We start from the raw sequence: 57,671 nt of genomic DNA on the forward strand, positions 1-57,671 counted from the left end.
CAAGGCATAGTATCCTCTATGTCCAATGTTTATGTCCATTTCTCGCAAATTTCTTTTCCTGCACGATATTCAGTTGTCAATTTTCGCTTGGAATCTCATTCATTGAGATTCCGAGAAGTTATCTTTTTCTTTTGTACAAATTATTATATTCTGGCTTTTCATTCTATATAATATGCCGGATTCCTTCGCAGATCTTTCCTGCAACCACCGGATTATTCATAGTATACAGATGAATTCCATCAATATCACTGGTCAGAAGATCAATAATCTGGCTCAATGCATAAGACATTCCTGCATCAAATAATGCTTCTTTATTATCTGCATATTTATCAATAATCTTCTGGAAACGTTCCGGGAAAGACGCTCCGCACATTGTCACCATTCTCTGAATCTGTGCCGCATTGATCACCGGCATGATTCCCGGAATCACAGGCACATCTATTCCGGCTATCCTACAGTCCTCTTCGAATCGAAAGAAACGGTCATTATCAAAAAACAACTGAGATAAAAGCACTTCTGCTCCGGCATCTACCTTTTTCTTTAGATTGCGCATCTCAATGACCCTGTTTTCTGATTCCGGATGACACTCTGGATAACATGCCCCTGCAATGCAGAAATCGCCTTTTTCCTTCAGATAAGCAATCAGATCAGACGCATGCTTGAATTCATCTTTTTCAGGGACATTCGGATTCCGATCTCCCCGAAGTGCAAGAATATTCTGCATTCCTTCCTGCATCAATACTCTCGAAAATTCATCAATCTCTGCCTTATCATAGCAAAGACAAGTCAGATGGACCACCGGCTCCACATGATACTCATATTTGATTTTCTTCGCTAATTCAATGGTCCGATTACAGTTAGAACTGCCGCCCGCACCAAATGTCACACTGATAAAATCTGGTTTTAATTCGCACAAGATGGACAGGGTCTCATCAATATTTTTTAGTTCTGCATCTTTTTTCGGCGGAAATATCTCAAAAGATAAGCTTCTCTTTTTATTTTTATATATATCTGAAATCATCATATTCCCACTCCCCTTTCTGACTTTATAATCTCAATCCCTTCCACTTCAAAGCAGGTAAGCCACGGATATTCCATACGTTTTACTACTATTTTATCTGATACAATAATTCCTTCCTCTGGATAGAACACATTGCCCAGTTCGCTTTGTTCACACACATAGCCCTCTTCCTGCATCTCTTCCTTCGCCTTATCAGTAACTCCTACTGACATCTCCTTGCGCGGAGGAGCGCATCAACTGGTAATCTCTTCTATATCCAGCGTCAGGTTTTTCCATCCGAACCGCAGCATATACTGTTTCATTTCTTCATTTAATTCCACCATCACATTTCCTCCTGACATTAATTGAACTCTTTTTTTTATGTTCTGTCAAGAGATACTACAATAACGCTGCTGAATCTCTGAAAAGAAATGATCCCGATTTATTGACACTTTCTGTCAATTATGTTAATAATGAAATTGTTTTTGGATTGGAATATGCAGGAAACACTGCAAACTATTATATATGAACGATTGAATCAGGAAGAAGGAATATATATGGATGCCTCTATAGGTAAAGAAAATAATACAAAAAAGGAACCGATCAATTACAATGGATCGAAGCTTGCTGTCTTCACATCCTATATCCGCCCCCACAAAAAAGGATTTGCCATTGATATGATCCTGTCGGTCATTATCGCATTGATCGATCTGATTTTCCCATATGTCTCAAGATGGTCTATGAACACCTTACTGCCTCAAAATGTTTTTCATACATTTTTTATCGTAATGGCGATCATGTTTCTTGCATACATCTTGAAAGCTGTATTTAATTATCTGGTGACGATCATCGGCCATACCATGGGAACTCTCGTGGAAGCCGATATGCGGGAAGATGTATTCACACACATGCAGTCTCTGTCTTTCAGTTACTTTGATAAGAATCGTACCGGTGTGTTACTGGCAAGGGTTACCAATGACCTTTTTGAGATCGTCGAACTTGCGCACCACGGTCCGGAGATCATTTTAACCTGCACTCTGACGATTATCGGTGCGCTTGCTGTTCTTCTGACAATTAACATCCCATTAAGTCTCGTACTGCTTCTGTTGATTCCAGCTTGTCTGGCATTTTCCATCCGCCAGCGCATGAAGATGCAGCAGGCCAATATCGAAGTCAAGAAAAAGACCGGCGAGATCAACGCTGCCATCGAAAGTGGAATCTCAGGAATCCGTACTGCAAAAGCATTTGCCAATGAGGACTCTGAAGAAACCAAATTCGCAATTGCCAACCAGCATTTTAAAGAAAGCAAAGTCGGCTATTACAAAGCCATGGGACTGTTTAACGGAGGCGTTGAAGCAACCGTAGGAATCATGCAGGTCGCTGTCATCGCAATCGGCGGACTTCTGATCATGAACCAGAAGATGGATTACGTAGATCTTATTACATTTACCCTATATGTCTCAACCTTTACTGCTCCGGTCCGCAAGCTTGCACAATTTATGGAGATCTACACACAAGGCTCTGCCGGTTTCGAACGTTTTCTGGAAATCATGCGTACTCAGCCACAGATCAATAATAAAGAAGATGCGATTGAACTAAAGGACATAGAAGGCCATATCCACTATGATAATGTATGCTTCTCTTATGATGACGGCACAGAGGTTCTGGAACATGTCAATCTTGATATTGCCCCCGGCGAAAGATTCGCACTTGTCGGCTCCTCTGGAAGTGGAAAGACGACATTATGCCATCTGCTTCCGAGATTCTACGATGTCGATTCCGGATCCATCACGATTGACGGTATCGATATCCGGAATATTACGCAGGAAAGTCTGCGAAAACACATCGGAATCATCCAGCAGGATGTCTTCATGTTTGCCGGCACGATTATGGACAATATACGCTATGGACGTCCGGATGCCTCGGATGCAGAAGTCATGAGAGCCGCCCATCTGGCAGAGATTCATGATGAGATCATGCAGATGCCGGACGAATACAATACTTATATCGGAGAAAGAGGTGTTGTACTCTCCGGAGGACAAAAGCAGCGAATCTCTATCGCACGAGTCTTCCTAAAAAACCCTCCAATCCTGATCTTAGATGAGGCTACTTCCGCACTGGACAGTGTCACAGAACAGAAGATCCAGCAAAGTCTCGACCGTCTCAGTGAAGATAAGACTTGTATCGTGATTGCACACAGACTTTCTACGATCCGCAACGCAGACCGAATCGCTGTTGTAGAAGGAAAAGGCATCCTGGAACAAGGTTCACGGGAAGAACTTCTTGCAAAAAACGGAGCCTATGCCGAATTAGAGCATGCCCAGGGAATCATCTCCTAGACATGCGTCACTCTAAAGGCACATCCTACTTTCATGGAGGTCTATATTATGCAATATCAGTACAAATACCACTCCCCATTGGGAGATATTACTATGGCAAGTAATGGCGAGGCCATAACCGGATTATGGTTTGACGGGCAGAAATACTTCGGATCCAATCTGTCTGATGACTCTGTTTGTCAAAAGCTTCCCATCTTTTTGGAAACTTGCCACTGGCTTGACATCTATTTTCAGGGTCAGAAACCAGACTTTACTCCTGCGTTATCCCTTTCCGGCACGGATTTCCGTATAAATGTGTGGAATCAATTAAAAAAGATACCTTATGGAGAGACAACGACTTATAAACAGATTGCCCAGGCCATTGCCAGACAACAGAACCTTCCCCATATGTCAGCACAGGCAGTCGGCGGTGCCGTCGGACATAATCCCATCTCCATCATCATTCCCTGTCACCGGGTTCTTGGAAGTGACAAAAGCCTGACCGGATATGCCGGTGGAATCGATAAGAAAAGAGCGCTTCTAACATTAGAAGGGACTTTTTCTGATTGATTGTCTTCAAAAGTCCTTTTTTATGCTATACTATAATTACATTTATTATAAACGGAGGAAATAAAAATGGGAGCTTTATCTAACATTGAACCAAAAGAAGTATTCCACTACTTTGAAGAGCTTAGTAAAGTGCCAAGGGGAACATTTTACACGAAAAAAGCAAGTGATTTCTGCGTAGAATTCGCAAAAGCTCACAATCTGGAATACATACAGGACGAAGTGAACAACGTCATTATCAAGAAGCCGGGAACACCGGGTTATGAAGACAGTGAACCAGTTATTTTACAGGGTCATCTGGATATGGTAACCGAGAAGACACCAGACAGCGATCACGATTTTAAGAATGATCCGCTTGACCTCTTTGTGGAAGATGGTTTTATCGGAGCAAAGAACACCTCTCTTGGAGGAGATGACGGAATCGCAATTGCTTATGCAATGGCAGTTCTTGCAAGTACCGATATTCCTCATCCACCGATTGAAGCAATCTTCACAGTCGATGAAGAAATTGGCATGGGCGGTGCAAAAGCGGTTGATCTGTCTCAGTTAAAGGGAAGGAAATGCCTGAACCTGGATTCAGAGATAGAGGGTGTACTGACAGTCGGATGTGCCGGTGGATTTATTTATGACACCTTTATTCCAATCGAATGGAGTGAAGAAAAAGGAACGAAAATCAAGATCTCAGTTACAGGTCTTCAGGGAGGACACTCCGGTGCTGAGATTCAGAAGCAACGTGGTAACGCCCACAAGATCATGGGACGTGTATTATATACACTTGCAAAAGATTATGACTTTAATCTGATGGATATGCAGGGTGGTACTGCTGCCAATGTCATTGCCATGTTTAATCATGCAGTCATCGTTGCAGATACCGTACAGACGGATGCAATCATAAAAGATACCGCCGAATTAGCGAACAAGATCTCTGCTGAATTCCTTGGTTCCGAACCAGGCCTGACAATTACAGCTGAATCGGTGGAAGAAGGTATCTATCAGTCATTTGACGCTGACACAACTTCTCGTGTGATTCAATATCTGTATGGTATTCCAAACGGAGTACAGTGCTACGACCGTTCTTTCCCACAAGCAGTAGAGACTTCTTTGAACCCAGGAATTGTTGAAACCAAGGACGATGCAGTCAGAGTACGTTTCCAGGTAAGAAGTTCTATGAAGAGCAAACTGGAAGACATGAAGAATCAGCTGGCTATGTGGTGTGAATTAATCGGCGCTTCTTATGAAATCTCTGGTGAATATCCTGCATGGGAATTCGATGAGAATTCAACCCTCCGCCCAATGATGATCGAGCTCTATAAAGAAATGTACGGAACAGATCCACAGGTTGAGACAACCCACAGCGGACTGGAATGCGGCATTCTCTTTGACAAGAAACCAGATCTCGATATTGTATCTTTCGGACCAAACCTTCCAGATGTTCACTCAGTAAAAGAGAGGGTAGACATTGCGTCCACCGAACGTTCCTGGGAATATCTGAAAGCCATCTTAAAAGCATGTAAGTAGATCATATAAAACAAATAAGATGCAGGGATATCAGCAATAGACTGATGTCACCTGCATTTTATTTGTTTTACTATCATTTTTTTATTTCACCTTGGACATTAGACAGACCGTCTCTATATGGACTGTGCCCGGGAATAAATCAACACACCCAATCCGTTCCACACGATACCCTCTTCCCTGCAGCATCTCCAGATCTCTTGCCAAACTGGTCGGCTTACAGGCAATATAGACGACACGGTCCACGCCAAAATTCGTAATCTTCTCCAATGCCTTAGGATGCACTCCGTCTCTTGGCGGATCTAACATAATAAGATCCGGCACTTCGCCGAGTTCATCAATCACCTTCAGCACATCTCCCGCCCAGAAGGTACAGTTGTTAAGGCCGTTAAGTTCTGCGTTCTCTCTTGCAGCTTCCACAGCTTCTTCCACGATCTCTACTCCCACTACCTTCTTGGCAACCGGTGCCAGAATCTGCGCAATCGTTCCGGTTCCACTGTACAGATCAAAGATCACCTTATCTTTCGTCTCTCCGATATATTCCCTTGCCGTCTCATACAGTACCTCGGCTCCGAGGGAATTCGTCTGAAAGAAAGAAAATGGGGTAATCTTGAACTTCAATCCCAGGAGTTCTTCATAAAAGTAATCCTGACCATATAGAATCTCGGTTCCTTCATCTTTTACTACATCTGCCACACTGTCATTCTTGGTATGCAATATACCGACAATCGTTCCATTCAATTCCAGAGACAAAAGCTTCTTAACCCATCTCTGTCCATCAAATTCCTTTTCAAACTCAGACTCTGTTGTCGTGACCAGATCAATCAGAATCTCTCCTGTCTTTACCGCTTTTCGAACAAGCAAATGTCGGAAGAATCCGGTATGCCTCATCCGATGGTAGTACGGAAGTCCTGATTCTCTTGCATACTCTAAAGTGCAGGTAAGGATCTTTCGGTAATCCGCATCCACAATCTGACAATCGGACACATTTACAATATCATGAAAACTACCTCTTTTATGCATTCCAAGTGCCAATGGCCCATCTTTATATTCATCGCCAAAAGAGAACTCCATCTTATTCCGATATTCCTGTGTCACAGGACTTGGTTTCACACCTTCCCAGATGTAATCACCTTCCACCGCTTCATCCATCATAGCTTTTACCTGTGTTTCCTTCATCCTGATCTGCTCTTCATAAGGAAGATTCTGATAAGTACATCCGCCGCATTGTCCAAAATGTGGACATTTTGATTCTATTTCCATAGGAGAATGTTCTAAGACTTCCAAAAGTCGTCCCTCTGCCTTTCCTTTTCGTATTTTATTCACAGAGAAACTCACTTTCTGCCCTGGAACTCCATTTTTTACGATTACATATCTTTCTTCTTCAGGTAGGAATACTTTTCCCTTATTAGGAAATTCTACCGATTCAATCATTCCTTCGTATACCTGCCCTTTTTTCATGTTGTTAATTCCTTTCTTCTACTATTGTATCGTACATTTCGCTTTTAATATAGTTCCGTCCTGTTCTACTTTGATATGATCAATACTTTTCACATATTGATTAAACTGTGCATATCCATAATCACTAATCTTAAAGTCTTTATATTTTTCATATACTTTATTACCAAGAGCACTGAGTTCTATTCCATTTTTTCCTGCTTTCCTGGCAATCGAAAGTACATATTTATCAATATCTTCTTTCATCTCCCAGTCTTCTCTTAGTGCAACCGATACAATGTTTCCACTTTTGACTAATTGAATTCTTGAGAATTCTTCCAAGAACTTTGACAGCATATTATAACCATAACTTCGGACATCAAAATCTGGATACAGATTTACCAGACGACTTCCTATCTCTCCCAGTCCAGTTACTTTATTACTATTCTGATTCTCAATAACCATCTTGATAATAGCATCTTCAATCTTTTCTTTGCTTAATTTGTCATGTACATCTTCCGGTTTTGATCGTCCAAGTTCCTGCTCAATCAAAAGATTTTCCAAAATCGTAAACTTATCACATGCCTTTCGGAATGGTTCCGGTGTCTTATTCTCTCCCATTCCGATAACCATCTTTCCACTTTCCCTCAGTCGACTGACCAGCCGTGTAAAATCACTATCACTGGACACAATACAGAATCCATCCACATCATTGGTATACAAAATATCCATTGCATCAATGATCATTGCCGAATCTGTGGCATTCTTCCCCTGTGTATAACTGAACTGCTGAATGGGCGTAATGGAATTCTTCAGTAATTCATCTTTCCAGCTGGAATGCTGCGTGCTTGTCCAGTCTCCATAGATTCTTTTATATGTAATCACTCCGTATTTTGATAACTCTGTCAGTATCGGTTTGATATACTTGGCAGATATATTATCTGCATCGATCAAGAGTGCATAACACTTTTCATCCATCCACATACTCCTTCCACTGATATATTCTCTGTCTTCTTCCAAGACAAAAGCAGGTAAGATACCTTTTTCTACATTACATAGGCTTCTAACCTGCTTTCTCTATTGCACATTAAGTTGTGTGATCAGTATCTACTTATACCTGATCATCTTCGCTGAAGAAATCATCATCAAAATCATCGTCAAAATCTTCTTCAAAATCCTCCAGATAATCTGGTGTAAAGAAAGAATATACAGCGTAAGCGATTGCTGCAACGGCTGCTACAGCTCCGATGATAGCCAGAACCCACAGTACTGTCTTGCACTGCTTATCTTCTTCTTTCTTGCTAATTAGCTCACTTAACTTTGTTGCTGCAATAATATCTTCTACTTTATTCATGCTCCCACATCCTTTCTCTTGTTTTCGCAACAAGCATCAACTATTATTTTTATTATAGCACTTATTTTTTGAGATTACTACAAATTTATATGAAAATATCTGATTTCTTATACTTTTTGGAGTCGTGCAAAAGTTGCAAACATTTTTTTTGTTCCGGCATTGTCAAAATCTACTGTAACCTCATAATCCCTTCCACCTTCTATAATGGCAGTTACCGTTCCTTCTCCAAATTTCATATGGCGTACCCGGTCACCGACACCGTATCCTGGTCCTTTTCCACCACCATTTCCAAACTGCTTCACCGGCTTTTGCGTAGCAAATGCTTTCGTCTTGAATGCTTGTTTTGCCTGTTGATAAGCGCTTTGTCTTATCGGTTCTTCCTTCTCTTTTTCAAATACCATACCCGTAGATAATAGATTCATTGGAATCTCTTTCAAAAATCTAGACATCTTATTATACTGTGTCTCACCACGAATCATGCGACGTCTCGCACAAGTCAACGTCAAATCTTTCTCCGCTCTGGTAATTCCCACATAACAAAGACGCCTTTCTTCTTCTACTTCAGTTGGGTCATCGGCTGTAATCGTCATATAACTCGGGAAAATTCCATCTTCCATTCCAGCCAGATATACGTGTGGGAACTCCAGTCCCTTCGCACTGTGCAGTGTCATTAGCACCACATAGTCACTGCTTTCATCCAGACTGTCAATATCTGCCACCAACGCAACTTCTTCAAGAAAGCCGCTAAGAGTTGCAGGTTCATTCATATCTTCACAGGTTTCTTCATAAGCTGTGATCTTACTGATCAACTCATCTATATTCTCAATTCTTGCTTCTGCTTCTTCACTGTCCTCTTCTTTCAGACTTTCAACATATCCTGTCTCTTCAATAATCTCCTGCATAAGATCAGACAGACTCATCTCCAAAGCATCCGCTTTAAAATGTTCAATTAATGCAACAAAAGATTCCAGTTTCGATGCCCCACGTCCAATATTCGGAATCAGATCAACTGCACGAAGCGCATCATAGAATCCTATCTCATGCTGTGCAGCGTATTCTTGTACTCGGTTGATACTTGTCAGTCCAATTCCTCGCTTCGGCACATTCACAATTCGACGCACCGCCAGATCATCCCGTCCATTATCTACTGTTTTCAGATAGGACAATAAATCCTTAATTTCACGCCTCGCATAGAAATTAATGCCGCCAACAACTTTATAAGGAATATTGGCTGTCACAAACTTCTCTTCAAACATACGTGATTGTGCATTGGTACGGTAAAGAATCGCATTATCATTGTATGTACAAGCTCCCTGGTTCACATGCTCACGTATGTCACTTACAATATATTCTGCTTCATCATACGCAGAATCAAACTGACGAAACTCCAGTTTTTCACCTTCTCCATTGGCTGTCCAAAGTGTCTTATCCTTTCTTCCTACATTGTTGCGGATCACTGCATTTGCAGCATTCAGAATAGTACCAGTAGAACGATAATTCTGCTCTAGCTTTATCACCTTCGCATCTTCAAAGACCTGTTCAAAATTCAAGATATTCTTGATATTAGCACCACGGAATTTATAGATAGACTGATCATCATCTCCTACGACACATAGATTACGATACTTGGAAGATAATAATCGAATCAACTCAAATTGCACCGTGTTGGTGTCCTGATACTCATCTACCATAATATAACGGAACCGTTCCTGATAATAGTCCAGTACATCTGCCTGTGTCTGGAATAACTGAACTGTCTTCACCAACAGATCATCAAAATCCAGAGCATTATTTGCTTTCAGCTGCTTCTCATACTCTTCATAGACATCCGCGATTTTCCTTTTACTAAAGTCACCTTCTGCCTGAAGGCGAAACTCCTCTGGCGTCACCAGCTCATCTTTTGCATGCGAAATCGCGCTCATTAATGATCGCTCTTTAAAAATCTTCGTATCTATCTGTAATAATTTACATACATCTTTCATCAAGGTCTTCTGATCATCTGTATCATAAATTGTAAAATTCGTATCATATCCTAACAAATCAATATGTCTGCGCAAAATTCTCACACAAGTAGAATGAAAAGTGCTTACCCAGATACTTTCAGACCCAAAACCCACTAACTTGTCTACTCGTTCTCTCATCTCGCCTGCTGCTTTATTCGTAAATGTAATTGCCAGAATATTCCACGGATTTACACCCATCTCTTCAATCAGATAAGCAATACGATGAGTCAGGACTCTGGTCTTACCCGACCCAGCTCCCGCAAGTATAAGAAGCGGTCCTTCTGTATAAAGCACCGCTTCCTTCTGCTGTTCATTTAATGTATCATATATACTCAAATCTTCTATTTCCTTTCTATTCCATTCTGTTTGGTCATAAACTGATGTTCTTTTAAGATCTCGTCATGGAGCGCAATTGAAGTCCACTCCTGATTAGATGCAGTTACAACAGCCTTTAACGGCACCTGTAATTTTTCCTTTCTCATGAGGAACAGCGCTTTATCCAGCATATCTTCAGAAGCAGCCTGTATGACCAGCATCTCTTCTTCAAATCCCTCTCCATCATACACTTCGGTCTCTCTCTCCACTTTTTCCATTCCTGCCAATTTCCCTATCGGCCATAAATATTCTTCTTTTTCTACATGGCGAATCTTATATCCCAGAAAACCAAATATCATTGCAACTTGTCTGCCTTTTTTTGTTTCTTTTAGGTTATAGCACAACACAACCGATTTCATGACTTCTATTCCTCCCTCAAAATCTGTTTCTATTATACGGACTTTCCAAAAGAAGTGCAAGCATCAAGAAACTTTCCATTTTTTTACTCAGAATATTTTTCTTTATACCCGAAAAAAATCTTGTCATATAGTTTTAAAAACTATATAATACTTTTATTGAGGTGATAAAATGACAATTGATACAAAGGACATGCTAAACAGTATCTTATCTAGCATTTCACGGATCGACTATGTACGGCCCGGAGATATTCCGAACATTGATCTATATATGGATCAGGTGACAACCTTTATGGAAGAACAGCTTCATTCTACCAAGCGATATGAAAATGATAAAATCCTGACAAAAACTATGATCAACAATTACGCTAAAAATAATCTTCTTCCGCCTCCGGTCAAAAAGAAATATTCCAAAGAACATGTATTAGTCATGATCTTTATATATTATTTTAAAAACATACTGTCTATCAAAGATATTGAGACCATGTTAGCCCCTATCACAGAAAAGTATTTTAACAATGGACAAGACTTTAACATGACTTCTATCTATGAGGAGATATGTAAACTGGAAAAATCGAGAATTGACGCACTGCAAAAAGATGTTGCCAAATCTTACAATTCAGCAATCAATAGTTTCAGCGATGTTCCTGAAGATGAGAGGGATTATCTGCAATTCTTTTCTTTCATCTGCAGTCTCAGTTTTGATGTATATGTCAAAAAATTAATTATAGAAAAATTAATAGATGAACTTCCGGAACCGGATCACAAAAAAAAGAAATAAGGCAACCGGCCTTATTTCTTTTTCTATTAGTCTTTCTTCTGATTAATTCTCTCGAACACCATGTCATATCCGTCATTTCCATAATTTAATGAGCGATTCACACGACTGATAGTCGCGGTAGAAGCTCCTGTCTTCTCAGCAATTTCAAGATATGTCTTATGTTCTCTCAGCATCTTTGCTACTTCAAATCTCTGTGATAATGAAAGCAATTCATTGATTGTACAGATATCTTCGAAAAAAGTATAGCATTCTTCTTTATCTTTCAGGCTCAAGATCGCACTAAACAGATAGTCTACTGCTTCAGTCCTTATCTTTTTACTCATAACATAATCTCCTTCGTAACATTATCATTACTGTTACATTTTAACACACTAAATTTATAAAGTCTACACCTTTTTGTTGCGTTTTAAAGAGAGTTTTAACTTTTCTAATGTCACATTTGCAATCAATTCTTCCGGAAAATCAACTTCCCGTAATACTTCTATGGCATATCCGTATTCTGCAATATCAACATCTACATGTGAGTCCGTGCCAAGTACAATCATCGCCCTTTGCTTTTTACACTCCTGAAGAATATTCCTGCAATTTTCTTTTGTATTTAGACGGAATCCATCTGGACGGAGCGAAGAATTATTGACCTCAATCAAGGTCCCTGTTTTCTTTGCTTCTTTTACAAATTTGGCACAGTCAACTGGAAATCTTCCATCATCTGGATGCCCAATAATATCTACATACTCATTCTCCATTACACGAAGGTATGCCTTTGTAATATTTTCTACAGTTCGTTCACTCTGAAAACACGGTATATGCATACTTGCAATGGCTATGTCAAGCTGCTTCAGTACATCTTTGGAAAGATCAACCTCTCCTTGCTCATTCATAATATTCAATTCCGTTCCTAAGAACAGCTCGACACCATACATTTTCCGTGGAACAACTCTCAGATTCTGAAAATAATACGGATGGCATGTTCCCGGCATCTGTGGCGCATGCTCCGTAATCGCCAGCCCTTTCAGTCCTTTTTCTGCTGCCATGGATGCCATCTCTCGAATGGTATTATATGCATGCCCACTTGCCAACGTATGGGAATGGGTGTCAATTTCTATCTTCATGATAAATCCTTCTTTCACATTATTTATTTTTAATCCAGGAAATATTATACAGCATACATTTATCTTTTTCTACACATTCTAATTCTATACATTTGAATTTTACATTTGGAGGTATCACAATGAAAGATAAAAAAAACGAAAAAATTATTGACGAATATGACTATCTCTCTAATGCGGCTTCCACTCAGGACTGCACCGGATTGATTCCTTCCGAACCAGTTTCTGTTGAAGAAATCGAATCTTATGAAGAGCTGTATCACTTCCTTCCACCCAACGGAAGAGCTGCCAATATCAAGCCCGAGGAACAACGCAAATAATCTGGCATATATTAATCAAAAACGGGGTGTTATTCATGCCACCCATAAATTTAGTACCAGTAAATGGCACAATTCAGAATATTTCCGCATTTGGAAACAACTGCTGCCAACAGCAGGTTACTATCCGCAATTCTGATGGTATACAGAATTTCATTATTCATCCAGGCACATATGTCATTGAAGAAATACGGCTTCGTCCTGGTATGAATGTTACAGCATTCTACGACGCAAACCTCCCTATTCCCCTTATCTTTCCGCCACAGTACCAGACTGTATTCATCGGACGCCGGAATCCAGCTGAGACCATTTACGCCGGCAATTTCGATGAAAGCCTCCTATCCTTAGACGGAACACTACAACTAAATCTTGGTCGTTCAACCAGTATCGTCACCTCCAACGGGCAGCCATACAACTGCAGCCCCGGAGGACAATTACTGATTGTATATTATACAACAACCACAAGAAGTGTTCCGCCACAAACCACACCAAGAAAGGTAATCGTAATATGTTAGTTGGGGACGTAGACTTTTTTAAAAAGTCTACGTCCCCAACTTCATTTTGTGGTGTACCTTTTTGTAATTTGTGGTGTACCCAAATGAAAAACTTTCATTTTCTACTTGACATATTTTACTCTCAAATATACGCTAATGAAGGTATGATTCTTATATAACGTGAGGTAACTTTATGAAAAAGATACTAATGATAGCTACCGGAGGTACGATTGCCTCTAAAGAAGGAGATTCTGGTTTGGCTCCTGCAATAAGCGGAGAGGAATTAGCAGACAGTGTGCCTGGCATTCGTGATATATGCCAATTAACTGTTCTTCAGCTTATGAATATCGACAGTACGAATATGCGTCCGCGTCAATGGCTGCAGATTCGTGACGCAATCATGGAACAATATGATTCTTACGATGGTTTTGTAATTTTACACGGAACGGATACTATGGCATATACAGCTGCTGCTTTGTCTTATTTGATTCAAAACAGCTGCAAACCGATTGTATTAACGGGTTCCCAGAAGCCAATGGGTAACCCTTATACTGATGCAAAGATAAATATATATCAAAGTATTCTCTATGCAGTGGATGATGCTTCTTGCAATGTGAATATTGTATTTAATGGAAAAGCTGTTGCAGGAACCCGTGGCCGCAAACAGCGCACTCGAAGTTTTGACGCCTTTGAAAGTATGAATTTCCCAATGATGGCCGTACTTCATGATGACCGTATTATCCGTCACTATATGGAAATCCCGCCTGCTCCAGAGGATCTTAAGACTTATGACCAGCTTAATGATCGTGTATTTGTCTTGAAACTGACACCAGAAGCTAAATCTGACATTTTTGATCTATTAAAAGGACATTATGATGCTATTATTCTTGAAACATTCGGAATCGGAGGTATTCCTGATTCTTTTGAGAAGGCAATCTTCTCATGGGTGGATTCTGGAAAAACTTTGGCGGTAACGACTCAGGTACCAGAGGAAGGCTGTGACCTCGAAGTGTATAAAGTAGGAAAGAAATACAGCGAGCATCCCAGAATTCTTCAAGCCGGAGATATGACTACCGAATCTATCGTAGCAAAGCTTATGTGGGTTCTTGGACAGACAGACCAGTCAGAAAAGATAAAAGAATTATTTTACACAGTGATTAATCATGATCGAATATAATATCATGACTTAACAATGGCAGTATTGGAAGAGAACTTTCCATAATACTGCCATTGTTTTATATCTGCCTTATTTTTGCGTCTACTGCTTCTTTTCTTACATTATGATGCTGATTTTGATTTTCAAGCTCTGTTTTTTGGGTAATGCTATTAAATTTATCATTACTTTTTTTCTGATTCTGCTGTTCTCGTTTTTTCTCATTCATACCTATTTTCCCTGCTCATTCCATCATTATATTCCTTCTTGCCAGGCTTTTTCTCTGATGGAATCGGAGAATCCTGATAGATGGAAGACTCCCTGTTTCCCTCATAAGCATCTTTGGTCTGTGTGTAATCAATTGGTTTTTCTGTTGTAAACGAAGACTTTTCTTTCATGCATATAATCCTCCTGTTGTTCGTACATTTTTAGACAAGATATGCCACAAGGGCAATCTTTTCTCCTGTCTCTTTCTGAATCGTCTGTTCTAATTTTGTGATTTTTTCACACATTTCTTCTGAAAGGTTGGCGTAAGCAATACCAGGAGAATCATTTGTTATTGAAGAATCTATCTCGATCATCATGTACTCCTCCTTTCAAAAGTAGTATGCATATTTTTCACAAACCTATTCATACCAGATATTCATTTATTAAATTCAAAAAGAAACGATGTCGCTGCATAAATTTCTATTAAATGCACATTCTATTCATGAGGTGATTGTAATGATTGATAATCGAGAACTTCCCATTGGATTTACAATGGAGCTTGCACAACATTCTGACATTCTAAATAAATTTGCTCAGCTTCCCGAATCCGAACAAAAAAGTATTATTCATGGAGCAAGGCAAGTAAAGTCACGCAATGAAATGCGCAACTACGTCGAAAATATGTTTCAATAAAAGCTTTTTTAATCTTTCATTTTCACACAATATTCTCTTTTGAATATATTATAGCATTAGGGAATTCAAGGAGGATATTCATGAAAAAGAAAGCTGTTTCCGTTTTCCTGGTAATTGCAATAGCGATTACTGCTCTGTTAGGCTGTACTTCAGAAAATCAAGATGTTGAATCCACAAGTACTGAATCTGTCACGGATACAAAGCTTACGAAAGTAATCTTAAACGAAGTGGCACACTCTATCTTTTACGCACCTATGTATGTCTCCATCGAAGAAGGATATTTTGAAGAGGAAGGTATTGAACTCACTGTTCAGACTGGATTCGGCGCAGATAAGACTATGACCGCTGTTCTCTCTGGCAGCGCTGATATCGGATTTATGGGATCCGAAGCTTCCATCTACACCTACAATGAAGGGGCAAATGATTATGTAGTAAACTTTGCCCAATTGACCCAGCGAGCAGGGAACTTTTTGGTTGCCCGTGAAGAGATGCCTGATTTTACCTGGGAAGAACTGAAGGGAAAAGATGTACTTGGAGGACGAAAAGGTGGCATGCCAGAAATGGTATTTGAATATATCTTAAAGCAAAATGGCATTGACCCATCCAAAGATCTGAATATCAATCAAAACATAGACTTTGGCTCCACTGCTGCCGCATTTTCCGAAGGTCAGGCTGACTTTACGATTGAATTCGAACCAGGCGCGACGAATCTGGAAAAAGAAGGAAAAGGCTTTGTTGTCGCTTCTCTTGGTACTGACAGTGGTTACGTCCCATATACCGCATTTTCTGCAAAGCAAAGCTATATTGATGAACATCCAGATATCATCCAGGGTTTCACCAATGCTTTACAGAAAGGTATGGACTACGTACAGACTCACACGCCTGAAGAGATTGCTTCCATCATCGCACCACAGTTCAAAGAAACTGATCAGGATACTATTACGGCCATCGTCACACGTTACTATGATCAAGACACATGGAAGGATAATCTGATTTTTGAAGAAGATAGTTTTGATCTTTTGCAAGATATTCTGGAAAATGCCGGAGAACTCACCGAACGTGCTCCTTATGAAGATCTTGTGACAACAGAATTTGCCAAGAAAGCTGCAAAATAATAAAAAAATGCTGAAGGTTACAGTTTTTCACTGTATTCTTCAGCATCTTTTTATTATCTTATATGTATCAGTTAGCTGCGGTTTTGCTCTTCTACTAACTTCGCGGCACCGTACATCTCTCTTAACTTAGGCTTTTCAATCTTTCCGGTTGCATTACGCGGAACATCTGCAAAAATAATCTTACGTGGACGTTTATATCGCGGAAGCTTTTTACAGAATTCATTGATATCTTCTTCTGTACAGACAACGTCTGGTTTTAAAGAGATGATCGCTGCTGCAATCTCTCCAAGTCGATGATCTGGGAGACCAATAACTGCCACATCCAGAATCGCATCATTTGTACGGAGAAAATCTTCTATCTGCACCGGATATATATTCTCTCCACCACTGATAATCACATCTTTCTTTCTGTCTACCAGGAAGATAAATCCATCTTCATCTTCCATTGCCATATCGCCTGTATAAAGCCATCCATCGTGCAAAACTTCTTCCGTTGCTTTCTTGTCATTGTAATATTCTACCATGACTCCGGGACCTTTGACAGCAAGTTCACCAGTCTCTCCCCGCTTCACTGGATTTCCGTTATCATCAATGATCTTTGTTTCCCATCCATAACCGGCTTTTCCAATAGCACCAACCTTATGAATATTCTCAACTCCCAGATGAACACATCCTGGTCCTATAGACTCACTTAACCCATAATTCGTATCATACTGATGATGTGGGAAGTACTCTTTCCAATGCTTAATAAGGCTTGGCGGTACAGGCTGTGCACCAATATGCATCAGGCGCCATTGATCCAATTGATAATCATCAAGATTAATCTTACCACTGTCAAGAGCAAGCAGAAGATCCTGTGCCCATGGAACTAACAGCCACACAATCGTACATTTTTCTTCCGATACTGCCCGAAGAATAAATTCCGGATTTGTTCCCTTCAGAAGAACTGCTTTTCCTCCTGTCAGAAAACTTCCGAACCAATGCATCTTCGCCCCCGTATGATAAAGAGGAGGAATACATAAGAATACATCATCTTTTGTCTGACCATGATGATTCTGCTCTACTTTCGCAGAATGCATCAATGCCTGGTGAGTATGTAAAATTGCTTTCGGAAAACCTGTCGTTCCAGATGAAAAATATATCGCAGCATAGTCTTCATCATTGATATCAATCTTCGGAGACTGGCTGGAACAATTTGCAGAATGTATCGTATAGTCTTCTGCAAACCCAGGGCATCCATCTCCTACATAATATAAAAGTCTGTGTTGGCTGATATCATCAGCGATCTCTTCTACTCGTCCGATAAATTCTGGTCCAAACACCAGCACATCTACTTCTGCCAGTTCTACACAATATTTAATTTCTTCAGCAGAATAGCGGAAATTCAACGGCACTGCCAAAGCGCCTGTCTTTAAAACCCCAAAATAAATCGGCAGCCACTCCAGACAATTCATCAACAAAATAGCTACTTTATCACCTTTTTTCACACCTCTTTCCAACAAAAGGTTGGCAAAACGGTTGGCCTTCTCATTAAACACATTCCATGTAATCTCACGACGGTGATACGGTGCACGTACTGGCTCAATCAGCTCATATTCCTTCCATGTTACTCGTCTTGTCTCTGGCATCTCTGGATTAATCTCTACCAGACACACATCATCTCCGTACAGACGACAATTCTTCTCCAAGATATCTGTAATCGGCATTTGAAAATCCCCTTTCCATGCCGAATATTATAAATTTCGGCACTTTAACGCTTTTACTCATTAAAGTTTATGATACCTAATTTGTAGAAGATTGTCAATCTATTATTGATATATCCTTCATTCTATGATCCACAATTTTATTTTTCTGCCGGAATTCTCTTGGAGATATTCCATACACGGTTTTAAATGCTCTTGAAAAATGTAATAGATTTGGATATCCTACGGAGATTCCAATATCTCCAACGGTCGCATTGGTAAGCGTAAGCGCTTCTGCTGCCTTGGTCATTCGATACTGGATCAAAAATTCCTGCGGAGATTTTCCCACCGTACTCTTGAATACTTTTCCAAAATAGCTACGGTCTAACTTGCATCTCTTGGCCATATCTTCTACCGTGATATTCCGGGCATAATTCTGCTCAATAAAGTTAACTGCCTCTCTGGTGTAAAACTCGCTTAATTTTCCACCCTGCAGCTGCTTTCTGGATGTCGAATATTGAATCAAATTGTCTAAAAACAGATACAGACGTCCAATCAGATTTAACGAAGACGCATTCTGATTCTCTATAAATGTAAACATCTGACATTTCAACTCTTCTCCATGCTGTGGTGTATCCGGTACATAGATAGGATTTTTCTGAGAAAGTCCGGCCATCTCTATACATTCTTTTGCACGAAGTCCGCCAAATTCAATCCAGATATATTCCCACGGTTCATCCTTATCCGCGGAATACATATTTGCATATTCTGGGAAAAGCAAAAAACCGCTTCCGCCAGATATCTGGTAAATAGTCGAATTATACCTTTCATCATCTGCGTACAGTGTACCCTTGCCAGAGATCACATAGTGAAACAGATAATGATTCCTTACAAATGGTCCGAAAGAATGCAGAGAGCTGCATTTTTCATAACCATATTGATAAATTGTTAAATCCATAAAACGTTCGTCCTGAAAAACAGAAAACAACAAATCAGACATCCTAACACCGCCTTTGTTTTTGTGTATTTTTCACAATTTACTGATTTTATTTTATCTATTTTTAACAAATTTTTTATATTTAAGCTAATTATATACCAAAATGCGTCTATACTTCAACCATTTTCGAACAATCACGAATTTTGGTAACAAACCACACACATAGAAATATTTACCTTTTTTTTCGCCACTGCTATGATTTCGATTAGAAACAATAATTCATGCAAAGGAGAGGTGTGAAATGAAAAAGAAACTAGTTACTGTACTCCTTATGATTACAGTCTTAACCGGTATGGTTGCTGCTACCGGCTGCGGAAATTCTTCCGGGAAAGACGGGAAAATCCATATTAATCTTGTACAGTACAAACCAGAGGCAGTCAAAGCTTTCGAAAAGATGGAAGAAGAATTCAATGCAACCCATGACGATATTGTCCTGGAAATCGAATCTCCTAACGATGCTATGACTGTCTTAAAAACACGTTTTATCAAAGAAGATGTCCCTGACATTATCGGTATTGGAGGAGATGTTAATTTCTCTTCTTTCATCGACTCCGATATGTTGATGGATATTTCTGATTTTGAAGGAATCTCTGACATCAAACCCGCTTATCTTAAAATTGCCAAGAATCTGGAATATGTTCCAGAAGAAGGTGTCTATTCCGTTCCTTATGTTGCCAATGCCGCGGGAATCCTCTACAACAAAGATATGTTCGATGAGCATAACTGGGATATTCCTACCACCTGGGATGAATTTATGGCATTGTGCGATGAGATTCAGGCATCTGGAATCCAGCCGCTGTATTTTGGTTTCAAAGACACTTGGACTTGCCTTGCTCCATGGAACTCTCTTGCTGTAGACCTGGCTCCTGCCGATGTCTGCCAGCAAGTAAACCGGGGAGAAACCACTTTTTCAGATGAGTACAGAGAAGTGTCAGAAAAAATGTTAGAATTACTTCCTTATGGTCCTGAAGATCCTTATGCGTATAACTACAATGATGCCTGTACCGCATTCGCAAATGGAGAATCTGCCATGTACACGATTGGTAATTATGCAGTCCCTCAGATTCAGTCTGTAAACCCGGATATGAATATTGATTCTTTTGTAATGCCGGGGAATAACAATGCTGACGAAAATATTCTGAATTCCGGAATTGATCTTCAGTTCTGTGTTACAAACGACTGCGAAAACAAAGAAGCCGCTTATGAGGTATTACGATATCTGTTAAAAGATGAAACCATCCAGATCTATCTGAATGATCAGAGTGCCGTCCCTTGTAAAGAAGGCGATTTTGAACTTCCAGAAGTCTTAAATGGTATGGCTTCTTACATTAAAGAAGGAAAAATGGCTGATTACCAAGACCACTATTATCCTGCCGAAATGTCTGTCGATGCACAGATTCAGACATTTTTAATCAACGGTGATGTCAATGCATTTTTGAAAAAATTTGATTCTGACTGGGAGCGTTATAATCGTGACATTATCCGTAAGGTACAGGAATATGAAGAAAATGGAGGGAATGAATAATGAAGAAAAAACTTAGCAGAAACCAGACATTCCTGTTAATCACAATCCCCGTTTTATTACTGTTCTTCTGCTTTAACACGCTTCCTTTGATCAAAGGATTCATGTACAGTTTTACAAACTTCAAAGGATTTGGAAGTTATGACATTGTTGGTCTGCGCAACTATATTGACCTGTTCACTGACGCCCGCGTAGGAAAATCTTATCTTTTTACTTTTAAATTTGCAATTCTTGCAACAATTATTACGAATATTATCGCTCTGATTCTTGCACTTGGCCTGAACAGCAAGATCAAAGCCAAAAGTACTCTGCGTGGTATCTATTTTGTGCCGAGAATTCTTGGTGGACTGGTTGTCGGTTATATTTTCGGATATATATTCACCTATATTCTTCCGGCAGTCACAAGCACTTCCAGTATGCTCTCCAGCACCAATACTGCATGGATCGCTATCGTAATCGTTGCCTCATGGCAGGCAATTGCACAGACTACTTTGATCTATATCTCAGGTCTGCAGACAGTTCCAGAAGACGTGTATGAAGCAGGTGCTATCGATGGTGCTACCGGATGGAAAAGTTTTAAGTCACTGACTCTCCCACTGATTATTCCGTTTTTGAGCATTAACATGGTATTAAGCATGAAAGATTTCCTTATGGTATTTGACCAGATTATGGCTTTGACCAAAGGAGGTCCTGCACAGAGTACCGAGTCTATCTCTTATCTGATCTATAACAATGGTATTGGAGGCGGTCAGTTTGGTTTTCAGAGTGCCAACGCGGTTATCTTCTTTGTGGTAATCGTAGCCATCTCCGTATTCCAGCTTAATTTTATGGGAAAGAAGGAGGAACAGTTATAATGAAAAAGAAAAACAAAGTTGCTGCCGCTACGAACTGGCCTGTCACTATATTATTAATTCTTGGCTGTGTAACGGTAATCTTTCCACTTTATATGGCAATCGTAATTGCATTTAAAAAACCATCTGAAATGACCAATGATATTGCCGGAGCTTTAAGTCTGCCAGGTACCTGGAGTCTGGAAAATTTTGCAGAAGCTATGCGAGTAACAGATTTCTGGCATTCTCTTGGGTACAGCGTTCTGATTACAGTCACTACTGTAGTTCTGGCAATCCTGATTCATTCTCTGGCGGGATATGCCATTGGAAGAGCTATGGCTCATAGCAAGTTCTACAAGTTATCATACCTTTACATTGTGAGTGGTATGTTCGTACCATTTGCCATCCTTATGATGCCTCTGGTAAAACAAACCGCACAAATGGGAATTGACAACTGGTTTGGAGTTATATTATGTTATTTAGTGTTCTATATGCCGATGAATGTTATGCTTTACTCCGGCTATTTAAAGAACATTCCAATTGCACTGGAAGAAGCCGCCTACGTGGACGGTGCAACTACATGGACAACTTACTGGAAAGTAATCTTCCCGATCATGAAACCCATGCACGCAACCGTTGCCGTACTGACTGCTCTCGGAACCTGGAACGATGTAATGACCCCTCTGGTCATCATGTCCGGAACGGGAACAAACACTCTGCCTCTTGCACAGTTAACTTTCCAGACACAGTTCGGCACCAACTACAATCTGGCTTTTGCTTCTTATTTACTATCACTGATTCCAATTCTTCTGTTCTATATTGTATGTCAGAAACAGATTATTAATGGTGTTGTAAATGGTGCAGTAAAATAATACAATATTATTCAAAGCGAGGACGTACATATGGCAATTTTACTTGACGATACAAAACGAATATTTACACTACAGACAGACCATAGCATGTACCAGATGAAAGCCGACAGGTATGGAGTATTACTCCATACCTGGTTCGGCAATAATGGAACCTCTTTTGACTATTCTTATCTGATTACATACGAAGACAGGGGCTTTTCCGGGAACCCTTATGAAACGGAAAACGAAAGGACCTATTCCTTAGACGCATTGCCACAAGAGTATCCCGTCTATGGGAGCGGAGACTACCGCTCTACGGCATTAAAAGTCCGTTATCCTGACGGTTCCAATGCCTGTGAGCTTCGTTACTACAGTTATCAGATTCTAAATGGTAAGTATTCTCTTCCTGGGCTTCCCGCTATCTATGCAACGGAAGACACAAAGGCAGATACCCTCATCATCACACTGGAAGATACCAGGCACTGTTTTTATGTTCATATATACTATGGAGTTCTTGAAAATCTGGACATTATCACAAGAGCAGTATGTATTGAAAATCACTGTAGTGATGATCTTTATTTTGAAAATATACAAAGTACTTGTGTAGACTATCTGCATGGAAACTTTAATTTTCATACATTCTATGGGCGACATGTAAAAGAACGCACGCACCAAAAATCTCCTCTGCAGCATGGCATTCAGTCCATCGGAAGCACCCGTGGAACTTCCAGCCACCAATACAATCCTTTCTTCATTCTGTCTGAGCAAGACACAACGGAAGATACCGGTAATTGTTATGGATTTTCACTTTTATACAGCGGAGATTTCTCAGGCCTTGCAGAATATGATCAATATGATCAGACACGGATTCTCCTGGGCATTCATCCTGATAATTTTTATTATTGTATAAAACCCGGTGAAAAATTCTATGCACCCGAAACTGCTATGGCTTTTTCTGACTGTGGGCTTGGCAATCTGTCGCATATCTATCATAAAGCATACCGCAATAATCTATGCCGAGGCAAATACAAAACAGCTAGACGACCGATCCTTCTGAACAGCTGGGAAGGCGTGTATTTTGATTTTGACGGGGATAAATTAGTCCAGATGGCAAAAGATGCTTCCGAACTAGGCGTCGAGCTCTTCGTCATGGATGACGGATGGTTTGGCAAGCGCGACCTGGACGTCTCCGGACTAGGTGACTGGCTCGTCAATGAAGAGAAATTAGGTTGCACACTTGGCGAGCTTTCTGAGCGGATTCACAAATTAGGCCTGCAATTCGGCATCTGGTTTGAACCTGAATGTGTCAACGAAGACAGCAATCTATATCGCGCACATCCTGACTGGGCTCTTCAGGTTCCTGGTAAGGCGCCTTGTCGTTCTCGATACCAGTTGGTACTGGATTTCTCCCGGGAAGATGTCCGGGATTATATTTTCACTCATATTTGCCAAGTTCTGGATTCTGCAAAAATTGAATATCTGAAATGGGATTTCAACCGCAGTATTTCTGATATATACAGTGCTAAGCTTCCCGCCAAAAGGCAGGGAGAAGTCGCCCATCGCTATATTCTGGGCTTATATGATATGTTGGAAAAACTGATTCAGCGTTATCCTGATATCTTGATTGAAGGATGCAGCGGAGGAGGCGGACGATTTGATGCCGGAATGTTATATTATACACCGCAGATCTGGTGCAGTGATGATACAGATGCTATTGAACGCCTCAGCATCCAATATGGAACTTCTTTCGGTTATCCTGTCAGCACCATGGGATCTCATGTTTCAAAATGTCCTAATGAGCAGACTGGGCGCATGACTCCTCTGAACACCAGAGCAACTGTTGCTATGTCAGGAACTTTTGGATATGAATTGGACGTAAATCAAATGTCCGATGAAGAAAAAGCTCTTGTAAAAGCTCAGATCAAAGAGTTCAAAAGCTATGATTCTTTAATCCAGAATGGTAATTACTATCGGCTGACAGATCCCTCAGAAGCCCAAAGCTATCATAGCTGGGAATTTGTTGCCGAAGATAAAAGCGAGGCCCTTCTGTGTATTGTATCTTTACAGATTCATCCCAATGGTCCTGGAAATTATATCAAATTAAAAGGACTGGATCCGCACAGTGCTTATCTGATCGATGGGAAGAAATATCCTGGAGATGTACTGATGAACGGCGGACTTTTGCTTCCTTTTGCCAAGGCAGAATACGAAAGCTTCCGCATTCATATTACTAGATGTTAAAAAGACTGCCTGAATCTCAAACAGATTCAGGCAGTCTTTTATTTCTTATGAACCTATATGTTCTACAATATAGCTTTTCACTTTTTCTTTTGGCATTCCAAGAGCCACTGCCAACTCTCCATACAGGAAAAATTCTGCAATATTCAAATACTTATCATCGACATTAATTGCTTTCTTACCAGATGCCAGACGCTTCATCTTACGCAGATAAGAAGTCTTGATGATTGCGATCCATTCCCTGCATTCATTTTTTAACAATGCTTCTTTGTATAATGCTTCTCTTCGCTTCTCATCAGGCACCCACAGAGTGTCAACATTAGGCATATCGCCAATTAATGCATGTGCATCTTCTTCTGTTATGATCTTTCTGATTTGATTTTTCTCATTATCTACAGGTGTATAAAGTGTTCCGCCAGCATCATATAAGGGCTTCAATGTATAATATTTTTTCTTCTTATCTGAGCAACTTATATCCAATTTCCCAACGGCCGTTACCTCGCAGACACCTTCTTTATAATGTGCTACGTAATCTCCTATCTCAAACATATTTACCTCCTGTCTGGAGTTGTTTTTAGTCTCTGATACATAAATATTATATCATGCTCAATTTTTTGATGTAAGAAGATTTTTACAAAACTTGCCTGATTTATCGTTACAAAATCTATTGTAACTGCTTAATCTGCTCGTTCAGATCATTTAAATATACCCAGCGGTCCATCTTCTCATCCAATGCCTGCTCTATCTGTTCTTTCTCCTTCAACAGCTCATTTAATCTGGCGGAATTTGTTACATTCTGTGCAATTTCCTGATCCAGTTTTTCGATTTTCCCTTCTAATTCTGCAATATCATCATCAATAGATTCAAATTCCTTCTGTTCTTTATAAGTAAATCTTATTTTCTTTTCATGCTGTTTCCATGCGTCTTTGTTCGCATCTTTATCAGCTTTCTCGGCTTTTCCGGCAGACACTTTTTCTTCTGGAACAGCTTCTAATTCCTTACGAATCAGATAATCTGAATATCCTCCTTCAAACTGACGAATCTCTCCTTCTCCCTCAAATGAAAAAATTCGATTTACCGTGCGATCCAGGAAATATCTGTCATGAGATACAATAATGATAATTCCGTCAAACCGATCCAGGTAATCTTCCAGAATTGTCAACGTCTGGATATCCAGATCATTGGTAGGCTCATCCAGAATCAAGACATTTGGAGAGCTCATCAGCACACGAAGCAGATACAGTCTCCGCTTCTCCCCTCCCGAAAGCTTTTCAATTCTGGACCACTGCATAGCTCCGTCAAACAAGAAATTCTCCAGCATCTGTGAAGCAGTGATCTTTCCTTCTGGAGTCGTAATATATTCCCCGACTTCCTTTACATAATCAATCACTTTCTCGGAATCATCCATATATTCATTTTCCTGTGAAAAATAACCTACCCGGATTGTCTGTCCCATCTCTACGGTCCCTGTATCTGACCGGACAATTCCATTGATAATCTTAAGAAGCGTTGTCTTTCCACAGCCATTAGGACCAATGATGCCAATTCGGTCATTTTTCAAAAAAATATAATTATAATCCTTAATTAAGATTCTCTCTCCATATGACTTAGAAATATCAGATAGTTCAATCGTCTTATTCCCCATCCGTGAAGCAACAGAACTCATGGAAACTCTCTTTTCCTCCTGAATATCCTGAATCTCCTGCATTGCTTTAATACGGTCAATATGAGCTTTTTGCTTGGTACTTCTTGCTCTTGCTCCCCGACTTAACCATTCCAATTCTGTTCTGAGCAGGCTTTTCCGCTTTCGTTCCGTTGCAAGTGCCATATTTTGACGTTCTTCTTTTAAACGCACAAATTCTGAATAATTCCCTGGATAACTGTATAATTTTCCATTATCTACTTCTACGATCCTATTTACAACACGATCTAAAAAATAACGATCATGTGTGACCATCAAAACTGCTCCTCTGAACTGAATCAGATATTCTTCCAGCCATTCAGACATTGCATTATCTAAATGGTTTGTAGGTTCGTCTAACACTAAGATATCTGCGGATGTTAAAAGTGCATTTACTAGCGCAATCCGCTTCTTCTGACCACCTGACATATGCTCTATCTTCTCATCATATTCCGTAAATCCCAACTGATTTAACATCGCTTTTGCATCTGCTTCGACGGTCCATTGATTCAATTCATCGATATTTCCTTCTACTGCTGCTTTTAATACGGTCGTTCCACTTTCAAATACCGGAGTCTGTGGAAGGTAACATATCTTAACCTGGCTCCTCATACTGATTTTTCCAGAATCATAAGGTTCGATACCAGCTGCAACTTTCAGCAGAGTTGATTTCCCCATTCCATTGATTCCGATCACTCCGATTTTTTCATTCTCGCTAATACTAAATCCTATATCGTTCAAGAGGATTCTATCGGTATAAGATTTGATAATATGCTCCATCGTCTGTAAATTCATACTTTTTCTTCTCCACTATTCTTTTAATTCTCATTTTAATTGTCAGTATATCTGAAATTATAATCAACTTCAAGATATCAATTCTTTATGCAAATCTCTAAATTACACATTAATTTGAAAATCCTTCTCAGATATTCCATTTCAATCAAAAAAATTTTACGAATTTTGCATATTTTTGATTTAAAATATGGAAAGAATTCACAAAAAATTGTATAATATTTTATAACATGTAACACAAATGGAAAGAGAGGACTCACTATGAAACAAAACAATATGTTAGCGATGATTTTAGCTGGTGGTCGGGGGTCTCGCTTGCATGAATTAACCAACAAAGTTGCAAAACCGGCCGTTTCATATGGTGGTAAATACCGCATCGTTGACTTCCCATTAAGTAACTGTGCAAACAGCGGTATTGATGTTGTCGGAGTATTGACACAGTATGAATCTATTCTGCTGAACAGTTACGTAGCTGCCGGTGGTCGCTGGGGTCTGGATGCAAAAGACAGTGGAGTATATGTACTTCCACCACGTGAGAAAGCAGATGCCAATCTGGATGTATATCGTGGAACTGCAGATGCTATTTCTCAGAATATTGACTTTATCGATACCTATTCACCGGAATATCTCCTCGTTCTTTCCGGTGACCATATCTACAAGATGAATTATGCCAGAATGCTTGCAGCTCATAAGGAACATAATGCAGACGCAACTATCGCTGTAATCGAAGTTCCAATGAAAGAAGCAAGCCGTTTTGGAATCATGAACACCGATGAAACCGGACGTATTGTAGAGTTTGAAGAAAAACCAGAGCATCCTAAGAGCAACCTTGCTTCTATGGGTATCTATATCTTTAACTGGAAGCTGCTTCGCAAACTGTTGGTTGCTGACATGAAGAATCCAGATTCTAATCACGATTTTGGTAAGGATATCATTCCACAGCTCCTGAATGATAATAAAACTCTTTATGCTTACAAATTCAAAGGTTACTGGAAAGATGTAGGAACCATCGATTCTTTGTGGGAAGCAAATATGGATCTTCTGGACAAGAATAACGAGCTTGATCTGAATGATCCGACATGGAAGATTTATACGGAAGATGTTACAACTTTGCCTCATTATATCGGACCTGATGCCGCAATTAAACGTGCATTTATTACTCAGGGTTGCAGAATCGAAGGTGAAGTAAAGAATTCTGTCCTGTTTACCGGTGCAAAAGTCGGAGCAGGTGCCAAGATTATTGACAGCGTACTGATGCCAGGCGTTGAAGTTGAAGAAGGTGCTGTTGTCACACGTGCACTTGTTGCTGACGGAATTAAGATTGGAAAAGGCGCTGTTGTCGGAAGCGCTGACAGCGAACACATTGAGCTTGTTGCAAAACGTGTAAAGGGGGTAGAATAATATGTGTGATGCATTAGGTATTGTTAATTTTTCCGGAAATCACATCTGGGTAAATGGATTGGAGGACTATCGCCCGATTGGTGCATTCTCTTTCTTAGGAAGATACCGTGTGATCGACTTTCCTATCTCTAACATGAGCAATAGTGGAATTGACCGTATTCAAGTATACATTAGAAGAAAACCGCGTTCATTAACCGAACACCTTGGAACTGGACGTCACTATAATATCAACTCCAAGCGTGGTAAATTACATATCCTGTTCTCTGACCCAAAAGCAGAAAATGATTTATATAACACTGATATCGCTGCTTTTTCAGAAAATATGGAATGTATTGAACGGGCACATAATCCTTATGTAATTATTGCCCCAAGTTATATGGTATATTCTGCTAATTTTGATACTCTGCTTAAGACACACATTGATTCTGGAGCAGACATTACATTACTATATCATTCTGTAGACAATGCCAAGGACTCTTTCCTGAATTGTAATACTTTGAATTTAAACCGACAGAAAGGTGTATTGTCCCTGGAACCAAACCGTGGAACTGCAAAAAACAGAAACATTTTCATGGATACATATATTATGAAAAGGGAACTGTTTATCGATCTGGTGAAAAAAGCAAAATCTATTTCTTCCATGTATACATTAGCAGATACTATTAATTATGCATGTAATGAACTGGATGTACGTGGCGTTTCCCATCGTGGATTCTTTGCATCTATTACAGACCTGAACAGTTTCTACAATGCAAATATCTCTTTGATTGATTTTAAGACAGCAACAACTCTGTTTGATGAAGACTGGCCGGTATATACCAGAACAAACGACTCTTGCCCAACACAGTATTTTGAAACGGCAAATGTTAAAAATTCCGTTGTATCCAATGGATGTCTGATTGAAGGTACCATTGAGAATTCTGTAATCGGACGTGGATGTATAATCAAGAAAGGGGCTGTTGTCAAAAACAGTGTTATCTTACCAGGCACACAGATTGGCGAAGATATCACCATTGACTGCCAGGTAGTTGACAAGCATGCTAAGATTATTCATGCAAAAGAGATTATCGGAACACCTGATAATCCTGGTTATATCCGTCGTGAAGATGTTATCTAAAACTTTATTCTAACTAATATAAAGAAAAGCGTATTCATTTTTCTGAATACGCTTTTCTTTATATTTCCCTGTTCTAATCAAGATATGTCTTCTTGTATTCTTCCCGAATTTCTTCTGGCACCAGGCTTCCTCCTGTCGCCCATACAATATGTGACGATTGATCCATCTTTTCAGACAGATGATGTATTTCCACATATTTTTTGGTTTCTTCATATTGCATTAATTTTAACAGACCTTCAAATGCTGCACAAGAACTTGGTTCAATAAAGATATCCTCTGTCCTACAAAGTGCACGCATATATTCATATAACCACTTATCTTCTACTGTAAACTCCCCACTTAATAGTGGTTCCATTACCTTTCCGACAAAACCTGAGGGACGGCCTACCGCCAGGCCATCTGCATGTGTAATACCTGTCAAACCAACATCCTGTACACAGATTGCATTATGAAGTCCCGTTGTCATTCCAAGAAGCATACACGGAGCCTGTGTCGGCTCCACAAAGAAAACATGTGCATTATCTCCCCAAAGCTCCTTTAATCCAAAAGTAATTCCTCCTGGAGCCCCGCCTACACCACATGGAATATATACAAACAAAGGATGTTTTTCGTCCACAACAATCTTTTGTTCTTCCAATTGTGCTTTCAATCTTTTTGCCGCGACTGCATATCCCAGGAACAAGTTTTTTGAATTTTCATCATCTACAAAATAGCTTTTCGGATTCGCGTCTGATTCCTTTCGCCCATTTTTTACCGCTTCACTATAATCAGAGTCATACTCGATAACCTGTACACCATGACTTCTCAACAGCTCTTTTTTCCACTGCTTTGCATCCGCTGACATATGCACGATTACTCTATAACCTACAGCCGCACTGGCTATACCTATACTCAGACCAAGATTGCCCGTAGATCCCACTTGTATCGTATACAGACCAAAAAATTCTCTGCACTCTTCTGAAGCCAGTTTTGAATAGTCATCCTCTGGCGTAATCAATCCTGCCTCCAATGCAAGTTCTTCTGTATGCTTTAAAACTTCATAGATGCCGCCTCTGGCTTTAATGGAACCTGCAACAGCAAGATGACTGTCCTGCTTCAAAAAGAGTTTTCCCTGAATGGCATCTCCATAGGTTTCATTCAGATAATCCTGCATTGCCGGTATCGGTGTCAAGACAGATTCAATGACTCCCTTTGTTTCTATTGTTTCCGGGAAGCTCTTCATAATAAACGGTGCGAAGCGCTGCAGTCTCGCTTCTGCATCGTCAATATCTTCCATCGTGATTCCAAGTGTATCTTTTGCTTCAATCCATGATTGTAATTTGGGATTCACCCAGCCAACTTCTCTGGCAGCAGCAATCGCTCTTACAATCGGCATCTCCAAATACTCTTTTCCCATATTATGGCCCCGCAATTCTTCTTCGCTTCTATCTTATAAGAACAGATATTTTAATATGAATAATACTGCTAACACATACATTAATGCACTGATTTTTTTCTCTTTTGTCTTTCCTGTTACAACATTCAGTACTACATATGAGATAACTCCCATAGAGATACCTTCAGAAATACTATAGAAAAATGGCATTGATGCGATACAGATATAACATGGCAAAGCTTCTGCAATATCACTAAAATCAATATTTACAACATTCGTTAACATATAGAACCCAACAACAATCAATGCCGGCGCTGTTGCAAATGAAGGAATTGCCAAAAAGATTGGTGACAAGAATAATGCAAGGCCAAACAAAATTGCTGTGGTTACTGCTGTAAGTCCTGTTCTTCCTCCTTCAGATACGCCAGACGCGCTCTCAACAAATGTTGTTGTCGTAGATGTTCCAAGAACTGCTCCTGCTGTCGTAGCAACCGCATCTGCAAGAAGTGCTCCTTTAATGCGAGGTAACTTCCCATCTTCATCCAGCATATCTGCTTTCGAAGATACTCCAATCAAAGTTCCGATTGTATCGAACATATCTACAAATAAAAATGCAAAAATAACAACAACAAAATTCAAAGAGAAAATACCGCTAAAATCAATTTTTGCAAAAATCGGTGCAATACTTGGAATCGATAATCCGCCGCTGAAGTCTGGAAGCAATCCATAGAATCCTAATTCTGGATTCGGGACATACAAACCGGCAAACTGACAAACGATTCCAAGAACCCATGTGATCAGAATTCCCCAGAGAATATTGCCCTTAACATTCTTAATAACAAGAATACCAGTAATAAGAATACCAAGAATTGCAAGAATAACCGTAATTCCTACGTCATTAAATGTAGCTTCTACCCCATTCACTGCATTATACTCATCCAATGAAAATAACTGCAGAAGTGTAGCACCTCCAATTACAATATTCGCATTCTGCAGACCGATAAACGCAATAAACAAACCAATACCAACGCTGACTGCTGCCTTCAGATTCTTTGGAATAGCATTAAAAATCGCCTCACGTACATTCGTAAGAGAAAGTATAATAAACACAATACCTTCTACAAATACCGCTGTCAGTGCAATCTCCCAGCTATATCCCATTCCCAGGACAACTGTATATGCAAAATATGCATTCAATCCCATACCAGGTGCCAATGCAAATGGATAGTTTGCAAAAATGGCCATCAACAATGTACCGATCAAAGAGGCAAGTGCCGTTGCTGTAAAGACAGCTCCCTGATCCATTCCTGCTGCAGATAAAATACTTGGATTTACAGCAAGAATATAAGCCATCGTCATAAATGTTGTAATACCAGCAACGACTTCTGTTTTTACGTCTGTACCATTTTCACTTAATTTGAAAAACTTCTCTAACATCTTTCTCCTCCTTTGTTTCTCTCATTCGACAAATTAATAACATATATTATTCTAGCAAAATAACCGGATAAAGTAAATGAATTTAGAACAAAAAAGAATCACTGCAAATATCTTGTGACATTACAGTGATTCTTATTCTCTATGTTATTGAATTTCCCTTATCTTCTTGCGAAGGCTAAGTACCTGATTCGGAGCCACCGATAATTCATCAATTCCTATCTGAATAAAATACTCTGTCATCTCCAAATCCGCTGCCAGATCTCCACAGATACTGATATGTTTTTCTTCCAGATGAACATTATTTGTAATAATACGAATCATCTTCAGCAATGCCGGATGATGTGGATCATAATATCTTTCCAGTTTACTGTTCAGTCTGTCCATACCAAGCGTAAATTGTGATAAATCGTTTGTCCCGATACTAAGGAAATCAACTTCCCGCGCCAGTTCTCCGCTAATCATAACCGCTGCTGGTGTCTCAATCATGACACCGATTGGAATTTCTTCATTGAATGCTGTCTTCTCATTGCGTAGTTCCTTCTTGGCTCTTCCAATCATTTCTTTTGCCATCGTCACCTCTTCAATCGATGTGATCATTGGAAGCATAATAGAAATATTACCAAACGCAGAAGCTCTTAAGATTGCCCTAAGCTGTGTCTTAAATATCTCTTCTTTATCCAGCGATACACGAATACCTCTATATCCAATTGCCGGATTATCATCTTCCCCGAGATCCAGACACTCTGCCAACTTATCCCCGCCAAGATCTGCAGTCCTTATAACTACCTTCTTAGTCCCCATAGATTCAGCTGCCAGCTTATATACCTGGAACTGCTGCTCTTCCGTCGGAAGCTTCGTTCCATTTTCCATATATAGAAACTCACTGCGGAACAAGCCAATTCCTCCCGCATCGCAGCGTAATACATTTTCGACATCTTCTTTTGTTCCGATATTCGCACAGACATCTATCTTCTGACCGCTCTGGGTAATATTTTCTTTTCCTTTCAGGCGTTCCAGATTCTGTACATGTGTATGGTTAGCATCTTGCTTCTGCTTCATCTTTGTGATAGTCGTATAATCCGGTTCAATATAGACCTTTCCTTCGAATCCATCTACAATAATGGTCTTTCCTTCATAATCTTTTTTCAAAGCTTCTCCAAGTCCTATAACAGAAGGAATCCCTTTGGTTCGTGCCAAAACTGCCGTATGAGAATTAATCGTTCCATATCTTGTTACAAATCCCAGGACCTTTGTCTTATCCAGCTGAACAGCTTCACTCGGATATAATTCCCCCGTTGCCAGAACAAACGGTTCATCCGTCAGCATCTTATCTTTCCATATTCTGGAGAGAATACGCAGAACTCGATTTGCCACATCCTTCACATCTGCATCATGCCCTTGTATGTAAGACTTCTCACTTGTCGATGCTGTCGAAAGAAAACTTTCTACTGCACTCTGAATTGCATATTCTGCATTCAGCTTCTGCTCTACGATGATATTCGTTATTTTATCTTTTAATTCCTGATCTTCCAGTATCATTTGCTGCATCTCAAAAATTGCGGCATTTGCTTCTCCTACTTCTTTTGACGCCATGTCATACAAATTCTCTAATTCAAATACTGCCTTCTGACGAGCTTTTTGAAAACGCTGCACTTCCTTCTCAACATCTTTCACATAGATGCGACGAATTTCTTTTGAATCTCTTTTATAAAAAGATAGTTTACCTATAGCAATTCCTTCAGATACCTTTTTCCCCGTTAATGTAATCATATTTTTTCCCTCTACGTTTCATTTACAGCTATAGAAGCTTTCAATCATGCAATTATACTTTACACGCTTCCGTTCATTTCGTCAAGAGACTGTTATCCCTCAACATTTCCAATTCTTTCATGCAAAATATCTATTAATTATTATACCGAAAAATGATACATGTAACAATTTTTTTCGACACTTTTTGTAAAAAATATTGAAAATAATTTTAAATGCATTGACTCTTTTATAAATATGTGCTAATCTAATATGGCAAAATTTATAAAATATATTTATAGATTTTTTCATAATAAGATTAAATGGAGGTGCAATGATGAAAGGTACAGTGAAATGGTTTAATAACCAAAAGGGTTATGGATTTATCTCTGATGAATCTGGCAACGATGTTTTTGTTCACTATTCCGGCTTAAACATGGAAGGTTTTAAGACCCTTGAAGAAGGACAAGCTGTGGAATACGACATAACCGAAGGCGCAAAAGGTCCTCAGGCTGTTAATGTAACGAAGCTTTAATTTGAATTAATCACATATTGAATGTACCTTTTATATATGCAAATTCGCACTTTAATTTAGATATCTAAAAGCTATACATGCAATGAAGATTATGAAAAAGACCAGATAACTAAAGTTATCTGGTCTTTTTCATATCTTTCCTCGCTATTTGAAATCGAACATTCACACCGAAAGGATTGACTACAACGCCAACACTCTCTTTTGAAAGGACATTTACGATTTTATCAGAATCAATCACTAATGCCTTGAACTTATTTTCTCGGTTAAATTTTTGAAATTCCTGTATATCCGTAAATAGCGGCTGATATACTTGGCCATCCTTCTGTTTTAAGATTGGAATCCCTTTGTCTTCTTGTGTTGCAAGAATAAATCGTCCCTCCCTGAAATGCACAAGCATCTCATCATTGAGTTCTTTCAATTCTTTTGTCATTTCTGCATTCTGTTCGGAATTCTGTTGCTTGCGCAGTTCCTGTACAAAATAAATTGCTGTCAGATGAAATTCAGGATTTTCCACACGAACCTGCCCCTTTGGCAGTTTCTCAACCGAATGTCTATGAATAAATTCATCTAATTGTACTGCGGTTCGTTGAGAGGTACCATCACCCACTACCAGACAATTCACTCCCATTGAATAGAGACTTGTATAAAATACCAAGAAGCTCTTATTCTCAACTTTTAAAATCTGCACCGGATTCTTTTCTTTTATCAGTTGACCAGCCTTTTCTTTCGCTTCTTTTTCGGTAAAATAAACGAAAATCTCGTCATCATATGTCTCAGTGTCACACGCCACATAAGGCAGATGTGTACATTGAGACATGATGACGTATATAACTTGTGAATTCCGGAGCATGGATAATGCTATTTTTTTTCTGTCTATGCTCATTCTAGTTTTTCCTTTGGATTCTTTTATTGGTTTGCGGTATATGCTTCATCCGCACTGTATACATCAAATCCACTGCCCTTCAAAATATCAATAACTCTTGCCGGATCATCACTCTTTACTACCGCTGCAGCATCACTTCCATTTGCAAATGCATACATGTATTCAACATTGACTTCTCCATCTACGATCTGATGCATTGCTTTGCTAAGAGATCCTGTTGCATGTGGAACACGAAGAGCAACTACATCCGTTAACATCGCTGTAATTCCTTCTTCTTTCAAAGCTGCACGTCCCTTATTCGGATCTGACACGATCATACGAAGCATTCCGTAATCGGATGTATCAGCCAGACTTAGTGCAACAATATTGACATCATTATCTGCCAGGACTTTTAACACTTCATCCAGACGTCCTTCTCTGTTTTCCAAAAATACTGACAACTGCTGAATTGTATTACTCATACCCATTCTATACTCCTCCTTTTACAGTTCTCTGTTATCAATTACACGTTTTGCCTTGCCTTCACTTCTCTGGATAGTCTTAGGCTCTACAAGTTTAACTCTTACTGCAATTCCAAGTGCCTGTTTCAGAACTGCTGCCACTTTATTCTTCAGTTCATCCAGTTTGCGGATCTCATCTGAGAAGTATTTTTCATCCACTTCTACCATAACAGTAAGTACATCCAGATTATTCTCTCTATCCACGATCATCATATAATGAGGTGCTACGCCGCCGCCGATAGAAAGAAGTGCTGCCTCAACCTGAGTTGGGAATACGTTGACACCACGGATAACTTTCATATCATCGGTACGTCCGGTAAATTTCTGAATTCTTGGGAGTGTTCTTCCACATTCGCAAGGACTGTGATCGATGCTGGTCAGATCCTTGGTCCTATATCTGAGAAGTGGCATACCTTCCTTCGCAAGAGTCGTAAATACCAGTTCTCCAGTCTCTCCATCTGCACATGCTGTCTGATCTGCCGGATTCAAAACTTCTGGATAGAAGTAATCTTCGTATACATGGAGTCCTTTATGATGGATACAGTCCATAGCGACACCTGGTCCAGTAATCTCACACAGTCCATAGATATCGAAACTATTAACATTCAGACCACTTTCAATCTTCAAGCGCATCTCGTCTGTCCATGGTTCTGCACCATTAATACCTGCCTTCAACTGCAAACGGTCAACGATTCCCGCCTCCTGAGCTGCTTCTGCCAGATATAATGCATAAGAAGGCGTACATGCGAATGCAGTTGCACCAAAGTCTTCCATACACATCAGCTGACGTTTTGTATTACCAGATGACATTGGAATTGACATACAGCCCAGTGCACGGGCACCAAGATCCAGTCCCATACCACCGGTAAACAGTCCATATCCATAACAGATATGAAGACGGTCTGCAGCTGTAAGGCCTGCCATAGTAAGTGCTCTTGCCACACATTCTCCCCATACATCTACATCATTCTGTGTGTAAGATGCCAAGGTAAGTTTACCAGTTGTTCCAGATGTTCCCTGCACTCTGGCAATCTTCTCCTGTGGAACTGCAAGTAGCCCAAACGGATAGTTATCTCTCAGATCTTCCTTGGTCGTAAATGGGAGCTTATTAATATCTTCAATTCCTTTGATATCTCCAGGCTCAATCCCCATCTCATCCATTTTCTTCCGATAGAATGCCACATTATCATATACATTCTTTACCTGCTTTACCAACCGCTCACTTTGCAGAGCCCGCATTTCGTCTCTGCTCATACATTCAATCTTTGGATCACGGATCTGCTCCTTCCAGTCTTCCAACGCTACTCTAGCCATTTTCTTTTTCTCCTCTCCTCTTTCTTATTTTATAATTGATATCCCACATCAAATGCCTGTTTATTTATATCAATCGTCTTCGGCGGTACTGTTTTTTCAATCACACGATACCACTGTTCTTTTGTAAAATCCATATGTTGAGCCGCAATCCCTAACACAATAAGGTTAAATACTCTTGGATTCCCCAGTTTTTTAGATTCTTCTGTTGCGTTTACAGTATAAACTTTATGATCCTTACGCAACATCTCGATGATATTTTCCGGGTATTGCGCCGCGCCTATTACAACAGGCATCGGATCAATTCTCCAGTCATTCACGATCAAAGCTCCATCTTTCTTAAGGAAATGTGCATATCGTAATGCTTCCAAACGTTCAAACGCTATGATGACATCAGCCTGTCCCTCTTCTACGATAGGTTCTGCTACATTTTCACCATAACGGACAAATGTTACGACACTTCCGCCTCTCTGAGCCATTCCATGTACTTCGGAAAGCTTTACATCATATCCACCTTCGATGGCAAGTCCTCCTAAAATTCTGCTGGTCAACAGGGTTCCTTGCCCGCCGACTCCGACGATCATAATATTCTTCGTTGCCATTACCGGTCACCTTCCTTTACTAATTCAATCGCATCAAACTTACACAGGCTCTTGCAAAGTCCACATCCTGTACACATCGTATCATCAATATGTATCGTTCCATCCGGGTTCTTCGTCATCGCCGGACAACCTGGTCTCATACACATACCGCACTTTTTACATTTATCCTCATGTGCAATATATAATGGCTTCTTTGCTTTACTGAGAAGTACACAAGGAGTTTTGGTAATGATTACAGACACTTCATCTTTTGCAACTTCTTCTTTTACCACTTTTTCCAGTGTATCAATATCAAATGCATTTACTTCAACTACATTCTTTACTCCAATAGCCCGACAAAGTTCTGGAATATTGATTGCATAAGTAGGATCTCCCTGCAAGGTCTTTCCTGTTGCCGCATGATCCTGATGTCCGGTCATACCGGTTGTAGAGTTATCCAATATCAAGACGGTTCCTGTTGCATGGTTATACATCATGTTCATCAAAGAGTTAACTCCTGTATGTAAGAACGTGGAATCTCCTATGACAGCAACCCAGTTTTTAATATATTCTTTTCCCTTTGCCTTCTCCATACCATGAAGACTTGAAATACTTGCTCCCATGCATATTGTAGTATCAACAACACTCAGAGGTGCAACAGCTCCCAATGTATAACATCCAATATCTCCTGCAGCATGTAATTTTAATTTATTTAACACATAATAAACACTTCTATGCGGACATCCCGGACATAAGATCGGCGGTCTTCCCGGTGCCGGTGCCGGTGCAGCAATATCTAATTTTTCTCCAAGAATCGCCGTACGAATCATATTCGCACTATATTCACCTTGTACCGTGAATATCTCTTTCCCGACAGCCTGGATTCCCCAGGACTTCACTTGTTCTTCAATCACAGGATCCAATTCTTCTACAATATAAAGTTTTTCGACTTTTGATGCAAAGTCTTCAATTAATTTTCTCGGAAGCGGATTGACCATTCCCAGCTTCAGCACAGAAGCTTCCGGTAAAGCTTCCTTTACATACTGATACGGAATTCCACTGGTGATCACACCAATCCTGGTATCGTTCATCTCCACCCTGTTAATTGGAAGTGTATTGGCAGCTTCTGCCAATTCCAAATTCCGCTTTTCAATCTCAACATGACGCAATTTTGCATTGCCTGGCATCATGACTGTTTTTTTGATGTCCTTCACATAAGGTTTATCTTCAACCTGTTCACGCTCATGTAACTCTACGATTCCCTGAGAATGAGCAAGCCTTGTCGTTGTACGATATACAAACGGGCGATCATATTTCTCACTTAATTCAAATGCAATCTTCACAAAGTCTTTTGCCTCTGCACTGTCAGAAGGCTCTATTACCGGCAGCTGTGCCGCACGTGCAACCATTCTTGTATCCTGTTCGTTCTGAGAACTATATAATCCAGGATCATCTGCAACTACGATCATCAGACCTCCATTAACGCCCATATAAGAGACTGTATAAGCCGGATCTGCTGCCACATTAAATCCAACGTGCTTCATACAGGACATCGCACGTACTCCTGCCACAGATGCTCCAATTGCAACCTCTGTTGCAACCTTTTCATTCGGAGACCATTCACAATACAAATCATCCTTATACTGAACAAGACATTCACTTATCTCTGTACTTGGTGTGCCAGGATATGCCGCAGAGACCTTTACACCCGCCTCATACGCTCCTCTGGCAATTGCTTCATTGCCAAGCATAATTACTTTTTTCGTTTCTGACATTCTAGAAATCCACCCTTTCATATCTTTCTGTTCCTTTTATAGTCATATAATAGGTAATTTTTCACAAATTCGAGGAATTTTCGACTCGTCTTTTAATAGTATATCATAATACTTTTGCTGTTTAAAGCATTAATTTACCAAAATATATATGATTTCTCTCTTTAATCTCTCATATGCTTTTTGCATGTATATTCATTTACTTCAACCCGAATAATTGCAACTGCTTTCTCAAGCCTTGGATTTGTCTGAAATTCTTCAAACTCTTTTCCAGTCTGATGTTTCATAATAACCGAAAGCGCACAAAGCTTCTGATCAGGATCATCAATTATTTCTGCTTTACCACTTCCAATCACGCTGGCATAAATATAACTATACTGACAGGCCAGTTTTCCTTCTTCCAACTCATGATTACAATCCATTTCAAACCCAACTTGTGGATTCTTTTGTATCATCTCTATTTTCCGGCCTTCTCTTGCTCCGTGAAAATACAAAACCAATTTACCATTTTCAAATGTATACCCATGATTCATTGGCACAATATAGACCTCGTCTTCTCCAGCCAATCCCAGTCTGCACACCTTACATGTGTCTAATATTTTCTGTATTTCTACGGAATTTGTCACTTCACGATCTTTTCTTCTCATATTATTCCTCCTCCAAATCATTCTGCCTTATTATACCATTCATCAATATGACCTGAAAATAAGAATTGAAAAAACGTTTAAAATACCTTAATATTTTAAGCAAATCAAGCCATAAATAAGGAGGATCATATATATGCAAAATTTTAACTATTATGCACCTACCAGAGTCGTTTTCGGAAAAGGGACCGAAAACGAAGTGGGAAAACTGATCAAAGAACAGAATTGTAAAAAGGTTCTGGTACATTATGGAGGCGGAAGTGTCATTCGTTCCGGACTTTTAGACCGCGTATATACCTCTTTAGGAGCCGAAGGTATCGCATATACTACATTAGGCGGAGTTGTTCCCAATCCAAGATTGTCAAAAGTACGCGAAGGAATCGAATTATGCCAAAGAGAAGGTGTAGATTTTATTCTTGCCGTTGGAGGTGGAAGCGTCATTGATTCTTCCAAAGCAATCGGATATGGTCTTACCAATGAAGGCGATGTCTGGGATTTTTACGCAAAGAAACGTACCGCTTCTGCCTGTCTTCCAATTGGCACCATTCTTACGATCTCTGCTGCCGGCAGTGAAATGAGTGATTCTTCTGTTATTACGAACGAAGATGGATGGATCAAACGCGGATACAGCAGTAACTACTGCCGCTGCAAATTTGCAATCTTGAATCCGGAACTGACCTATACACTTCCCGATTATCAGACGCAAAGTGGATGTGTAGATATTATGATGCATACTATGGAACGCTATCTGAATCACAGCACGAATATGGAAATGACGGATGGAATCAGCGAAGCACTGATCCGTACCGTCATGAAAAACTCTAGAATCTTAAAGCAAGATCCGACAAATTACGAGGCCCGTGCCGAAGTTATGTGGGCAGGAAGCCTTTCTCATAATGGACTAACCGGCTGCGGAACCGATGGTGGAGATTGGGCATCCCATCAGTTAGAGCATGAACTTGGTGGAATGTTCGATGTCGCTCACGGTGCCGGACTGGCTGCTGTATGGGGAAGCTGGGCTCGCTATGTCTACAAAGACCGGGCAAACAGATTTGCTAAACTGGCAGAAAATGTATTGATGGTTCCACACGATGATAATCTGGAAAAAACTGCTCTTGCCGGCATCGAAGCCATGGAAGACTACTACCGCAGTGTAGACATGCCAACCTCCCTTCGGGAACTTGGCATTGAACCAACCGAAGAACAGATTCAGGAACTGGCAGACAAATGCAGCTTCCAAAACACACGCACCATCGGAAAAGTGAAAGTGCTGAACCGAGAAGATATCGCCAAGATCTACCGTATGGCTCTGTAGATGAATACTGGTATGGGCGGATGGTTTTCGCGATTATAATATTCATTTACGATTACTGTGTATTCTCTGGCAGGAATCTTTTTCAGGAATTCCAGTATCCTTTCTTTTTCTTCGAACCCGGTATCACCACCGCTATAGATGCACAGACTCATCAGACCGCCATGTTTTAAGATTTTCAGCCCTTTTTGAATCGCTTCGATACTGGTATCAGCAGAAGTTGCAATATTATGATCTCCGCCAGGCAGATAACCAAAGTTAAAGCAGATCGCATCTGCAGACTCTTCTTCAGCATATTGATCCATATGTTCATGTCCGTCTAAGATCAGGCTGGCACGATCCGCTACATGGTTTTCTTCCAACAGCTTTCGCGTTTGTTCCAGGGCTTGTCCCTGGACATCAAACGCGAGTACTTTCCCATTATGCCCTGCCATCTGACATAACAATAGGGTATCCTTTCCTTTTCCCATGGTCGCATCAATATAGAAACCTTCTTCCGGCACCTGAGAGCGAATAATCTCATGGCACCAATCCGTAATCTGAGATGGGTTCATTCTATTCCTCCTGAACTATTATCGTCTTTCCTTCATTGATTGGTTCTTGAAATCCATCATAAAGGGATTAATCACTACTACGGTTTTTATTATACAAAAACATAAGTATCGCCATAGTACATATGATTCCATATCCCAACCAGCTCAGCATATCCGGAAACTGTCCAAATACAACAAATCCCAATACTGCGGAAAAGATAATCTGTGAATAATCATATACTGAGATTTCCTTTGCCGGGGCGTAGCAATAAGCTGCTGTGATAGAGAATTGTCCACCTGCTGCCGAAAGGCCTGCCAAAAGCAATATCACAATCTGCTCTGCCGTCATGGGATGATAATCGAACAAAAGCCATGGTAATGTTGTCAGGCAGGAAAATGTCGAGAAAAAGAACACGATAAATGGTCCCTTTTCTCCTGCCTCTCCCAGTTTTCTCACCATTGTATAAGCAATTCCTGCTCCAATTCCTCCCAGAAGCCCTATTAAGGATGGAAACAGATCCATATTCGTCACCGTCGGCTTTACAACAAACAGACTGCCGACAAATGCTCCAACTACTATCAACGCCTGCAAAACCTTTACTTTTTCTTTTAGAATTAAGAAACTAAATAATACCGCAAAAAATGGCGACATTTTATTCAACATAGAGGCATCTGCCAATACCAGATGATCCACTGCATAAAAATTACACAGAATTCCCAATGTACCGAAAATAGATCGAAGAAACATATATTTTAGATTCTCCTTCTTACACCGAAACGGAATTCCTTCTTTTGCCAAAATAATTCCGGCAAAAATTGCCGCCACAAAATTTCGAAAAAAGCTTTTCTGTATAGATGGCAGATCACCTGCCATATGTACAAACATATTCATAAGCGCAAAGCAGAACGCTGAACACACGATGTACAAAATTCCTTTATACTGCTTTTTTATGCTCATGACCTAGTCCTCCTAATTTTTATAAATCAAACAATGACAGCTGATTTGACTCTGGCAACCCACTTAGGATTCCAAGCTCTGCCATATAATCAATCACCGTTTTACTTGCCTTGGTCCTCTGTCGGAAATCATCTCTAGACAGATATGGCCCATCTTTGGAAGCCTCTTCCACTGCTTCCGCAGCCTTCTCTCCCATTCCATCAATACTACTGAACGGGGGCATCAGTTTTCCGTCAATAATCAGGAATTTTGTAGCTTTTGCCTTATAAATATCAATCGGTTCAAATTCATAACCTCTCGCATACATTTCCTGAACAATCCGCATATCTTTCATGGTATCCTGCTCTTTTTTACTTAGAGAGTTGGAGCGCCGGTTATAATCGTCAATATAATACTGCAGCTTTTCTTTTCCCTGACACATAATTTCATAAGAAAATGCATCTGCACGAATTCCAAAATATGCTCCATAATAAGCCAGTGGATAATTAATCTTGCAATATGCAATTCGATACGCCATCATAACATAGGCTGCTGCATGTGCTTTCGGGAACATATATTTGATCTGTTCACATGACCAGACATACCAGTCCGGTATGTTGTGTTCTGCCATGTCCTTCTTAAATTCAGGCCATTCTTTACACTTTCCCTTCGCTACTGTTCCCTTACGGACACGTTCCATAATCGTAAACGATTCTTCACTGTCCATTCCTTTATTGATCAGATATGTCATAATATCATCACGAGTACATATAGCTGTAGAAATCGTTGCTTTTCCACTTTTGATCAGTTCCTGGGCGTTATTCAGCCACACATCGGTTCCATGAGACAGTCCTGATATCCGAATCAGATCTGACAATGTCTGCGGCTTTGTATCAACAACCATCTGAATTACAAAATCTGTTCCAAACTCCGGTATTCCGAGACATCCCACCGGACATCCTCCGATATCTTCCGGCTTGATTCCTAATGCCGATGTATCATGAAACAGCGAAATCACGCCTTTATCATCCAACGGTATCTCTGTGGCAACAAAACGATGATCCGTCTCATTGTATTCATTATCCATCGCCGGAGAATTAATATATTCTTCCAGCGTCTTAATCATCGTAGGATCATCATGACCGAGAATATCCAGCTTCAGCAGGTTGTGGTCAATGGAATGGTAATCAAAATGTGTAGTAATAATGTCTGTCGTCATATCATTGGCCGGATGCTGTACCGGCGTGAATGAATTGATTTCTTCCCCCAACGGAAGAACTATGATACCGCCTGGATGCTGCCCGGTACTTCTTCGTATTCCGGTACATCCCTGCACAATACGGTCAATCTCACATTTTCGTTTTCCCTGTCCACGTTCTTCAAAATAATTCTTTACATATCCAAATGCCGTCTTATCTGCCAACGTTCCAACGGTCCCGGCTCGAAACGTCTGTCCCGCACCAAAGATGACCTCTGTATATTTGTGGGCATTACTCTGATAGTCACCAGAAAAGTTCAAGTCGATATCCGGTTCCTTGTTCCCCTTAAATCCAAGGAATGTCTCAAACGGAATATCGAATCCATCTTTTACCAGTTTCTCTCCACAAACCGGACAGTTCTTATCCGGCATATCCCATCCGCAGCCTCCTGCAAATGCTCTCACCTCTTCAGAATCAAAATCACTGTAATGGCATTTTGGACAATAATAATGTGGACTCAATGGGTTTACTTCCGTAATACCTGCCATTGTAGCTACAAACGATGAACCTACCGATCCACGTGAACCCACCAGATATCCATCTTCGTTCGACTTCCATACCAGTTTCTGTGCAATAATATACATAACGGCAAATCCATTAGATATAATGGAATTTAACTCTCTTTCCAACCGCTCCGTTACAACTGGAGGCAGTTCTTCTCCGTACATGGAATGCGCCTTATTATAACAGATTTCTCTTAACATCTTATCAGAATCCGGGATGACTGGAGGACATTTATCCGGGCGTACAGGTGTAATCCTCTCAATCATATCTGCAATCTTATTCGGATTATCGATTACAATCTCTTTTGCTTTGGCCGAACCCAGATATTCGAATTCCTCTAGCATCTCCTCTGTCGTACGAAGATAAAGCGGTGCCTGTTCATCCGCGTCCGTAAATCCTTTTCCGGCCATAATGATCCGCCGGTACACCTCATCCTCCGGGTCCATAAAATGCACATCACAAGTCCCGACCACCGGCTTATTAAACCGTTCGCCCAACTGTATGATCTGCCTGTTTATTTCCTTTAAATCCTCTTCATTCTGTACTTTTGTTATTCTGTCACTGGCAATCATAAAGTGATTATTGCCAAGAGGCTGTATCTCCAGATAATCATAAAAATTCACGATTCTGGCAATTTTCTCTTCGGACTTATCATTTAAAATCGCCTGATACAACTCTCCTGCTTCACAGGCACTTCCAACAATTAAGCCTTCTCGATATTTTGAAAGTTCACTTTTCGGTATTCTTGGCTGCCGCCCAAAATATTCCAGATGAGACTTAGAAATCAACTGGTATAGATTCACTCTTCCCACTTCATTACGCACAAGGATAATCACATGATATGACGGCAATTTTCGCACGGCATCTGCATTATGCGAGCCAAATTGATTGAGTTTTGTAAGGTTATATATCCCTCGCTCTTTCAACATCTCTACAAATTTCACGAATATCTCTGCTGTCGCTTGTGCATCATCCACTGCACGATGATGATTTTCCAAAGAAATATGAAGCGCATTTGCCACCACATTTAATTTGTATTTTGACAAAGTCGGCAACAAGATTCTTGCCATCGCTACTGTATCTACGGAAGTAAAGTCCGGTATCATATCCTGATATCGACAATTCTGTTCAATAAAACTAACATCAAAAGATGCATTATGAGCAACCAGAGCAGCATCCCCGATAAACTCAAGGAACTGCGGGAGAACGGTCTCAATGTCCGGCGCATCGATAACCATCTGGTCTGTAATACTGGTCAGCTGTGTAATCTGATAAGGAATGGGAATCTTCGGATTCACAAATGTACTGAATCTGTCTGTAATCTTTCCCTGTTCAACTTTCACCGCACCAATTTCAATGATCTTATCTTTGATTGGGCTAAATCCAGTAGTCTCCAGGTCAAATACTACATAAGCATCATCCAGAGACTGCCCTTTTTCATTCACCGCCACATCGGTCAGATCATCTACCAGATATCCTTCTACTCCATAGATGACTTTAAATGGATCATCTTTATCTAATGATTCTATATAATGATTGGCATCCGGGAATGCCTGCACCACTCCATGATCTGTAATTGCAAGAGCTTTGTGCCCCCAGTCGTGGGCACGCTTCAGAAGATTCTTAACTTCAGTTACACCATCCATATCGCTCATCTTCGTATGACAGTGCAATTCTACTCTTTTCTCCGGCGCTGTGTCTTTTCTGGATTCTGTGAAATCACTGATCTTACGGATTCCAACGATAGACGCAATCGTCAGCTCTCCATCAAACTTATCGATATTGGTAATTCCTTTTACTTTCAAAAAAGCTCCTGGCTTTACCTCTGCCAGCACATCAGGAAGCTGTTCATTTCTTACGAACATCTTTACCATGATTGTGTCTGTAAAATCAGTAATGGCGAACATGATAATAGTCTTTTCATTTCGAAGTTCACGTGTATCGAAACTAATAACCTTTCCTCGAATCGTAATCTCTCCCATCTCTGAAACTACCTGCTTAAGCTCGATTGTCTCATCATCAAAGTCCCTTCCGTATATCAGATTCGGATCATCTGAATTGCGCTTATTATAAGAGAATCTGTCTCTTTTCCCATTATCAAAATTTGATTTTTTCTTCAGATTCTTCTCATTTCCAGAAGCTTTTGACACCACCTCTGCCTGATTTTTATCAGAAGACTCTTTCTCCTTTTTCTTCAGTTCTTTTTCTTCGCGAGCCGCCTCTGCCTGCTCCATGATTGCTTCAATTTCCTGCTGAATCTTGGCATTGTTGTATTTTAACTGGCTCTCCTTCGGTTTTTCATACAGAACTCTCACTTCAATCGGACGTTGAAACCGTTCCCGGAACACATCTATCAGATAATTTGAAAGAGATTCTTTCTTTCCTTTTGCCACAATCGTATCTTTTAACTTCAGGCAAAGAATATTTCCTTCCTCAAATTCATACTCAGCTCCCTGGAGCATGCTTCGCTCAACCACACTTCTCTCATTCAATTCCAACAGAAAACTGTCAAAATACTCATTCATCAGATTCTCCGGGGTATACTGTTCCGAAAGTTCGTACTGCTCTTTGACCTCCACCTGAATATGACTGCGTCCAAATAACTGCTCTTTTATTCTTTTTTCCACTTCATAAATGCATTTTTTCTGAATCAGATGCTGGCTGTACAGATATATTTTAATGAAGTCTCGGCTTGTATTCGTAGACACTTTACTGACTTCCACGCCTTCAAACAACATCTGGATTTCCTGATTCACTTTTAAGGTTGGAAATACTTCAAAGAACGGTTTATTCATTCCAGTGTAACAACTCCTGTCTTAATGTCTCTAATAATTGATCTTCTTTTACTTTCTTGACAACTTCCCCTTTTTTGATCAACAATCCTTCCCCTATACCGCCGGCAATACCTATATCTGCTTCTTTCGCTTCTCCAGGGCCATTCACAACACAACCCATAACTGCCACTTTAATATCAAGAGGAATATCCGCTACCATCTGTTCAACCTGGTTAGCCAGTCCAATCAAATCAATCTTCGTTCTTCCGCAAGTCGGACAGGAAACTACTTCAATCCCACCTTTTCGAAAACCGAGTGTCTTAAGAATTAATTTTGCTGACTTGATTTCCTCTACTGGATCCCCTGTCAAAGATACACGGATAGTATCCCCGATTCCTTGATTCAGGATAAGTCCCAAACCAATCGATGATTTGATATTACCGGCAAGCAGCGTTCCTGACTCTGTAATTCCTACATGTAATGGATATGGGCATTCGCTTACAATCAATTCATGCGCTTTGACACACATCATGACATCCGATGATTTGATACTTACTACCAGGTTATCATATCCCATTTTTTCAATCAGGTGCACTTTATCCATGGCACTTTCCACCAGTCCCTGGGCAGTAACACCCCCGTATTTTTCCACCAGATTTTTTTCCAGCGAACCACTGTTTACGCCAACCCTGATAGGTATACCATATTCCTTTGCCTTATCTACAACTGCCTTTACACGGCTTTCATCACCGATATTCCCCGGGTTAATACGAATCTTGTCTGCACCATTTTCAATTGCTGCAATAGCAAGTCGGTAATCAAAATGAATATCCGCCACCAACGGAATCTGAATCTGTTCTTTTATCTTGGCAAGTGCCTCAGCTGCTTCCATCGTCGGAACAGCACATCGGATAATCTCACATCCAGCTTTCTCAAGCGCTTGAATCTGCTTTACTGTTGACTCTACATCTTCCGTCTTCGTATTCGTCATCGACTGAATAGCGACTGGACAGCCGCCTCCAATACATACATTCCCAATCTGTATCTTTTTTGTCTGATCTCTCCACATATACTTTTCATCTCTCCTTATAAATCTTGCCACTTAATGATAAAAACCCCTCTATCAATCACCTTGCTTCGATAGAGGGGTGTGTGTCTGTATTACTCTTGTATAAATATCAACTGATCACCATATTCGCGTTCTGTCAGTGTCAACTGACCCTGATCTACACTGTAATCAAAAGTATCTACTATAGAATCCAGCGCATTTTCCAACGCATCTTCTGTATACTGACCATCTGACTTTTCTGCCATATCTTTCAGTTCTGACTCATCCGCCGTAATTATAATCGTCTTTTCCTCTTTGTCCATTGTATAATTCATATTGACTGTCACATCACTGACATCTGCAACTTCCGAAATCGTAACCGACATCTTACCATTACTCTTGATAGACATATTCAGATTGCCATCATCACTTGCCCAATCACCTTCCAATGGATTCGTTGTAAATAATTTCGTCAGAAGAAAAATAGCTATTATTATAATCAGGACAGATGAAACACTCGTAACAATCCTCCAGATCTTACTTCTTTTTGCTTCGTCATTTTTTGCTATTATCATCTATCCAGTTCCTCTCGTCTTTATTATTGTGTTCGTCTTAAATTATAGGTGCTTTTTTCTCTGGTGTCAACGGGGGAGTTTTCTTTATTCCTCCACCTCTACCAACAGATAAAACCCTTTCTCTGTCTTTTCTATTTTTTTAATGATTCCCTTGCGCGCCTTTATTCTCTGGCCTGTACGATAGATGCCTGACATTGCAATGGAAGGCTCAACCAGATAAGTATATTGTCCTGTCACAGCACTTCTCTCACTGATCTCAACTTCCTGCCCTTCCTCCACCAGTCCTTCTCTTTCCATTTTAAATCTTTCCTGTCTCATCGTGTCTCTCCTTTCTTCCGGTCTTGTGATCCATATCTGGCACATATGTTCCATTGTGCAACTATTTGTTGATATTTGGCACTTTTTATGTTCTTTTTCGCAACAATTGGTAAAATATACCAAATATATTAAGGAGGTTGTAGCCATGTCATTTTCCGAAAAGTTGAAAACATTACGCCTTGAAAATCATATGACGCAAGATTATGTTGCAAAGCGCATAAATGTTGCACGATCAACAATTGCCGGTTATGAAACCAAAAATCGTCAGCCCTCTCATGAAAAGCTGACCGCATTCGCTAATCTTTTTCATGTGTCTGTTGATTATCTCCTTGATGATGATGAAACTATCGTTCTCTCTTTGTCTCAATCAGGCACATCTTCGATTGACGACCAGGAACTTTTATCAAAATATCACAATCTTTCTTCACGCTCAAAAGAGGATCTTTTTACCTACATTCAGCTTTTAGAATTGCGTGATGAAAAACAAAACCAGCTATAATATCCGCTGGTTTCTTGTTTCTATTCCTTTACAAATCTATGATAAATATATTCGTTAGCCATATTTTCCTGACTATCATCCAGCGGACTTAATTCCACTGTTCCATATTTTCTTTCCAATGCCTTCTGAATCAGGTAATCACATATCTGCGGGTTTTTTGGAAGAAGAGGACCATGTAGGTATGTTCCGATTACATTCTTATACACAACCCCTTCATATCCGCTCTTCCCATCATTTCCTGCTCCATAAAGCACTTTACCAAATGGTTGATTATCATTAATATACGTTCTTCCTCCATGATTTTCAAAACCCACTACCGGCATCTTGACCAAATCACTTTGCAAAACAATATTATCGATCAGACGTCCTTCTTCCTGTTCTGTATAGATATCGACAAGATTCAGACCTTCTATCATTCCAGCATCTGTTTTATAGTATTTGCCCAGAAGCTGATATCCCCCACAAACAGCTATCACAACGCCATTATCCTCAACATATTCTTTGAACTGGCTCTGAATCTCCAACAGATTGTGACACACAATTGCCTGTTCCCGGTCAGAGCCACCTCCAAGAAGTACAATATCCAGCTTAGAAAAATCAATCACATCCCCAGTGTTGAATTCAATAGTCTCTGCTTCAATCCCTCGCCATATACATCGCTGCATCATACAGGCAATGTTCCCGCGATCTCCATACAGATTCAAAAGATCCGGATAGAGATGTCCTATGGTAATCTTCATGTCCTTCGTATCCATTATCTATCTCCCTCCAGTTTCTTTAACACATTTCTGGTGCTGAACAGCGCTGTATAGTTCACCAACACATAGAGATTGCCACAGCCATTCTCTACACGTTCGCAGATCGCCTTTTCAACATCTGGTTCCAACATAGAAGAAATATCCACATATTTCATCCGCAATCCCATGTCATGGCACCGAATCCCACTGACTGTAATAGAATTAATGTTCGCCTCTTTGAAACGATCAAAATCTACATCCCACAGCCAGGATACATCCGTCCCATCCTGTGCGTTATCATTAATAACAATGATAATATCCTTCAAGGTCTCATCCTGCATAACGGCAGATATATTCTGGTTAAAACCTGCCGGATTTTTGGCAAGATTCAGTACAATCCGGGTATCTTTGATCATGAACTGTTCCATACGTCCGTTTTCCGGGTTAAATCTGGCCAGCATATCATTAAAATGCTCTACCTTAAGGCCAGCCGTTCTGGCTGCAGAATATGCAGCCAGTATATTATAAACATTATAAAAGCCCTTATAATTCGCCTGAAGTCTTCTTCCTTCAACTGTAAATGCCAAATGATCCCCAACTTCAATCTCCGAACCATTGAACTGAATCTCCGGTCGCTTAAAATCACAGCCTGTACAAGCATAATCTCCCAACTGACTGTAATGATAGAAATTGTAATGGAGTTGCGCTCCGCATCGCTTACAGAAACGCCCCTCTCTGATTTCATGAGAATCCTTGTCATCCATAACCTTTTCACTGATTCCATAAGTAACGAATGGATTTCCACTGTCCATTGCAAGATATGCGGATAACGCATCATCTCCATTTACAATAACTTTCATATCTGGAGCCTGCTGCATGACCTCTTTTAAAATATTCATGGTTATGTCAATCTCACCATATCGATCTAATTGATCTCGGAACAGATTGGTCAACACCATATAATCTGGTTTAAAATGCGGAAACACCCTTCTGGTAGAGGCTTCATCTACCTCTATACACGCATAATCTGCTTTTAGGCTGCCTCCAATCCCAGCTCCCAGAGCAAATGCCGCCACGACTCCATTCAGCATATTAGAGCCGGCATGATTACAGATCACTTTATATCCTTCTGCCTCAATCGCCGCACAGAGCATATTATTCGTTGTCGTTTTACCATTCGTTCCGCATACGATAAAGATATCGTTTTTTACCTGTCCTGCCAATTCCTTTAATATAGTAGGACATATCTTTAATGCAATTTTTCCGGCCCATGTCACTCCCTGACGGTGAAACACATGAACACTTATCTTCTCCGTTATCTTCGCTGCCCATATAGCCAGCATTCTGCGTAATCTCATGGTCTGATTATTCCTCTAATAATTTTGAAATATTCTCTGGTTCTGGCATAGAACGAATAGCGCCTTTCTTCATTGTAATCAAAGCTGCACCCGCATTGGCATATGTCAGAATATCACCAAGTTTCTCTTCATCTAAATTCTCCAATCCATGTGTCAACACACCATGAATGGAACATCCGCAGAAAGTATCTCCAGCACCTGTCGTTTCAATTGCCTTTACCTGGAAACCTTTACGCTCGACTCTCATATCCTTGTAATATGCACGGCTTCCTTCCTTGCCCATAGTCAGGAATATCAAAGGGATATTGTATTTTTCCTGCAAATAACGAATACCGTCATCATAATCTTCCATGCCGGATATAAACTGAATCTCATTATCTGAAATCTTCAAAACATCACAATACTGGAATCCATATTCCATCTGCTTTTTTGCTTCCTCCAGAGACTCCCAAAGAGGTGGCCGTAAGTTTGGATCAAATGTAATCATACATCCCGCTTCCTTTGCCACTTCTAACGCTTTCTTTGTTGCAGTTCTAACTGGCTCGCCCGTCATAGATAAGGTTCCAAAATGGAATACCTTTGACTGGCGAATCAGATCATAATCCACCTCATCTTCTGTCAACATCATATCTGCTCCCGGTTTACGATAAAAAGAGAATTCTCTGTCTCCATCTGGAAATGTATGTACAAACGCAAGTGTTGTATGAATCTCCTGATCCAGAACCAGTCCTTTCGTCTCGATTCCCAGTTCATCAATCGTTCCCTTTAACAGACGTCCGAACTGATCTTCGCCTACTTTTCCAATAAATGCTGTCTTTCTTCCCAATTTATTTAACATTGCCAGTACATTACATGGAGCTCCTCCCGGACAAGCCTCAAAAAGATTATTTCCTTGATCGCTCTGTCCATTCAATGTAAAATCTATTAACATCTCACCCAATGCTGTTACATCATATAATTTTTCCATAACCATAACTCCTTATTCTGATATTTCTAAATATTTTACCATACAATAATCAATTTTAAAAGAGGACAAGCCTGCTGTGGCAAGAACAATTTTACTTTTTTCCAACAATCATGCATGATGAACAAATCTCAACAAGAAAATCCCCTTTGTTATGACTCAATCACAACAAAGGGGGTTTTAACTTTACTCTCTTTCATACTACCCCAGCAGATGTACTCCACCTAACAGTACATAAGAAATAAACCACATAATAACCGTAGCCATACAGATTCCCAGGATAACTGCTGGAAATGCTTTTTTAAACTTTACACCAAGTAATGCAGCAATCAATGATCCAGTCCATGCACCTGTTCCCGGAAGTGGAATTCCCACAAAGAGTACCAGACCCCAGAATTCATATTTCTCAATCTTATCACTTTTACTCATAGCCTTGGCTTCTAATCTGTCTACCATCGGTTTTAATTTTTTTGTTCCCTTCATCCAGTTAAAGATTGGCGTAATCAAAAGCAGGATAAATGGTACCGGAATAATATTCCCAATGATACATATTGGAATGGCTTTTGCCACCGGAACTCCCAGTAATGGTCCTGCGACCAGAAGTGCTCCACGAAGTTCCAGAATCGGTATCATTGATATGATAAATACAATGGCTTCTTTTCCTACACTTCCGCCAAGGGCATCAATAATTCCCTGTACTAAAGTTTCTGTCATAGAATTCTCCTTTTTACTTGTTCATGTATTTCTTTAAAAATGAAAATAGAATCTCCATCTCTTCTCTGGTTCCAATCGTAATCCGAAGATATTGTTCAATTCTTTCACTTCCCCAGAAACGAACATAGATTCCATTTGCCCTCAATGCTTCAAACAATTCTTTCGCATCATACTCTGGATGCGTAACAAATACGAAATTCGCCCTGGAATCTCCAAATTGGAATCCCATTTTTTTCAATTCTTCTTTGGCCCATTCTCTGGTCTCAATAATCTTATGGACTGTTGTTTCAAAATATTCCTTATCCTTCACTGCCTCTGCACCACAGATCAGCGAAGTCTGATTCATGGTATAAGAATTAAAAGAATATTTGGCATCGTTCAGATAACGTATCAATGTCGGATTACTGATTGCATATCCAATTCTCATTCCTGCCATAGAGCGAGACTTTGAGAATGTCTGAACTACGATCAGATTATCATACTTGTCAATTAATTCTACTGCTGAATGCCCTTCCGCGAAATCAATATATGCCTCATCAATAATTACAATTACATCCTGGTTCTTTGTAATGATATCCTCAATCATATCCAACTCTTCATAAATTGCCGTAGGAGCATTCGGATTTGGGAAGATTACACCGCCATTTTCTTTATAGTAATCTTCTTTTCTGATTCGGAAGTTCTCATCCAGTTTCTGGCATTCATAAGGAATCCTGTAGAGATCTGCCCATACCTTGTAAAAAGAATAGGTGATATCCGGAAACAATATTGGCTTTTCTGAATTAAAGAATGTCAGAAAGCACATAGATAACACATCATCTGATCCCACACCAACAAAAACCTGATCTGGATTCACATCATAGAATTTTGCCAGCTCTTTTACCAACGGTGCTGCTGTCGGGTCTGGATACAAACGAAGTCTGTCCATATCCATCATTCCCAGAGCTTTCTCAACTCCCGGTGCCGGTGGATATGGATTCTCATTCGTATTCAGCTTGACAACTTTATTCTGAGGCTGTTCTCCTGGTACATAAGGCTCTACCTTACGAATGTTTTTTTCAAATGCTTTCATATTCTTATCCTTTGCTATGTAGTTAAAAATATTCCTTTGACAGTTCTTTGAATTTTGGCAGTGAATTAATAATTGTCTCATAAGCTACACAATAAGCAAGTCTTACATAACCCGGGCATCCAAAGGAACTTCCAGGTACCAGAAGTAAATTATATTTTTTCGCTACCGCGCAGAATTCTTTTTCATCTGCAATTGGAGATTTTACAAAAAGATAAAAAGCACCTTCTGGTTTAATGCATTCAAATCCACAATCTCTCAGTCCATTGTATAAAGCTTCTCTATTTCTGTCATAGAAAGAGATGTCTGTCTTCTCATTGATACATTTTGCCACCAGTTTCTGCTGCAATGTAGGTGCATTGACAAATCCCAGAATACGCGTTGCTACATTTGCTGCAGAACACACATCTTCACTATCTGTCACTTCATCTGGAATGACCAGATACCCAATACGTTCTCCAGGAAGAGACAATGATTTACTATATGAATACCCTACGATCGTATTCGCATAATACTTCGTCAAATATGGAACCTCCACTCCATCATACACCAGTTCACGATACGGTTCATCTGAAATCAGATAAATATCTGTACCATATTCCTTTTGCTTTGCTTCCATGATTGCCGCCAATTTCTGGATTGTTGCTTCTGAATATACAACACCGGTCGGATTATTCGGAGTATTTACGATAACAGCCTTGGTCTTCGGTGTGATCTTCTGCTCAAATTCATCTAATTTCGGCTGAAAATCTACAGTATTCGGTGATATTTCCACTAAGACTCCATCGTAGTTATTGGTATAAGAACGATATTCACCAAAATATGGCGCAAATGTGATTACTTCATCCCCTGGATTAATCAAAGTTTTCAAAATTACATTTAATCCTCCGGCAGCACCAACCGTCATGATAATATTTTTTCCTTCAAAATTCGTTCCAAAACGCTCATTCAAAGAATTCGCAACAGTCTCTCTTACATCTGCATATCCTGAGTTACTGTTGGTATAACCATGAAGAACAACCGGATCATTCTCATCTAACAATTCAATAATCGCTTTTTTTACTGCCTCTGGTGCCGGCACATTTGGGTTTCCCAGACTAAAATCAAACACATTCTCTGCCCCGTAGATGCTTGCAAGACGGTTTCCTTCTTCAAACATTGCACGAATAGCAGAACTATTAGCTACCATATTTTTCATTTTCTCTGCAATCATTTTTCTCTCTCCTTTGTATTATTCTCTATTCTGGTTTTTTTCTGTTACATCGCCCTTTTCTACCATAAATACGGGACGATAGGATAATTTTGCCTTTCTCAGGCCTTCTGCTCCAGTATCCTCTTCTCGGTTGACATATAGATACTGTTGACACTCATGCTCTACAAACTGCTGATTAATCATTGGATATGCTCCCTGTACATCTGCATATGCCTTTTCAATATGAACAACAAAAGTATCTGAACATATCGGTTCTCCCAACGAAAAAGCAACAACTTCACCATCAATTCTTAAGATTCCACCTTTAAGTTCCAGTTCTTCAAACAGTCGAAGGGCATTCATAGTAACACAGACTTCTCCTCTTTTCTCGGGGTCATCTTCACATCCGTTCTGATTACGCCATTTCAAAGCCATCTGAAAACATTCCTCTATATTATCTTTCGTTACACTTTCATAAGACCATCTGTCTTCATACATTGCTTTAAATTTATTGATATGGTTCCGCTTCCCATGTAACTTCTTCCCCGACAAGGTCGCCAGTTTTTCAGATTCATACACATAATCTGCACTATCACGGTCATACTCAATCTGAAATCTTCCCGGATACCATTCTTCTAACTGTGCAAAATACTCCGGTGTCACATTATACATCGCAAACGGAACATTGCGTTCCTTACTGTACTGCATCAATACTTCTAATGCTTTTTTCACATTCGCGGGTTCACCCGCCGGATATGCGAATGCCAGATGTGTCTCATCTTCACTCTTGAACACCAGTGCATCTTCTACGATTGCCCACTTCACCGGATACTGCCTGGACCACAAAAAAACATTTGCAAATGTTCTTTCACAGCTTCTGCTGGTATGATGATTAAAATAATGTGATATAATTTCTTTATCTTCCAGTTCAGCTCTCTTAAATTGTATCTCTAACATACTTTACCTTCTTTTCTCTTTTCATTGAACGTTTTTTAGTATAGCATATTTTTTTTCTTTTTTCTTCTTTTTATTATAAATCTTATAACAAACACGATAATCAGCACAATAAAAAGAATCAAGGCATATAACATAAATGCAAATTTATTCGGTTGTTTTACCAATTCAATAATATTCTTACTGTCATCTTCCAGTTTTCTTCCTTCCTTTTCTCCGTAATAAAAAGGAATCT

The 57,671-nt window shown here is 40.0% G+C and carries 57 protein-coding genes (1 of these 57 running past the window's edge); 18 read left to right on the forward strand and 39 right to left on the reverse strand.

Features of this window, described 5'->3' with window-relative positions; genetic code table 11:
• Positions 1 to 163 precede the first annotated feature (163 nt).
• Positions 164 to 1,024 (reverse strand): methylenetetrahydrofolate reductase [NAD(P)H], encoded by an 861-nt coding sequence (metF, locus tag ABE613_RS09145; protein WP_235233831.1) that lies wholly within the window; start codon positions 1,022 to 1,024, stop codon positions 164 to 166.
• A complete protein-coding gene (locus tag ABE613_RS09150) occupies positions 1,021 to 1,233 on the reverse strand; it encodes a hypothetical protein (RefSeq protein WP_235233829.1) in 213 nt (70 codons plus the stop codon). The genes metF and ABE613_RS09150 overlap by 4 nt, the downstream gene beginning before the upstream one ends.
• A 264-nt stretch (positions 1,234 to 1,497) precedes the next feature.
• On the opposite strand from ABE613_RS09150, the gene ABE613_RS09155 reads away from it, so the two are divergent.
• From ABE613_RS09155 to ABE613_RS09165, 3 genes are all read left to right on the forward strand, one after another.
• Complete coding sequence (locus tag ABE613_RS09155) at positions 1,498 to 3,339, forward strand: ABC transporter ATP-binding protein (RefSeq protein WP_347376207.1); 1,842 nt, start codon at positions 1,498 to 1,500, stop codon at positions 3,337 to 3,339.
• Between the two features lie 48 nt (positions 3,340 to 3,387).
• A complete protein-coding gene (locus tag ABE613_RS09160) occupies positions 3,388 to 3,888 on the forward strand; it encodes a methylated-DNA--[protein]-cysteine S-methyltransferase (RefSeq protein ID WP_347376208.1) in 501 nt (166 codons plus the stop codon).
• 66 nt (positions 3,889 to 3,954) lie between these two features.
• Positions 3,955 to 5,403 carry an aminoacyl-histidine dipeptidase gene (locus ABE613_RS09165; protein ID WP_235233826.1) on the forward strand — a complete coding sequence of 483 codons (1,449 nt, stop codon included), beginning with the start codon at positions 3,955 to 3,957 and terminating at the stop codon, positions 5,401 to 5,403.
• An 81-nt stretch (positions 5,404 to 5,484) separates the two neighbouring features.
• Here the strand turns inward: ABE613_RS09165 and rlmD are convergent, their stop codons facing one another.
• The 5 genes from rlmD to ABE613_RS09190 all read right to left on the reverse strand — a co-directional run bounded on the left by rlmD (position 5,485) and on the right by ABE613_RS09190 (position 10,928).
• Entirely contained in the window at positions 5,485 to 6,861 is a 1,377-nt protein-coding gene (rlmD, locus tag ABE613_RS09170) for a 23S rRNA (uracil(1939)-C(5))-methyltransferase RlmD (protein WP_347376209.1), read from the reverse strand.
• 21 nt (positions 6,862 to 6,882) lie between these two features.
• On the reverse strand, positions 6,883 to 7,815 hold the full coding sequence (locus ABE613_RS09175) for an NYN domain-containing protein (RefSeq protein WP_235233821.1): 933 nt from the start codon (positions 7,813 to 7,815) through the stop codon (positions 6,883 to 6,885).
• Positions 7,816 to 7,948: 133 nt separating this feature from the next.
• Positions 7,949 to 8,191 carry a DUF4366 domain-containing protein gene (locus ABE613_RS09180; RefSeq protein ID WP_235233820.1) on the reverse strand — a complete coding sequence of 81 codons (243 nt, stop codon included), beginning with the start codon at positions 8,189 to 8,191 and terminating at the stop codon, positions 7,949 to 7,951.
• Between the two features lie 107 nt (positions 8,192 to 8,298).
• Complete coding sequence (gene pcrA, locus ABE613_RS09185; protein ID WP_347376210.1) at positions 8,299 to 10,530, reverse strand: DNA helicase PcrA; 2,232 nt, start codon at positions 10,528 to 10,530, stop codon at positions 8,299 to 8,301.
• A 5-nt stretch (positions 10,531 to 10,535) separates the two neighbouring features.
• On the reverse strand, positions 10,536 to 10,928 hold the full coding sequence (locus ABE613_RS09190) for a DUF3783 domain-containing protein (RefSeq protein WP_235233816.1): 393 nt from the start codon (positions 10,926 to 10,928) through the stop codon (positions 10,536 to 10,538).
• Between the two features lie 169 nt (positions 10,929 to 11,097).
• On the opposite strand from ABE613_RS09190, the gene ABE613_RS09195 reads away from it, so the two are divergent.
• On the forward strand, positions 11,098 to 11,706 hold the full coding sequence (locus tag ABE613_RS09195) for a DUF1836 domain-containing protein (protein WP_235233815.1): 609 nt from the start codon (positions 11,098 to 11,100) through the stop codon (positions 11,704 to 11,706).
• Between the two features lie 26 nt (positions 11,707 to 11,732).
• On the opposite strand, the gene ABE613_RS09200 is transcribed toward ABE613_RS09195, so the two are convergent.
• Positions 11,733 to 12,029: a YerC/YecD family TrpR-related protein gene (locus ABE613_RS09200; RefSeq protein WP_235233814.1), complete on the reverse strand. Its 297-nt coding sequence runs from the start codon at positions 12,027 to 12,029 to the stop codon at positions 11,733 to 11,735.
• A 63-nt stretch (positions 12,030 to 12,092) separates the two neighbouring features.
• On the reverse strand, positions 12,093 to 12,818 hold the full coding sequence (locus ABE613_RS09205; RefSeq protein WP_347376211.1) for a phosphatase: 726 nt from the start codon (positions 12,816 to 12,818) through the stop codon (positions 12,093 to 12,095).
• A 119-nt stretch (positions 12,819 to 12,937) separates the two neighbouring features.
• On the opposite strand from ABE613_RS09205, the gene ABE613_RS09210 reads away from it, so the two are divergent.
• From ABE613_RS09210 to ABE613_RS09220, 3 genes are all read left to right on the forward strand, one after another.
• Positions 12,938 to 13,135 (forward strand): hypothetical protein, encoded by a 198-nt coding sequence (locus tag ABE613_RS09210; RefSeq protein WP_235233810.1) that lies wholly within the window; start codon positions 12,938 to 12,940, stop codon positions 13,133 to 13,135.
• A 35-nt stretch (positions 13,136 to 13,170) separates the two neighbouring features.
• The gene (locus tag ABE613_RS09215; RefSeq protein ID WP_347376212.1) at positions 13,171 to 13,647 is read left to right on the forward strand and encodes a hypothetical protein; all 477 of its coding nucleotides are present in this window, start codon (positions 13,171 to 13,173) and stop codon (positions 13,645 to 13,647) included.
• A 172-nt stretch (positions 13,648 to 13,819) separates the two neighbouring features.
• Positions 13,820 to 14,803, forward strand: coding sequence for an asparaginase (locus ABE613_RS09220; RefSeq protein WP_347376213.1), 984 nt, complete (start codon positions 13,820 to 13,822; stop codon positions 14,801 to 14,803).
• 58 nt (positions 14,804 to 14,861) lie between these two features.
• Here ABE613_RS09220 and ABE613_RS09225 read toward each other — a convergent pair whose 3' ends face one another.
• Genes ABE613_RS09225 through ABE613_RS09235 form a run of 3 tightly spaced genes read right to left on the reverse strand, consistent with a single transcriptional unit; the run spans position 14,862 to position 15,363 of the window.
• Positions 14,862 to 15,008 carry a hypothetical protein gene (locus ABE613_RS09225; RefSeq protein ID WP_347376214.1) on the reverse strand — a complete coding sequence of 49 codons (147 nt, stop codon included), beginning with the start codon at positions 15,006 to 15,008 and terminating at the stop codon, positions 14,862 to 14,864.
• The gene (locus ABE613_RS09230) at positions 15,001 to 15,177 is read right to left on the reverse strand and encodes a hypothetical protein (protein ID WP_235233805.1); all 177 of its coding nucleotides are present in this window, start codon (positions 15,175 to 15,177) and stop codon (positions 15,001 to 15,003) included. Before ABE613_RS09230 ends, ABE613_RS09225 begins: the two co-directional genes overlap by 8 nt.
• A gap of 30 nt (positions 15,178 to 15,207) precedes the next feature.
• On the reverse strand, positions 15,208 to 15,363 hold the full coding sequence (locus ABE613_RS09235) for a hypothetical protein (RefSeq protein ID WP_235233804.1): 156 nt from the start codon (positions 15,361 to 15,363) through the stop codon (positions 15,208 to 15,210).
• 139 nt (positions 15,364 to 15,502) lie between these two features.
• Between ABE613_RS09235 and ABE613_RS09240 the strand changes: the two genes are divergently transcribed.
• Together ABE613_RS09240 and ABE613_RS09245 are read left to right on the forward strand one after the other, a co-directional pair.
• Positions 15,503 to 15,679, forward strand: coding sequence for a hypothetical protein (locus ABE613_RS09240; RefSeq protein ID WP_235233803.1), 177 nt, complete (start codon positions 15,503 to 15,505; stop codon positions 15,677 to 15,679).
• An 80-nt stretch (positions 15,680 to 15,759) separates the two neighbouring features.
• On the forward strand, positions 15,760 to 16,794 hold the full coding sequence (locus tag ABE613_RS09245) for an ABC transporter substrate-binding protein (protein ID WP_347376215.1): 1,035 nt from the start codon (positions 15,760 to 15,762) through the stop codon (positions 16,792 to 16,794).
• A 71-nt stretch (positions 16,795 to 16,865) separates the two neighbouring features.
• Here ABE613_RS09245 and ABE613_RS09250 read toward each other — a convergent pair whose 3' ends face one another.
• Both ABE613_RS09250 and ABE613_RS09255 read right to left on the reverse strand, forming a co-directional pair.
• The gene (locus ABE613_RS09250; RefSeq protein ID WP_235233801.1) at positions 16,866 to 18,500 is read right to left on the reverse strand and encodes a class I adenylate-forming enzyme family protein; all 1,635 of its coding nucleotides are present in this window, start codon (positions 18,498 to 18,500) and stop codon (positions 16,866 to 16,868) included.
• A gap of 94 nt (positions 18,501 to 18,594) precedes the next feature.
• Complete coding sequence (locus tag ABE613_RS09255) at positions 18,595 to 19,476, reverse strand: AraC family transcriptional regulator (protein ID WP_347376216.1); 882 nt, start codon at positions 19,474 to 19,476, stop codon at positions 18,595 to 18,597.
• A 238-nt stretch (positions 19,477 to 19,714) separates the two neighbouring features.
• Here ABE613_RS09255 and ABE613_RS09260 point away from each other — a divergent pair, with 238 nt between their 5' ends.
• From ABE613_RS09260 to ABE613_RS09275, 4 genes are read left to right on the forward strand one after another with little or no spacing between them, the layout of a single operon-like run.
• Positions 19,715 to 20,998 (forward strand): ABC transporter substrate-binding protein, encoded by a 1,284-nt coding sequence (locus ABE613_RS09260; protein ID WP_347376217.1) that lies wholly within the window; start codon positions 19,715 to 19,717, stop codon positions 20,996 to 20,998.
• Entirely contained in the window at positions 20,998 to 21,849 is an 852-nt protein-coding gene (locus ABE613_RS09265) for a carbohydrate ABC transporter permease (protein ID WP_235233796.1), read from the forward strand. The genes ABE613_RS09260 and ABE613_RS09265 overlap by 1 nt, the downstream gene beginning before the upstream one ends.
• The gene (locus tag ABE613_RS09270) at positions 21,849 to 22,697 is read left to right on the forward strand and encodes a carbohydrate ABC transporter permease (protein ID WP_235233795.1); all 849 of its coding nucleotides are present in this window, start codon (positions 21,849 to 21,851) and stop codon (positions 22,695 to 22,697) included. Before ABE613_RS09265 ends, ABE613_RS09270 begins: the two co-directional genes overlap by 1 nt.
• Positions 22,698 to 22,727: 30 nt before the next feature.
• Positions 22,728 to 24,917 (forward strand): alpha-galactosidase, encoded by a 2,190-nt coding sequence (locus ABE613_RS09275; protein WP_347376218.1) that lies wholly within the window; start codon positions 22,728 to 22,730, stop codon positions 24,915 to 24,917.
• A gap of 45 nt (positions 24,918 to 24,962) precedes the next feature.
• On the opposite strand, the gene ABE613_RS09280 is transcribed toward ABE613_RS09275, so the two are convergent.
• Together ABE613_RS09280 and ABE613_RS09285 are read right to left on the reverse strand one after the other, a co-directional pair.
• On the reverse strand, positions 24,963 to 25,463 hold the full coding sequence (locus tag ABE613_RS09280; RefSeq protein WP_347376219.1) for a CarD family transcriptional regulator: 501 nt from the start codon (positions 25,461 to 25,463) through the stop codon (positions 24,963 to 24,965).
• A gap of 115 nt (positions 25,464 to 25,578) precedes the next feature.
• Positions 25,579 to 27,390: an ABC-F family ATP-binding cassette domain-containing protein gene (locus tag ABE613_RS09285; RefSeq protein ID WP_347376220.1), complete on the reverse strand. Its 1,812-nt coding sequence runs from the start codon at positions 27,388 to 27,390 to the stop codon at positions 25,579 to 25,581.
• Between the two features lie 258 nt (positions 27,391 to 27,648).
• On the opposite strand from ABE613_RS09285, the gene ABE613_RS09290 reads away from it, so the two are divergent.
• Positions 27,649 to 28,788 carry a glucose-1-phosphate adenylyltransferase gene (locus ABE613_RS09290; protein ID WP_235234106.1) on the forward strand — a complete coding sequence of 380 codons (1,140 nt, stop codon included), beginning with the start codon at positions 27,649 to 27,651 and terminating at the stop codon, positions 28,786 to 28,788.
• Between the two features lies 1 nt (position 28,789).
• Entirely contained in the window at positions 28,790 to 29,905 is a 1,116-nt protein-coding gene (gene glgD, locus ABE613_RS09295; protein ID WP_347376221.1) for a glucose-1-phosphate adenylyltransferase subunit GlgD, read from the forward strand.
• A gap of 73 nt (positions 29,906 to 29,978) precedes the next feature.
• On the opposite strand, the gene dsdA is transcribed toward glgD, so the two are convergent.
• The 3 genes from dsdA to ptsP form a co-directional block, all read right to left on the reverse strand.
• Positions 29,979 to 31,301: a D-serine ammonia-lyase gene (dsdA, locus tag ABE613_RS09300; protein ID WP_235234108.1), complete on the reverse strand. Its 1,323-nt coding sequence runs from the start codon at positions 31,299 to 31,301 to the stop codon at positions 29,979 to 29,981.
• Between the two features lie 33 nt (positions 31,302 to 31,334).
• Positions 31,335 to 32,717, reverse strand: coding sequence for an NCS2 family permease (locus ABE613_RS09305; RefSeq protein ID WP_347376222.1), 1,383 nt, complete (start codon positions 32,715 to 32,717; stop codon positions 31,335 to 31,337).
• A 144-nt stretch (positions 32,718 to 32,861) separates the two neighbouring features.
• On the reverse strand, positions 32,862 to 34,487 hold the full coding sequence (ptsP, locus tag ABE613_RS09310; protein WP_235234110.1) for a phosphoenolpyruvate--protein phosphotransferase: 1,626 nt from the start codon (positions 34,485 to 34,487) through the stop codon (positions 32,862 to 32,864).
• A 313-nt stretch (positions 34,488 to 34,800) separates the two neighbouring features.
• On the opposite strand from ptsP, the gene ABE613_RS09315 reads away from it, so the two are divergent.
• A complete protein-coding gene (locus tag ABE613_RS09315; RefSeq protein WP_328282612.1) occupies positions 34,801 to 34,998 on the forward strand; it encodes a cold-shock protein in 198 nt (65 codons plus the stop codon).
• Between the two features lie 115 nt (positions 34,999 to 35,113).
• Here the strand turns inward: ABE613_RS09315 and ABE613_RS09320 are convergent, their stop codons facing one another.
• The 6 genes from ABE613_RS09320 to ABE613_RS09345 form a co-directional block, all read right to left on the reverse strand.
• Positions 35,114 to 35,881 (reverse strand): SseB family protein, encoded by a 768-nt coding sequence (locus tag ABE613_RS09320; RefSeq protein WP_235233298.1) that lies wholly within the window; start codon positions 35,879 to 35,881, stop codon positions 35,114 to 35,116.
• Positions 35,882 to 35,904: 23 nt separating this feature from the next.
• The gene (locus ABE613_RS09325) at positions 35,905 to 36,342 is read right to left on the reverse strand and encodes an ACT domain-containing protein (protein WP_235233302.1); all 438 of its coding nucleotides are present in this window, start codon (positions 36,340 to 36,342) and stop codon (positions 35,905 to 35,907) included.
• A 21-nt stretch (positions 36,343 to 36,363) separates the two neighbouring features.
• The gene (locus ABE613_RS09330; RefSeq protein WP_235233297.1) at positions 36,364 to 37,695 is read right to left on the reverse strand and encodes a phenylacetate--CoA ligase family protein; all 1,332 of its coding nucleotides are present in this window, start codon (positions 37,693 to 37,695) and stop codon (positions 36,364 to 36,366) included.
• 29 nt (positions 37,696 to 37,724) lie between these two features.
• On the reverse strand, positions 37,725 to 38,294 hold the full coding sequence (locus tag ABE613_RS09335; RefSeq protein WP_235233296.1) for an indolepyruvate oxidoreductase subunit beta: 570 nt from the start codon (positions 38,292 to 38,294) through the stop codon (positions 37,725 to 37,727).
• Positions 38,294 to 40,048: an indolepyruvate ferredoxin oxidoreductase subunit alpha gene (gene iorA / locus ABE613_RS09340; protein WP_235233295.1), complete on the reverse strand. Its 1,755-nt coding sequence runs from the start codon at positions 40,046 to 40,048 to the stop codon at positions 38,294 to 38,296. Before iorA ends, ABE613_RS09335 begins: the two co-directional genes overlap by 1 nt.
• Positions 40,049 to 40,209: 161 nt before the next feature.
• Positions 40,210 to 40,692: a pyridoxamine 5'-phosphate oxidase family protein gene (locus tag ABE613_RS09345; protein WP_235233294.1), complete on the reverse strand. Its 483-nt coding sequence runs from the start codon at positions 40,690 to 40,692 to the stop codon at positions 40,210 to 40,212.
• A 133-nt stretch (positions 40,693 to 40,825) separates the two neighbouring features.
• On the opposite strand from ABE613_RS09345, the gene ABE613_RS09350 reads away from it, so the two are divergent.
• A complete protein-coding gene (locus ABE613_RS09350) occupies positions 40,826 to 42,004 on the forward strand; it encodes an iron-containing alcohol dehydrogenase (protein WP_347376223.1) in 1,179 nt (392 codons plus the stop codon).
• Here ABE613_RS09350 and mnmM read toward each other — a convergent pair.
• The 6 genes from mnmM to ABE613_RS09380 all read right to left on the reverse strand — a co-directional run bounded on the left by mnmM (position 41,986) and on the right by ABE613_RS09380 (position 49,949).
• Positions 41,986 to 42,555: a tRNA 5-(aminomethyl)-2-thiouridylate-methyltransferase MnmM gene (mnmM, locus tag ABE613_RS09355; RefSeq protein ID WP_235233292.1), complete on the reverse strand. Its 570-nt coding sequence runs from the start codon at positions 42,553 to 42,555 to the stop codon at positions 41,986 to 41,988. The two genes, ABE613_RS09350 and mnmM, sit on opposite strands and share 19 nt — an antisense overlap.
• 67 nt (positions 42,556 to 42,622) lie before the next feature.
• Positions 42,623 to 43,492, reverse strand: coding sequence for a DMT family transporter (locus tag ABE613_RS09360; RefSeq protein WP_235233291.1), 870 nt, complete (start codon positions 43,490 to 43,492; stop codon positions 42,623 to 42,625).
• A 19-nt stretch (positions 43,493 to 43,511) separates the two neighbouring features.
• Complete coding sequence (locus tag ABE613_RS09365; protein WP_347376224.1) at positions 43,512 to 48,029, reverse strand: PolC-type DNA polymerase III; 4,518 nt, start codon at positions 48,027 to 48,029, stop codon at positions 43,512 to 43,514.
• Positions 48,022 to 49,077: a flavodoxin-dependent (E)-4-hydroxy-3-methylbut-2-enyl-diphosphate synthase gene (ispG, locus tag ABE613_RS09370; RefSeq protein WP_347376225.1), complete on the reverse strand. Its 1,056-nt coding sequence runs from the start codon at positions 49,075 to 49,077 to the stop codon at positions 48,022 to 48,024. Before ispG ends, ABE613_RS09365 begins: the two co-directional genes overlap by 8 nt.
• 92 nt (positions 49,078 to 49,169) lie before the next feature.
• Complete coding sequence (locus ABE613_RS09375; RefSeq protein WP_347376226.1) at positions 49,170 to 49,631, reverse strand: hypothetical protein; 462 nt, start codon at positions 49,629 to 49,631, stop codon at positions 49,170 to 49,172.
• A gap of 84 nt (positions 49,632 to 49,715) precedes the next feature.
• Positions 49,716 to 49,949, reverse strand: a complete 234-nt coding sequence (locus ABE613_RS09380; protein WP_347376227.1) for a hypothetical protein — start codon at positions 49,947 to 49,949, stop codon at positions 49,716 to 49,718.
• Between the two features lie 145 nt (positions 49,950 to 50,094).
• Between ABE613_RS09380 and ABE613_RS09385 the strand changes: the two genes are divergently transcribed.
• Positions 50,095 to 50,448: a helix-turn-helix domain-containing protein gene (locus tag ABE613_RS09385; protein WP_347376228.1), complete on the forward strand. Its 354-nt coding sequence runs from the start codon at positions 50,095 to 50,097 to the stop codon at positions 50,446 to 50,448.
• A gap of 20 nt (positions 50,449 to 50,468) precedes the next feature.
• Here the strand turns inward: ABE613_RS09385 and ABE613_RS09390 are convergent, their stop codons facing one another.
• The 8 genes from ABE613_RS09390 to ABE613_RS09425 all read right to left on the reverse strand — a co-directional run.
• Positions 50,469 to 51,188, reverse strand: coding sequence for a type 1 glutamine amidotransferase (locus tag ABE613_RS09390; RefSeq protein WP_347376265.1), 720 nt, complete (start codon positions 51,186 to 51,188; stop codon positions 50,469 to 50,471).
• 14 nt (positions 51,189 to 51,202) lie between these two features.
• Complete coding sequence (locus ABE613_RS09395) at positions 51,203 to 52,543, reverse strand: MurT ligase domain-containing protein (protein ID WP_347376229.1); 1,341 nt, start codon at positions 52,541 to 52,543, stop codon at positions 51,203 to 51,205.
• A gap of 7 nt (positions 52,544 to 52,550) precedes the next feature.
• The gene (locus tag ABE613_RS09400; RefSeq protein WP_347376230.1) at positions 52,551 to 53,510 is read right to left on the reverse strand and encodes a carbohydrate kinase family protein; all 960 of its coding nucleotides are present in this window, start codon (positions 53,508 to 53,510) and stop codon (positions 52,551 to 52,553) included.
• Positions 53,511 to 53,708: 198 nt separating this feature from the next.
• Entirely contained in the window at positions 53,709 to 54,221 is a 513-nt protein-coding gene (locus tag ABE613_RS09405) for a COG2426 family protein (protein ID WP_235233282.1), read from the reverse strand.
• 13 nt (positions 54,222 to 54,234) lie between these two features.
• Entirely contained in the window at positions 54,235 to 55,293 is a 1,059-nt protein-coding gene (hisC, locus tag ABE613_RS09410; protein ID WP_235233281.1) for a histidinol-phosphate transaminase, read from the reverse strand.
• Between the two features lie 22 nt (positions 55,294 to 55,315).
• On the reverse strand, positions 55,316 to 56,503 hold the full coding sequence (locus ABE613_RS09415) for a pyridoxal phosphate-dependent aminotransferase (protein WP_235233280.1): 1,188 nt from the start codon (positions 56,501 to 56,503) through the stop codon (positions 55,316 to 55,318).
• Positions 56,504 to 56,521: 18 nt separating this feature from the next.
• Positions 56,522 to 57,439: a DUF2156 domain-containing protein gene (locus tag ABE613_RS09420; RefSeq protein ID WP_235233279.1), complete on the reverse strand. Its 918-nt coding sequence runs from the start codon at positions 57,437 to 57,439 to the stop codon at positions 56,522 to 56,524.
• 35 nt (positions 57,440 to 57,474) lie between these two features.
• On the reverse strand, positions 57,475 to 57,671 hold the 3' end of the coding sequence (locus ABE613_RS09425; RefSeq protein ID WP_235233278.1) for a bifunctional metallophosphatase/5'-nucleotidase. 1,777 nt of this gene lie beyond the right edge of the window; 197 of the gene's 1,974 nt are visible here — the last part of the coding sequence; its start codon lies beyond the right edge, outside the window — the gene reads right to left on this strand; it ends in the stop codon at positions 57,475 to 57,477.

Source organism: Dorea chungnamensis, from assembly GCF_039832125.1.
Lineage (GTDB): Bacteria > Bacillota > Clostridia > Lachnospirales > Lachnospiraceae > JAFBIX01.

What these genes read in the sequence shown, in the direction of transcription:
- ABE613_RS09220 (WP_347376213.1), top strand. Translation starts at nt 13,820, where the DNA reads ATGAAAAAGATACTAATGATAGCTACCGGAGGTACGATTGCCTCTAAA.
- ABE613_RS09240 (WP_235233803.1), top strand. Translation starts at nt 15,503, where the DNA reads ATGATTGATAATCGAGAACTTCCCATTGGATTTACAATGGAGCTTGCA.
- ABE613_RS09250 (WP_235233801.1), bottom strand. Translation starts at nt 18,500, where the DNA reads ATGCCGATTACAGATATCTTGGAGAAGAATTGTCGTCTGTACGGAGAT.
- ABE613_RS09380 (WP_347376227.1), bottom strand. Translation starts at nt 49,949, where the DNA reads ATGAGACAGGAAAGATTTAAAATGGAAAGAGAAGGACTGGTGGAGGAA.
- ABE613_RS09395 (WP_347376229.1), bottom strand. Translation starts at nt 52,543, where the DNA reads ATGAGATTACGCAGAATGCTGGCTATATGGGCAGCGAAGATAACGGAG.
- ABE613_RS09390 (WP_347376265.1), bottom strand. Translation starts at nt 51,188, where the DNA reads ATGAAGATTACCATAGGACATCTCTATCCGGATCTTTTGAATCTGTAT.
- glgD (WP_347376221.1), top strand. Translation starts at nt 28,790, where the DNA reads ATGTGTGATGCATTAGGTATTGTTAATTTTTCCGGAAATCACATCTGG.
- ABE613_RS09285 (WP_347376220.1), bottom strand. Translation starts at nt 27,390, where the DNA reads ATGAATTTACAGACGATGGAGCATATTATCAAATCTTATACCGATAGA.
- ABE613_RS09205 (WP_347376211.1), bottom strand. Translation starts at nt 12,818, where the DNA reads ATGAAGATAGAAATTGACACCCATTCCCATACGTTGGCAAGTGGGCAT.
- ABE613_RS09290 (WP_235234106.1), top strand. Translation starts at nt 27,649, where the DNA reads ATGAAACAAAACAATATGTTAGCGATGATTTTAGCTGGTGGTCGGGGG.
- ABE613_RS09195 (WP_235233815.1), top strand. Translation starts at nt 11,098, where the DNA reads ATGACAATTGATACAAAGGACATGCTAAACAGTATCTTATCTAGCATT.
- ABE613_RS09305 (WP_347376222.1), bottom strand. Translation starts at nt 32,717, where the DNA reads ATGTTAGAGAAGTTTTTCAAATTAAGTGAAAATGGTACAGACGTAAAA.
- ABE613_RS09330 (WP_235233297.1), bottom strand. Translation starts at nt 37,695, where the DNA reads ATGGCTAGAGTAGCGTTGGAAGACTGGAAGGAGCAGATCCGTGATCCA.
- ABE613_RS09405 (WP_235233282.1), bottom strand. Translation starts at nt 54,221, where the DNA reads ATGACAGAAACTTTAGTACAGGGAATTATTGATGCCCTTGGCGGAAGT.
- ABE613_RS09210 (WP_235233810.1), top strand. Translation starts at nt 12,938, where the DNA reads ATGAAAGATAAAAAAAACGAAAAAATTATTGACGAATATGACTATCTC.
- ABE613_RS09415 (WP_235233280.1), bottom strand. Translation starts at nt 56,503, where the DNA reads ATGATTGCAGAGAAAATGAAAAATATGGTAGCTAATAGTTCTGCTATT.
- ispG (WP_347376225.1), bottom strand. Translation starts at nt 49,077, where the DNA reads ATGTGGAGAGATCAGACAAAAAAGATACAGATTGGGAATGTATGTATT.
- ABE613_RS09245 (WP_347376215.1), top strand. Translation starts at nt 15,760, where the DNA reads ATGAAAAAGAAAGCTGTTTCCGTTTTCCTGGTAATTGCAATAGCGATT.
- ABE613_RS09190 (WP_235233816.1), bottom strand. Translation starts at nt 10,928, where the DNA reads ATGAAATCGGTTGTGTTGTGCTATAACCTAAAAGAAACAAAAAAAGGC.
- ABE613_RS09335 (WP_235233296.1), bottom strand. Translation starts at nt 38,294, where the DNA reads ATGGCAACGAAGAATATTATGATCGTCGGAGTCGGCGGGCAAGGAACC.
- ABE613_RS09375 (WP_347376226.1), bottom strand. Translation starts at nt 49,631, where the DNA reads ATGATAATAGCAAAAAATGACGAAGCAAAAAGAAGTAAGATCTGGAGG.
- ABE613_RS09400 (WP_347376230.1), bottom strand. Translation starts at nt 53,510, where the DNA reads ATGGAAAAATTATATGATGTAACAGCATTGGGTGAGATGTTAATAGAT.
- ABE613_RS09155 (WP_347376207.1), top strand. Translation starts at nt 1,498, where the DNA reads ATGCAGGAAACACTGCAAACTATTATATATGAACGATTGAATCAGGAA.
- hisC (WP_235233281.1), bottom strand. Translation starts at nt 55,293, where the DNA reads ATGAAAGCATTTGAAAAAAACATTCGTAAGGTAGAGCCTTATGTACCA.
- iorA (WP_235233295.1), bottom strand. Translation starts at nt 40,048, where the DNA reads ATGTCAGAAACGAAAAAAGTAATTATGCTTGGCAATGAAGCAATTGCC.
- ABE613_RS09385 (WP_347376228.1), top strand. Translation starts at nt 50,095, where the DNA reads ATGTCATTTTCCGAAAAGTTGAAAACATTACGCCTTGAAAATCATATG.
- ABE613_RS09225 (WP_347376214.1), bottom strand. Translation starts at nt 15,008, where the DNA reads ATGAATGAGAAAAAACGAGAACAGCAGAATCAGAAAAAAAGTAATGAT.
- ABE613_RS09325 (WP_235233302.1), bottom strand. Translation starts at nt 36,342, where the DNA reads ATGAGTAATACAATTCAGCAGTTGTCAGTATTTTTGGAAAACAGAGAA.
- mnmM (WP_235233292.1), bottom strand. Translation starts at nt 42,555, where the DNA reads ATGAACCCATCTCAGATTACGGATTGGTGCCATGAGATTATTCGCTCT.
- rlmD (WP_347376209.1), bottom strand. Translation starts at nt 6,861, where the DNA reads ATGAAAAAAGGGCAGGTATACGAAGGAATGATTGAATCGGTAGAATTT.
- dsdA (WP_235234108.1), bottom strand. Translation starts at nt 31,301, where the DNA reads ATGGGAAAAGAGTATTTGGAGATGCCGATTGTAAGAGCGATTGCTGCT.
- ABE613_RS09150 (WP_235233829.1), bottom strand. Translation starts at nt 1,233, where the DNA reads ATGTCAGTAGGAGTTACTGATAAGGCGAAGGAAGAGATGCAGGAAGAG.
- ABE613_RS09255 (WP_347376216.1), bottom strand. Translation starts at nt 19,476, where the DNA reads ATGTCTGATTTGTTGTTTTCTGTTTTTCAGGACGAACGTTTTATGGAT.
- ABE613_RS09320 (WP_235233298.1), bottom strand. Translation starts at nt 35,881, where the DNA reads ATGAGCATAGACAGAAAAAAAATAGCATTATCCATGCTCCGGAATTCA.
- ABE613_RS09265 (WP_235233796.1), top strand. Translation starts at nt 20,998, where the DNA reads ATGAAGAAAAAACTTAGCAGAAACCAGACATTCCTGTTAATCACAATC.
- ABE613_RS09235 (WP_235233804.1), bottom strand. Translation starts at nt 15,363, where the DNA reads ATGATGATCGAGATAGATTCTTCAATAACAAATGATTCTCCTGGTATT.
- ABE613_RS09165 (WP_235233826.1), top strand. Translation starts at nt 3,955, where the DNA reads ATGGGAGCTTTATCTAACATTGAACCAAAAGAAGTATTCCACTACTTT.
- ABE613_RS09280 (WP_347376219.1), bottom strand. Translation starts at nt 25,463, where the DNA reads ATGTTTGAGATAGGAGATTACGTAGCACATTATAAAGAAGGTGTCTGC.
- ABE613_RS09360 (WP_235233291.1), bottom strand. Translation starts at nt 43,492, where the DNA reads ATGAGCATAAAAAAGCAGTATAAAGGAATTTTGTACATCGTGTGTTCA.
- ABE613_RS09175 (WP_235233821.1), bottom strand. Translation starts at nt 7,815, where the DNA reads ATGGATGAAAAGTGTTATGCACTCTTGATCGATGCAGATAATATATCT.
- ABE613_RS09420 (WP_235233279.1), bottom strand. Translation starts at nt 57,439, where the DNA reads ATGTTAGAGATACAATTTAAGAGAGCTGAACTGGAAGATAAAGAAATT.
- ABE613_RS09350 (WP_347376223.1), top strand. Translation starts at nt 40,826, where the DNA reads ATGCAAAATTTTAACTATTATGCACCTACCAGAGTCGTTTTCGGAAAA.
- ABE613_RS09160 (WP_347376208.1), top strand. Translation starts at nt 3,388, where the DNA reads ATGCAATATCAGTACAAATACCACTCCCCATTGGGAGATATTACTATG.
- metF (WP_235233831.1), bottom strand. Translation starts at nt 1,024, where the DNA reads ATGATGATTTCAGATATATATAAAAATAAAAAGAGAAGCTTATCTTTT.
- ABE613_RS09230 (WP_235233805.1), bottom strand. Translation starts at nt 15,177, where the DNA reads ATGAAAGAAAAGTCTTCGTTTACAACAGAAAAACCAATTGATTACACA.
- ABE613_RS09270 (WP_235233795.1), top strand. Translation starts at nt 21,849, where the DNA reads ATGAAAAAGAAAAACAAAGTTGCTGCCGCTACGAACTGGCCTGTCACT.
- ABE613_RS09180 (WP_235233820.1), bottom strand. Translation starts at nt 8,191, where the DNA reads ATGAATAAAGTAGAAGATATTATTGCAGCAACAAAGTTAAGTGAGCTA.
- ABE613_RS09315 (WP_328282612.1), top strand. Translation starts at nt 34,801, where the DNA reads ATGAAAGGTACAGTGAAATGGTTTAATAACCAAAAGGGTTATGGATTT.
- ABE613_RS09260 (WP_347376217.1), top strand. Translation starts at nt 19,715, where the DNA reads ATGAAAAAGAAACTAGTTACTGTACTCCTTATGATTACAGTCTTAACC.
- ABE613_RS09275 (WP_347376218.1), top strand. Translation starts at nt 22,728, where the DNA reads ATGGCAATTTTACTTGACGATACAAAACGAATATTTACACTACAGACA.
- ABE613_RS09365 (WP_347376224.1), bottom strand. Translation starts at nt 48,029, where the DNA reads ATGAATAAACCGTTCTTTGAAGTATTTCCAACCTTAAAAGTGAATCAG.
- ABE613_RS09345 (WP_235233294.1), bottom strand. Translation starts at nt 40,692, where the DNA reads ATGAGAAGAAAAGATCGTGAAGTGACAAATTCCGTAGAAATACAGAAA.
- ABE613_RS09200 (WP_235233814.1), bottom strand. Translation starts at nt 12,029, where the DNA reads ATGAGTAAAAAGATAAGGACTGAAGCAGTAGACTATCTGTTTAGTGCG.
- ABE613_RS09215 (WP_347376212.1), top strand. Translation starts at nt 13,171, where the DNA reads ATGCCACCCATAAATTTAGTACCAGTAAATGGCACAATTCAGAATATT.
- ptsP (WP_235234110.1), bottom strand. Translation starts at nt 34,487, where the DNA reads ATGATTACATTAACGGGGAAAAAGGTATCTGAAGGAATTGCTATAGGT.